The sequence below is a fragment of the Flavobacterium erciyesense genome (genome assembly GCF_018069925.1).
Classification (GTDB): domain Bacteria; phylum Bacteroidota; class Bacteroidia; order Flavobacteriales; family Flavobacteriaceae; genus Flavobacterium; species Flavobacterium erciyesense.
Window position 1 is genome coordinate 1 of sequence record NZ_JAGPXB010000003.1, and the last position, 57,671, is coordinate 57,671.

A 57,671-nucleotide genomic window follows, 5' to 3' on the forward strand; every position below is an offset into this window, starting at 1 on the left:
ATGAGGCGGCGGGACGTTATGCCTCAGTTTAGAAAGCCGAAAACATAAAAATGGAAAGAACAAATTTATTTGATAAAATATTAAAACATCTTTATGAAAATAAAGAGGATTATTGGAATTTAATACCGACATCTGAGCAATATTTCGGAATAACTGACGAAGATTTAATTGAATCAATTGTTGACGAAATGATTGAACGTGAATGGGTCGACCAAAAGAATTATGATAAGTTTTCTGTAATAATAAAATATAATGGAAAACAAACATTTGAAAAGTATAAATCTTATTCATCTTTTTTACGTGATTTAAAAAAGTCAGAAAGTAAAGAGAAAGTCCAGAAAAACACTGATAGAATACTAAATAACATTAGTAGAATAAGTGCAATATTTTTAGGTGTGAGTTCTTTCATATTAAGTTATAATAAATTTTTTATTGATGATGTAAAAATTGATAAGCAAAAAACAGAAATTGAAAACTTAAATAAAAAAATAGATTCAATTTTAATAAAAAAACATAACAGAAAAATAAAAACGAAGGCATAACAGTGGTTACAAGCCATGGCAATTTTATTGCTAAATTGATATTTGTTTTTCGCAAGATGTTTTATCTTGGTGGAAAATTTACGTTCACGAACTTTGCCACGAGCTTGTAGCCACAGGACGTTACCTGATATTTTAAAAACTGAAAATGACCAAAGAACAACAAAGAAATTAATCGACTTATATGTTAAAGAAACTCTCAATAGTTAGCTTTTTGATTCTATTCCTTCCTTTTTTTCAAACTTGTTCTGACAAAAATATTTCCAAAAACACAATGCTGAAAAACAGTCCATTATGGGAAGAGGTAAAAAACAATCCTAAAACTGAACTTAATGGAAAAGAATATAATTTAACTTTCGAAGAATTAACTTTAAAAAAGAAAAAAGCAATTACAGATTTTGTTAAACTCAAAAAAGAAATAACACTGAATGGCTACCAAATAGGAAAATTATTCATTGAAGATATTAAAACTCCTCAATGGCCATTAATGCCATTTTCGTTCTCTATTTTAATAAATATATTTTTAGTAATTTATTCATTTAAAGAAAAACCAAAAACAATTTTAATTTTAGGTATGTTAAACATATTCTTATTAATAATCCCTCTAATAATGTTGTATTTCGGAAAGATATTTGAAGATATTGAACAACTAAAAATTGGGTATTATTTATTGATGTTTAATTTAACAATAATTATTTTTGAATCATATTCCCAAATGAAACCAAAAAAAACATCAGGTAACAGCTAGTAAGCAATAGTCGGGAATCAGGCTTAATGGGAAAATGGTTTTGTATTTGGAAAATTAGTGATAATCCGAAAATTTGTCTTTACTTAGCCCGACCATCGCCTACTAGCGGGACGTTAGCAGTAATGATTTTGACGCGCATCTTAAAAAAGTAATTATGAATAAAAAAGCAAAAATATGGTTGTTAATTTTAAGCATAATTCTTGTTTCGACTTTCTTATTTTTCAAAATAAATCAGAGAATAAAAATAATAGAACTAACTTCAATTAATGTTGAAACGGAAAACGAAATTGACGTTGAAAAAGTAAAAATTTATCAAGGTTATTATACAATAAACAGAGAAAATGACGCCGAAATTTTCAATGATAAGTCTGCGAAAATTGTATTTGACGGAAAATCTAATGGAAAAGCAAAAACTGAATACGGAGAAAATGATTTTTTGCTAATTTATGACAATAAATATTACTTTCAATTCAGACAATTTTGCACAAACGACAATGATTTTTATAAATACAATCTCAAACTTTTAAAAAAGAGAAATAAATTATACTTAAAAGCAGAAATAAGTAGCGGAATGAAATTTGAAAAACCACTAAACTTAATAAGCGAAGCCGAAAAATTGAGATGCAACGGAAAAATAGATGACGAAAAAGGATTGTATAACGGAATTGAACTTAAATAAAATATCACTACTGCTAACAGGCGTTTGGCAAGATTGCGAATTTTGTAGTAAATTCACGTTTTCATTTCGCAAGAAATTTTATCTTTAACAGAAAATAATCAGTTCCGAAGTTCGCAACCTCGCCAAGCGCCGGAACGTTAGCGGTAATTACATCAAACATTCGTACTATGAAACAACTTATTTATTTAACATTATTAATTCCCTTTATATCTTTTGCACAGCGAAACTATCTCGATGAAGGTAATAAACTACTAAGCCAAAATAAAAATATGGAGGCGGAGGAAATCTTTAAAGAAGCGCTAAATTCAGAAAAAGATAATTTAATTTACCGCACTCAACTTGGATTATCTCTAATAAATCAGGGGGAATATATCAAAGCTGAAAAACAGCTTGAAAAAGTCTTGGCTAAAGATCCGAGTAACACTGCCGCACTTTGGTATTCAGGAATTAACAATTTTCAAAATGCAAAAAACTTTAGAAAAGCGGTTATCTATTTCGAAAAAGCTTATCCTTTCATTCCTAAAACCTCACCACAGTTTTTTGCTGTCAATTTTTTTATTGGAAAATCATATAGAAACTTGTTGTATACTGAAGGTTTAACTTACGAAGAAACAAGTCGAATGCTCGAAACTTCAAATGAATATGTAAGACTTCAACCTAACGCAAGCGATACGGATCAATTTATTTCTTTTATAAAATATGTTGAAGAAAATCGATTTCCACCAAATGTAAAAAAGTGGAGAGTCGTAAATGAAAACAATGCGGACGAATTAATAAATAAAGAATTGGAACGTAAGTAACTACCGCTAACAGGCGTTTGGCAAGATTGCGAATTTTGTAGTTAATTCACGTTTACATTTCGCAAGAAATTTTATCTTTGATAGAAAATAATCGGTTCCGAAGTTCGCAACCTCGCCAAGCGCCGGAACGTTGGCGGTAATGCAAAACAGAAAAATGGAAAACGAGAAAATATCAGTGGAAAATGGAAAGTGGTATATCGCTGAAATAATTGAAAAGTGTGAACCCGTAAACCGAAATGAAGCACAAGAATTACGTAGAGTTAAAACTTGGGGAAACTTCCATATAATTAAAGCCGAAACTCCAAAAAAAGCATATGATAAAGCTGTTAAAATTGGAAAAGAAGCAGAATATAAATTCACAAACTCTGACAATTTAGAAATGGAATGGATTTTTATTGGAATAGGAAATCTTATACCAATTTATGAAGATATTGAAGATGGAAGTGAAATAATGTGGGAGAATTATGGAGATATTAGTAACAGAAGAGCGATGAAATTTCCAATCAGTGAAGAAAAACTTTTAGCAGAATTAAAAGAAAAGAAGTAAAAACATTGTAAATAAATGCACTACCGCCAACAGCCGTTACACGAGATTTGGGCATTAGGCTGAATTTAAAGATGGTTTTGTACTTGGGAAATTTGTGTTTAACCGAAAAACCTCGCATCTTTAATCCCAAACCTCGTGTAGCGCCAGAACGTTGTGTGCTATAATTGCGCTGAACGTAAACTACATGAAAAAAATCAAAATTTATTTGCTAATTGTTAACTTTTAAGATAACTTTGTCAAATGAGTAGAGAAATTATATTTTACGAAAATCATTTTATTGAGTTTTACCAAAGTCAAGATGAAAAGGTAAAAGAAAAAATGAAATACGTTCTTGAATTAATAAAACAAGTTGAGAAAGTTCCGGAAAAATTTTTAAAACATTTGACAGGAACAAACGGACTTTATGAAATAAGAATTGAATATCAGTCAAATATTTATAGAATATTTTGTTGCTTTGATAAAGGGAAATTGGTTGTGCTTTTTAATGTTTTTCAGAAAAAATCTCAAAAGACACCAAAAAATGAATTAGAAAAAGCATTGAATTTAATGAACGAGTATTTTCAACAAAAAAACATTTAAAATGAAAGATTATAAAAACATAAAAAATTTCGACCAACTTATTGAAGTTGAACACGGAAAAATCGGAACAGAAAGTAGAAATAGCTACGAAGAAAAATCACAGATGTTCATCATAAGTGAAATGCTTAAAGACGCTCGAAAAGAAGCTAAAATAACTCAAGAGCAATTGGCTGAAAGAACTGGAACAAAAAAAAGTTACATTTCGAGAATTGAAAACGGAAGAGGAAATATTCAACTTTCAACATTAATAAGAATCTTTGAAATTGGATTAAATAAAAGAATTGGGTTAACCTTTTTGTAAGTAAATAATATTACAGCACACAACAGGCGTTTGGCAAGATTGCGAATTTTGTAGTAAATACAGGTTTATTTCTCGCAAGAAATTTTATCTTTGATAGAAAATAAACAGTTCCGAAGTTCGCAACCTCGCCAAGCGCCGGAACGTTATATGCCACTTATCTGCAACAGAAAAGATAAATTCGTAGAACATCGCTTCTACTCTACTTTTCGACTTAAAAACGCAACGGAATAATTTTGAAAAGCAGAAACTGAAAAGCAGAAACTGAAAAATAGAACCGAAAAACAGAACCGAAAAGCAGAAACCGAAAAGTGGAATCTGAAAAATGAAACTTGAAATCAGAAACCGAAAAGTGGAATCTGAAAAGTGGAATCTGAAAAGTGGAATCTGAAAAGTGGAATCTGAAAAGTGGAATCTGAAAATTGATCAAGAAAAAAATTTAAGCGGCATATAACAGCCGTCTCAAGCCATTGCGAATTTTCTCCTAAATTGACGCTTTCGTTCCGCAAGTTTATTTATATTTGGTGGAAAATAATCGGGTCCGAAGTTCGCAACGGCATGAGGCGGCGAAACGTTATAGGCTATGTTGCGGACGACCTCAAACAGAAATTTATGTATAGGCAAATTGAAACAGAACGACTTTTAATAAGACCGATAAATATTACTGATACGAGTTTTATCCTTGACTTGTTAAACTCAGATGGTTGGTTGCAGTTTATAGGTGACAGAAAAGTTAAAAACGTTGTAGACACTGAAAAATATATTCAAAACATTCTCGACAACGAGAAATTCTATTACAGTGTCTTTGAGCTTAAAGAAAGCAAACAAAAAGTTGGTATTATAACGTTTCTTTATCGAGACAACCAACAATTTCCCGACATTGGATTTGCAATGCTACCAGAATTTGACAAAAAAGGTTACGCAATTGAAGCAACTAAGAAATATTTAGAAGAAATTGCAAATGAGAAAAAAGTAAATAAAGTCATTGCGATAACTCTACCAGACAACTCAAAATCAATAAGACTTATAGAACGACTTGGACTTAAGTACGAGGACGAAATCCAAGACAACTCAAAAATTTTATATTTATATTCGCGGACACTTTTTTACAATGAATAGAAAGACAAGAAACACAGCCTATAACAGCACATTGGCAATAGGCGGGGTTTCGTCTCCGTATGACAGTTTTGTGGTAGCCGAAAGTTCAGGTCTCCGAACAAACTTCTGCGGTGGAAAGCCCGCCCATCGCCAAGCGGCAAAACGTTATATGCCACTTATCTCCAGCAGAAAACATAAATTAGTCGAAAATCACTTCTACCCTACTTTTCGACTTTTAAACGTACAGGAATAATTTTGAAAAGCAGAAACTGAAAAGCAGAAACTGAAAAGCAGAAACTGAAAAGCAGAAACTGAAAAACAGAAACCGAAAAGTGGAAATCGAAAAGTGGAAATCGAAAAGTGGAAATCGAAAAGTGGGAATCGAAAAGTGGAAATCGAAAAGTGAAAACTGAAAAACGAAACTTGAAAGCAGAAACCGAAAAGCAGAAACTGAAAAGCAGAAACTGAAAAGCAGAAACCGAAAAGTGGAAACCGAAAAGCGAAACTTGAAAAGCAAAATCTTAAAAATAGAAACTTTAAAATATTCAACCGCCCTATAACAGCCGTCTCAAGCCATTGCGAATTTTCTCCTAAATTGACGCTTTAGTTTCGCAAGTTTATTTATATTTGGTGGAAAATAATCGGGTCCGAACTTCGCAACGGCATGAGGCGTCGGGACGTTAGCAAATATTATATTACCAAGAAACTTTACAAATGAAAATAATATCTAAAATCGCAATCATAATTACTTTACTTTTGGGCGCAAAAGGAATAAGCCAAACGAATCAAGAATTACTTAGGCAAATTGATTCGTTATTAACGAATAATAACCAAAATAACACCATAAATGGTAATGTATTAGTTATTCAAAATAGTGAAGTTTTATATGAAAAATCATTTGGTTTTGCGGAACCAAATCGAAAAATAAAATTGAATAAAGAATCTAAATTTTTAATCGGTTCAATTTACAAAGAGTTTCCAGCTGTAGCAATAATGCAATTAAGCGAAAAAGGGTTAATCAACGTAGAAGACAATATCGACAAATATATTCCTGGATTGCCTTCGTGGTCTAAAGATATATCAATAAAATATTTACTGCAATATTCAGCTGGGCTACCAGATATTCAAACCAAAAAATATCCACAAGATAAAATTATCACCACTAAAGATATTTTTAATGATCTTTTAAATATTCCAAACTTAATTTATAAACCTGGAACTGATTATTTGTACACCAATTATAGTCCCCTTTTACTAATGAAAATTGTTGAAAATGTAAGTGGCAAAACATTTAATGAATACTCGAAAATTTTCCTTTTTAACTCCGAAAATATTAACATAAAAACACAATATCCATATATAGAAAAGGACAATTTAGCAGTATCATTTAATAATGAATTTGTTCCTGACAATTTTAAATTAGAAATTCCATTTTTGTTTGTTAGTAATTCTTATGGTTTGTACGATTGGTTTAAGAGAATTGATGAAAATTCTTTAATAAGTGAAAAATCAAAATTATTTCTCGGTAAAACTGCAAATATTTTATCCGATAAATCCATGCAAAGTCCTTTTGGAAAACTATATACTACAAAACAAATAACATCTAGAGAAATTTCAGTTACAGAACATACTCACGATGGAAGTTTTGGAAATTTTAAATGTATTGCAAGAAGGTTTAATTTGGAAAATATTACTATAATAATCTTGACTAATCAGAATACGAATAATGTTTACGAAATATCAGAGGCAATTTACAATTTAGTAATTAAAAAGACAAAATAATAACATTTGCTAACAGGCGTTTGGCAAGATTGCGAATTTTGTAGTAAATTCACGTTTATTTCACGCAAGAAATTTTATCTTTAACAGAAAATAATCGGTTCCGAAGTTCGCAACCTCGCCAAGTGCCGGAACGTTAGCGATTATTGCTGAGGACCAAAATTAAACTGAAGAAGATGAAGACAATATTTACTATTCTTTTAGCACAGATTCCTGTTTTTCTGTTTGGACAAGTTTCCAAAGATTCCGAATTATTCAAATCATTGAAAACCCATGATAGTATTTTTTTTGAAAAAAGCTTTAATCAATGCGACATGGATTATATTGGAAAAGCAATTCACGCCGATATGATTTTCTATCATGATAAAAGTGGCATTCAAAATAAAGCTAAGTTTCTCGAAAATGTTCGTAAAAATTTATGCTCAAACTTTGATAAAAAGCCAATCAGAAAAATTCAAAAAGGAAGTCTCGAAGTTTATCCACTTTATGACGACGGAAAACTTTATGGAGTTATTCAAAATGGAATACATGAATTTTATATTAGAGAAAAAGGAAAAGAAGACTTGCTCACTGGGAAAGCTAAATTTACTCACGTTTATCTTTTAGAAAATAATCAATGGATATTAAAAGAGGTTTTGAGTTATGATCACCAATAATTGCAACAATCGCTAACAAATGCTAAATCTCATGGCTGGTTTTCGTTAAATTGTGCGTTTCTTTTTCATAACTTCGCTCGGTCGGTTATGGAAAAAAAGATTTCCATAAGCCGCCACAAGCTCTAGCATCGAGCGTTATAGGGCAGTTGCGAATTTACGCAGACATTAAGAATTAGAAATAAATTAATCTTCCGCTAGAGTTTTTGAAAGCGAAAGTTGAAAGCGAAACTTGAAAGCGAAACTTGAAAGCGAAACTTGAAAGCGATACTTGAAAAGCAGAAACCGAAAAGCAGAAACCGAAAAGTGTAAACCGAAAATTGGAAACCGAAAAACGAAACTTGAAACAGAATCTAAAAAGCAGAATCTAAAAAGCAGAATCTGAAAAGCAGAATCTGAAAAATGGAAACCTGAAAATTGGTCAAGAAAAAAATTTAAGCGGCATATAACAGCCGTCTCAAACCATTGCGAATTTTGTGGTAAGTTCACGTTCACGTTTCGCAAGAAATTTTATCTTTAACAGAAAATAATTAGTTCCTAAATTCGCAACTGATGCCAAGCGGCGGAGCGTCTGTGCCATTTTGCCGAACTGCTAAAATCTAATAGATAATGATATTAGAAACTGAAAAAATATTATCTAACAATGACCCTATACTTGCAAAGGTAATCCTTCAAATTCCAAAGCCAGAAATTGAATCCACAAACGATGTTTTTCACGATTTAGTGAGTTGCATTTTTGAACAACAAATTCATTACCGAAGCACAAAAAGAATCTTTGCAAAAGCATTAGAAAAGTCATCCATTGAACACTTGACTTTAGACAACTTTTATTTAGTAGAGGAACATTATTTGAAAAACTCAAATTTGGCAACAGGCAAGTATGAAACCTTGCTTGCTTTTATCGATTATTGGAGCAACAATACCAAAGATTTCAACACACTTTCAGATAATGAAGTAGTGAAAGAACTATCATCTATAAAAGGTATTGGAAAATGGACAATAGATATGATTTTGTTGTATACCTTACAGCGACAAAACGTTTTTCCGTATGATGATTATCATTTAAAACAAATCATGGTTTCATTGTACGGACTTAATGAAAAAGTAAAACTGAAAGCACAAATGTTGGAGATTGCTGAAAATTGGGGAGAGCATAAATCATTAGCTGTTTTATATTTGTTAGCTTTTAAAAAATTCGGAACACGACTATGAAAACAGAACGAATCATTTGCCCAAATTGTAAAAGGTCAATACCAAAATTGAAAAGTTATCACTATTGTAAAGAAGTGGCAATTGACGAATTGTTTTTGAAAAAATCAGATGAAGTCGTTTTAGTATTTGATAGACTATTGGAACATTTGTCTGCTTACGAAAATGTAGAAATAAGTGCAACCAAAAATTGTATCGTTTTTGTGAGAAACAAAACATTTGTAGTAGCCAAACCAATGACAAAATGTTTAGAGATTAAATTTTATTCCAATGTACCAATAAACGATGAAGAACTGTACAAATACCATTTATGGAGTAGTAAGTATGAATCAATCATTAGAATTGAGAATGAAAGTCAATTAAGACCCAAACATTTTCAGTATTTTAAAAATTCATATTTAATATCATAGGTAGTGAAAAAGCAGAATAAAACTTTACAACCAACGACAATCTAAAAGCGCTTTTGCAAAAAGAAAAAGACGATACATGGAAAAATGGTTGAAGAACTTTAAACGGATTTTCCAAAAAATAAAGAAAATAAAAACGATACATAACATGAGTTTGGCAAAAGTGGGGCTTTGTTGCTAGGCTGAACATTTGTATTTTCTATTACCTTTTGTAAAAAATTTGAATATTAGTAATTTTTAAACCCTAACTATCTTTAAACAAAAAAAAACGTTAGTGTTGATGCCTTACCTGATATGAAGAAATTATCAATTTACGAGCCAAATCCGCTTTATCCAAGTCGTACTGTAATATTGTACTCTATTATCATAGTTCTATTAGCTTCTGCAATAATCACTCAGAAAATATACGACACACATGAAAATATTATTTTTCAAACCTTAATCTATTTAGCTGGAGGGTCATTTATATTTGGATTAATGATTTCATTTTTTGGAGTAGGAAAAACTAAACCTTTATATGGTAAAATCATAGGTTTCATAAATTTCACAAAGGAAGAAATAACTATCGGACAAAAAGTAATCGAAATTACTAAAATCAACAAAATAGAATTTGAAGGCGTTGATTGGTGAGGTTTATACGAAGGTTATCAGACATTCTCGTTTGAAAACAAATTATCGAATGGAACTAAAAACTGAATTATAATTAATACTAAAAGTGCAGTCATAAAAGTTAGATTTCAAAAAAATGGAGCCTGCGAACTATCAAAATTTCAGGAAGAGTTTATGGAATATTATAAACTTGGAAAAATTAGTTATTTACAGTTAATCGATAATCTTTGTATAAACTCAACTGAAGAACAAAAAATATTGAAATCTAGCAATTTATAACGGCACCACTACTACAAGCCGTTTCACAAAATTGTCAATTTTGTGTTAAGTTCACATTTGCGTTTTGGACTAAATTTATAATCAAAAATAATAAAATCTAGGACAATATTGGATTGATTATTTACGACAACTAATTAAAAAATCGGGCAACATTAATGCTGATAAAAGAGAACTCTTGACCTTACTTTAAAGTTTTTGTTTACATTTATATTTGATAATCAGTGCTTCCAGTGAAATTAGTAATTACAAATATTCAAGATTTAACATTTACCAAATTTTAGATACACTTTTTAACTTTTAAAAATAAAGTAAGTATGGAAAATACCTCGATCTTAAATAAAGAACTGCTGAGAAAGTGGATGGATTCAATCGGTTTTTGCTTGGGATGGTTTGCAATAATTGGGCAATTTATTTTGATGCTACAAAATAGACAAACAGCTGTTTTAGAAACCATAATTCGATTTTTCAGTTTTTTTACAATTCTTACCAATATTTTAGTTGCGCTCTACTTTACATCTCGACTGCCAATGTTTGAAAAAACTTCACTTGCAAATTTTTATAAAAAAGGATCATTAACCGCATTAACCGTTTTTATTTTAGTTGTTGGCTTGGTATATCAAATTATTTTACGAAGCACTTGGCATCCAACGGGTTTGCAAAAAATCGTTGACGAACTCTTGCATTCAGTAATTCCCATTTTTGTTTTAGGCTACTGGTTTTTGTTTGCTGAAAATTCCGATCTGAAATTTAAAAATTGTAAAAATTGGCTTTGCTTTCCACTACTCTATTTTGTTTATGTGATTGCTAGAGGACATTTTTCTAATTTTTATCCTTACCCTTTTGTAGATATCTTGGCGCTAGGTTATTACCAAGTTTGTATCAACTTTCTATTTGTGAGCCTATTTTTTTTATTTGTGATGGGAACTTTACTTTTAATCGGTAAAGCTCTTAAAAAATAATAGTACAAAACTGCTTTGTCATCATACAAAACACTATTCTTCATCTCATTTCAACTGAGACTAATGAGGAACTAATTTGTTAATTTACCTTAAATTAGATTTAGCAAGCAATTCATCAAAGTGCTATCGGTCACAAAAAATAGTATTTTAGTATGCAAATGCGGTAGGATTAATAAAAATAGATTCAAATTGATAACCATAAAGAAATCATATTACAAGCCTAACATACTTTCAACTAAACTATCTAACTATGAAAAGAGATAAAATCATATTTTGGACAGCAACAAGCATCATTGCATTATTTGAGGGATTGATGCCTGCATTGACTTCACAAACTGAATTGGCGAAAGAAGGTATCAGACATTTGGGCTATCCCGAATATTTTGGTAATGCCTTAGTAGTTTTTAAAGTGCTAGGCGTGCTAGCGCTGATAACTCCTAAAATTCCCAAACGAATAAAAGAATGGGCTTACGCTGGTTTTGGTTTCGATTTTATTTTTGCTGCAATAAGCCATGCAGCTCTTGATGGCATAAACGGGCAAACTTTTTTTCCGTTTGTCGCACTAGCAATTCTTGCGGTTTCGTATGTTTACTATCACAAATTAAATCCGCCTGAAATCAAATAGTTTATCTATTGGTTAACACTATTTTCTGATAATTCTATTTTTTTTCATTCATATCAAAACTATAATCCGTTAGTGAAAGCAGTAAATAAAATATCAAAAATGAATAAAAATCGTAGTAATTTAAACTTTCTACTTCTTGTATTAATGCTTTGTTTAGGGTCATCTTGCAAAGAGAACGATCAAATAAAGGCAACTAGTAAAGGTGTACAAGCTAAACTGATAAAAAAAAGAAGTCCTGGCAATGTGCAAACCAGTCTAGAAGATAAAAATGGTATACTTTGGTTTGGAACTACTGACAATGGATTGTATCGTTATGATGGGACGAAATTTGATCAAATACTCAAAAGTGATAAACACCAAATAAATGCTATTTCTTGTCTTTTTGAAGATCAAAATGGAGCAATTTGGATAGGCACCGAAAACGGACTTTTTATTTACCAAGGAAAAACTTTCCGAAAAATTACGATTCCTCTTCAAGTCAATCAACCTTCTAACAAAAATAAATACTATTTTAAATCAAAAGCTATCTTTACTATCATACAAACGAAAGACAGAAAAATTTGGTTTGCTACTATTAATGGCGTTTTTACTTATGACGGAAAATCATTCACTCCTTTTGTCATCAACAAAAACGGAGGTGGCTATCTAAATTCTAATAACAATATCGAATACATGTTAGAAGACAAATCTGGAAACATTTGGTTTGGCGGTCGTGGCAACGAAGGTGTGTACCGTTATGATGGAAAATCAATCATCAACTTGAAATTACAAGAATTGACGCTGCAATTTGGTAATCTTAAAGTCAGTCATAACTGGGCATGGCCGCAATTACAAGACAAAAATGGAGACATTTGGTTGAGTAACTGGGCTGGAGTATACCGATACGACGGCGGAAAATTTACTAGTTTTACAAAAAAAGACGGCCTATCTGGTTATAATGGATTGGTCTCTAAAATCATTGAAGACAAAAATGGGATACTTTGGTTTGGAGGAGATGCTGGACTTTCCCGCTTTGATGGAAAAAAATTCACTAATTATAAAAAGGAATTAGCAAATCCTTGGATTTGGACTATTTTAGAAGATAAAAATGGTGCTATTTGGGTAGGAACCCGAGATACAGGATTATATCTTTTTGATGGAACTACATTTATTAATTTTACAGCAGAACGCAAATAGTTTTCTGCTTTTAGAGAAGACATTATTGAGTTTACAACTTGTCAAACCCTACCAAACCAAAATACATTATTGTATGTTCCATAACGTTTTTAGCTTCCTATTGATTTTTGTATATTTTTTTATAAAATGAAAAAGGAAATGCACTCTTTGGCATTACGCTCCTTAAAGAAAAGTAACAAATCTATTGCATTCAATTACAGATCATTTAAAAGGAATACAAACATAAATCTAGGAAGAGTAGAGTCTTCGGTTTTTCTTGAATTTTCTTAATTTCAATTCCCATAAATAGCTATATTGCAGTTAATAAACTCATGTTATCTTGATGTTTAGTATTATTACTTAATTTATTTTATAAAAAATTACAACCAATAACTAACACATTTATGGCAAAAGCAAACAAAACAACAGAGACAGAGATCAATGTTACTGATTTCATCAACTCGTATGTTGATAATGACCAAAAAAAAATAGACAGTTTTCAACTAGTCGAACTAATGTCTAAATGGTCAGGAAAAAAACCAAAAATGTGGGGCCCAACAATAATTGGCTTTGGCAGTTACCATTATAAATACGCTAGTGGCCATGAAGGCGATTCTATGTTAATTGGATTTTCTCCAAGAAAAGCAGCCTTTTCTCTATACATAACTACACCAACGCCAGAAAACCAAGAATTATTAGACCAATTAGGGAAATTTAAAATGGGTAAAGCTTGTATTTATGTCAAAAAATTATCAGATCTTAACCTTGAAATCCTCGAACAAATTTGCCGTGCTACAATAGAAAATTTAAAATCACTTAGTTAAAATACTTAGTAGCCAAACACAGATTTCAGCTTCAAGCGAAAGTTAATATAATGTTCAAAAATTACTTCAAGGTATTTATTCGCTTCAAGTTAAAACTGCCATTCAAAAAATGAATTACAAATTTATAAAAGTTAACGGTCAATTTTTATTTACAAGAATGCTTAATCTTTCCTTTCTAATTCAGAATTTAAAAACAATATAAACAACAGCAACTACCTGTAAAATAAATAGTTATATTTTTTTTTATAAAAACACAGATTTTTCTTCTATTATGAGCCCAAGTTTTTTAGTAAATAATATATCTTCGTACAATCACTAGAACTGCTTAGGTAATCTTTAAGCTGCGAATAATCCTTTGATGTAAACCCACAAATAAACTTTAAAACTAACCTCAAAAAAATGAAAAAACACTTTTTAATGCTACTAATCGGCTTTCTGAGTATTAACTCTTTTGCACAAGTCGTTTTCGAGAAAGGCTATTACATCAACAACAAAGATCAAAGAATTGAATGTTTGATACTCAACGAAGATTGGAAAAACAATCCAACAGAATTTGAATATAAGTTAAATGAAAACAGCGAACCCACCAAAGGTACTCTAAGCCAAGTAAAAGAATTTGGAATCGCTAATAATTTTAAATACATCAGAAGCAACGTTAAAATTGACAGATCTCCGCGTAATATCGATAATTTGAGCACTGATAAAGAGCCAATTTTTACTGAGGAGCAACTTTTCTTAAAAGCTTTAGTTGAAGGAAAAGCAAATTTATACGAGTATACAGACCGAAGCTTAAAAAGATATTTTTACAACAAAGGAAATAATGCCATCGAACAGTTAGTGTTTAAAACTTATTTGGTAAAAGATAGTGATGTTGCAGAAAACAATAAATTTAGACAGCAAATATGGATGGATTTACAATGTCAAAACATTAAATTGAGTGACGTGGAGAAAGTGGAGTACAAAAAGGTAGCACTAATCAAAATTTTTACAAAGTACGCGGAATGCTTTAATGAAAAACTTGTGAATTTTGCGCCTAAAGGAAAGAAAGACCTTTTCAATCTTACTCTTAGACCTCGAATCAACAATTCATCACTAGCAATTAGCAATTCAAGTTCTAAGGAACGAAACACTGATTTTGGTAATAAAACTGGTTTTGGTTTTGGTGTTGAAGCAGAGTACATTTTACCATTTAATAAAAACAAATGGTCTATAGCCATCGAACCATCTTTCCAAAATTTTAAATCTCAAAAAAGCAGTAATGTTCCTGATGTTAGCGGAGGTGTTCAAAACGTTAGTGTAAATTACAGTTCAATTGAAATTCCGATTACCTTTAGACATTATTTCTTTTTAAATAAAAATTCGAAATTGTTCTTAAATGCATCCTATATAATTGATTTACCATCAAAATCTACAGTTGAATTTACCCGTAACGATGGTTCTAGTTTTAATACACTTGATATTAAGTCAAGAAATAATCCGGCATTAGGTTTAGGTTTTAAACAAAATGATAAGATTAGTGTCGAACTAAGATACCAAACTACAAGAGAAATTTTAGGAAACTATGTTTTTTGGAACTCAAACTACAACACAGTTTCGTTTATATTTGGATACTCCTTTTTTTAGAGCACCAAACCAGCTAAAAAATTAATACTAGGCATCTGGAAAATAAATTTTTGAATAATTTATATTTCAGATGCCTTTTTCTTTTTACAACATTCAAAACAGATAATTCAATTATCTCATTCATCCTACAATATCTTAACTTTACATTTAGACCTACATTTTATTCTTCAAATTATCCTACGCAGATCACAGTAAGTAACAATATGCTTGAAACTTCTTCGAAATTGTGTTCTGTGAAAAAATAACTATCTTTACCACTAGTTACAAACCTTATAGATCGCTTTGTGTCGAACAAACTGCGCAGCAGCAGTAAACACCTTGTATGATAAGATTTGGAACAATAAATATACATTTGGTCACCTTAAATACCACTAAAAAGATGATTAGACTTTATCCCATGGAGGAATTTCGAGAAATCGAAATAGATTATCCTTTGCGCAAGCGCTACGCCGTATCCAACAGAGGGCGTTTAATGAGTTTCACTGAGACATTCTCTGATGGACAAATACTAAATGGAGGCATGTCAAGCGGCTACAACACACTGAGGTACAAAACCAATAAGAATGGCAAAATTGTAGAAAAAGGCATTTTATTATACCGCGTCATTGCTGAACTTTTTATTCCCAAACCTTCAGAAGAACATACACATGTAATTCACTTAGACTTTTCTCGAGACAACGACCACGTTAATAATTTACGTTGGGCAACACCAGAGGAAATGATGGCACATCGCAACAAAAACCCAAAAGTGCAGGGAATCGTTGATAAAGTACGCGAAACTAAACAAAAATCTGATGGCAGAAAACTAACTATTACACAAGTCATTCGCTTGAAAAAAATATTAAACGATCCAAGTCGTAAAACCAGAGCCAAAATACTTGCAAAACAATTTGGAATTAGCGAAATGCAAGTTAGCCGAATAAAAAGCGGTGAAAATTGGGGACACATCAAAGTTTAAAAGAAGGACAATTATACCTCCTCATTCTTTGTAAAACGATATAGCGCAAAGTTGTATAGCGTTTTGTAATTTCGATTTAAAACACGGCTTATAAAGCGCCTTAAATCAGAGACAACAAATGAAATCAAAAACTACCTACGAGTGATAAATTTGTAAGCGATTATTTGTCTCAAAAAGAAATTAAAAACAATTCCTTTTGCTATTACATTTTTTCGCTTTTGAGCAATCTTTACAATCGTTATTTTGACTTGGGTACAAAGCACAAAAAAAGCCTTGAATTTCTTCAAGGCTTTTGCTTTCTGGGTGGAAGACGGGGCTCGAACCCGCGACCCTCGGTACCACAAACCGATGCTCTAACCAACTGAGCTACAACCACCATTTGCTTAGCGGTGGCAAAGATACAACTAAAGTTGAGTTGTGCAAAGGTTTTTTGAAAAAAAATTCAATAAATTTAACGCAAATCCCCTAAACTATTGACAGCCAAATACCTTTCCACAGTAAAACCTTCAGCATATTCTACGCCTGTTAACCTACCTAAATCCCTAGAGCGGTAACTGAGGCTTTCTAGGAAATTTTTACTTGTGATTGGAGATTCTGGTTCATCTGATTCAGGATCATAAAATTGTGTACGGTACGCCAAAATAGAGGCTATCTTTTGTTCATTAAAACCAGTAATATCCACTACAAAATCGGGCTCTATATTTTTCCATTGCAAATAATGGTACACTACTTTAGGTCGCCAAGCCAACTGTTTTTGACCGTCAAGCTCTGTTTCTATTTTAATCAAGCCCGACAAAAAGCAAGCATCTGAAACTAATTTGCTCCCTTTTGCATGATCAATATGTCGGTCATCAATAGCATTACAAAGCACAATTTCTGGCTGGTATTTTCGAATCATTTTAATAATCTCGCGCTGGTGTTTTTCATCGTTTACAAAAAAACCATCACTCATTTGCAAATTCTCTCGTACGCTCACTCCTAAAATTGCAGCTGCAGCACTTGCTTCTTGATCACGGGTTTCGGCTGTACCGCGCGTGCCTAATTCACCACGAGTCAAATCAACAATACCAACCTTTTTCCCTAAAGAAATTTCTTTTAATATGGTTCCTGCACAACCTAGTTCTACATCGTCAGGATGCGCTCCAAATGCTAAAATATCTAATTTCATTCTTCTCTCTTTATTTGTTACTTCAGTACCAATTGACCTACTTTAATTAACTAAAAACCTTTTTCATGGTCGATGATTTGTTGACACTCTCCTCCCATTCTTTCTCAGGATTACTATCTTTGGTTACTCCACAACCCATGTACAATTGCACTTGAACATCCAATTTATCTTGTTGTACTCCTTGTTGAATATCAATTTGCATACATCGTAAATTGACAAACAAATCAGAGTCTTTTCTTTCTTCTCCAAAAGTGACATTCAATTCTCCCAAAAAACCAGTATAAAATTGTCTATCATAGTTTTCATTCTCAACAATAAATTGCTTAGCTGCCGTGGTTGGTAAACCGCAAACTGCTGGTGTAGGATGCAGTAAATTGACTAAATCTTGAATTTTGGTTGCAGGGCCTAACTGCCCAGAAACAACTGTTTTAATATGCCATATTTCGCCTGCTTGAATGCTAAATGGCGGGGTTACTACTAAATTCTCCGCAACAGGTTTCAATTTAGCAACCAAAAAATCGGTAACAAATTGCTGCTCTTCTTGCTCTTTCAACCCCCAACTAATTACCTCAACACCAGTTGCTTTTTGAGTTCCAGCTAATGCAATAGTTTCAAATGTAGTCCCACGAATTTGCAACAATTGTTCTGGAGTTGCTCCCATCCAAAGTCCTACCTGCGGATGGTAAAAACAATACACACAAGTGGCTGGATACAAGTTAATCAATTTTTCAAAAACTTCTAATAGATTAAAATCATTTACTGAAATGATCTCCGTTCGTGATAACACCACTTTCTCCAAAACACCCTCACGAATTTCAGTAACCCCGGCATGAACTAAATTTTGAAAAAATTCTTCATCTTGCTCAGACACCATTGAAAAATGGGATCCTTTCGAATTTATAGTTTTTGATACGAAAGGTGCTGCAAGTACTTCAGCAGCTATTTCTGGTATCAAATACTTTTTAGAGCCATCAAATGACGCAAATACAAATCCGCTTTCTGTAAAATCCGCCACTTGATACAAATGATTGTCTTTTTGAAAAAAACCAATAACCTCATCACTTTGAGGCTTGTGATACAAAACAAAGGGCAAATTAGCCTGCCTTTGTTGCTGGGCTCTACGCAGTAGGTTTTCCATTATTTTTCTTGACTTTTTCTTTTTGGGAGAATCATATTTGTAAGCTTACACAAAGAAATTAATTGATCGCGTTCGTCTGTAATTTTTATTTCCCATAAGTGTATACTTCTACCTTTATGCACGCATCTTGCAGTTGCGGTAACTATTCCGTCACGCTTAGCTTTTAAATGGTTGGCGGCAATTTCAATTCCTCGAACTTCGCTTACTTCTGAGTTAACAAATAGCATCGAGGCGGCACTACCTACGCTTTCTGCCAAGGCCACTGACGCACCACCGTGAAGCAAGCCCATCGGTTGATGCACATGAGGTGTGACAGGCATAGTCGCAACCAAGAAATCTTCGCCAGCATCAGTGTAGACTATGTTAAGGGTTTCCATCAAAGTGTTTTTTGAAACATGATTACACCAATGCAGTATTTTTTCTTTATCAAAAGTCATTTTAGTATATTTTTTTAAAATGTAAAATTAACGAAAAGAAGAGAGACAATCCTGATATTGTGATTGTAATTCTAATTTCGAAAATAGTTTTTCGCTATTTTTACCAAAAAAAAGAAGCCATGCGCCTTAGAGTACTTTTGATTTTCATCGGAATTGTTGCCAGTTTATCTGCTTGTAGAACTGATTTTGAAACTGTGGCCAGTGCGGGAGATCTTGAATTTTCAAGAGATACAGTGTATCTAGACACTGTTTTTTCGAATATTGGATCAAGCACATACCGACTAAAAGTATACAACCGAAGCAAAAAAGATATTTCGATACCGACGGTACAATTAGGCAAAGGTTTGAATTCAAAATACCGCATAACTGTTGACGGAATGCAAGGTAACAATGGCAAAATTTTTAATGATGTTACGCTTTTAGCAAAAGACAGTCTGTTTATTTTTATTGAAACTACTGCTTCTATTACAGACGCGAATGCAACCGATTTTTTATACACGGATTTTATTCAATTTGATAGTGGTGAAAATCTGCAAAAAGTAGAACTCGTGACCCTGATTCAAGATGCCGTTTTTTTATATCCACAACGTTTTGCTGATGGTACAACCGAGACATTACCAATTGGCTCAGATAAAATCGAGGGCTTTTATTTAGATGAAAACGATCCTATCAATGGTAATGAACTCATTTTTACAAACGAAAAACCTTATGTTATTTATGGTTATGCAGCTGTACCATCTAACAAAACAGTCTTTTTTGAAGCGGGCAGTCGCGTACATTTTCATGCCAATTCAGGTTTAATCGTGGCGAACAAGGCCTCGCTTGTGGTTGATGGAAAAACCTCTTTAACGCCACAATTAGAGAACGAAGTAATTTTTGAAGGTGATCGACTAGAACCCGAATTTGATAATATTCCGGGGCAATGGGGCACAATTTGGCTTACTGACGGGAGTACGAACAATAGTATTAATCATTTGACTATTAAAAACGCTACTATTGGGCTTTTGATTCAAAATAATGACAATACGACGGTACAACTCAAAAACAGTCAAATTTATAACAATAGTAATTATGGTATTTTGGCACAAACTGCAAAGATTAATGCCGAAAATCTTGTTGTAAACACAGCAGGAACAGCTAGTGTAGCATGCACTTATGGAGGCGATTATACTTTTACGCATTGTACAATTAATAATAATTGGAATAGCTCTGAACAATTAGCATTACTCGTAAGCAATAATTTACGTGGAGCTATACCGGAAGTTAAAAACCTCACCAACGCACAATTTAACAATTGCATCATTTTCGGTCCTTACAACACAGAGATGAGTTTGAACAAGAAAGAAGGTGCCTCTTTCGAATACCAATTTAATAGTTGCCTGATAAAGTTTGAGACGAACAGCACTTCAGTTCAAAATAATCCATTGTATCAATTTACTTCTGATCCAACACATTACACATCAATTCTATTAAATAAAGATCCTTTATTTTTTAATGTGAGGCAAAACAAGCTAAATATTGATGAAAAGTCAGCTGCTTTTGGTGCAGGAAATCCTTCATTTTTAATACCGCAAGATATTTTAGGATTTAGCCGCAGCTTGCCACCAGACTTAGGTGCTTATCAAAACAAACCATTTCCAAAAAACTAAAGAAATTAGAAATATTAACTTAATCATTTCATAATGTTTGAAAATCAGTGGAAAAATCTATTTTTGCCACCGAAAATTTTCCAAAACAAACTAATATGAAACAACTTTACAAATTTCTATTTTTATTTATTTGCACCTCAGCCCTAGCGCAAGCACCCGCAGGCTACTACTCTACTGCAACAGGAACAGGCTATGCATTAAAAACGCAATTGTACAACATTATAAAAGGACATACAACGCTATCTTATGCTGATTTGTATGTGACCTACGAAACATCAGACGTGGACAACTTTTTTGAAAAAGACGGTTCAGTGCTTGATATGTATTCAGAAAATCCAGCCGGAGCAGATCCTTACAATTATGCAATTACTGCTGCTCAAAGATGTGGAAACATAAGTGTTGAAGGGGATTGTTACAACAGAGAGCACATTATTCCACAATCTATCTTTAGTGAGGCTAGTCCAATGGTATCTGATGCTCATTTTATAACACCAACGGATGGAAAAGTAAACGGAATTCGTTCTAATTTTCCGCATGCAAACGTAACGGCGGTCAGCCAAACTACGCGAAATGGAAGTAAACTTGGAACGGGTTCAATAGCAGGATATACCGGACAAGTATTTGAGCCAATTGATGAATTTAAAGGTGATATTGCGAGAATGTATTTTTACTTTGCTACACGCTATGAAAATACTGTTGCAGGTTATAATTTTCCTATGTTTAACAATTCTACTGGAAAAGTTTTTACTGATGGCTTTTTGGCTCAATTGATTGCTTGGCACAACCAAGATCCCGTAAGCGAAAGAGAAATTGCGAGAAACAATGCTATTTATGCGAGACAAAACAATCGCAATCCGTACATAGACAATCCGAGTTATGTTGCCGCAGTTTGGACAACCGAGCCAGCAGATACACAAGCTCCGACTGCCGTTACCAATTTAACTGTAAGTACTACAACTTCTAATTCAATAACACTTACTTGGTCAGCCGCCACAGATAATGTTGCTGTCACTGGTTACGATGTTTATATGAATGGTGCATTAAAAACGACTACACCGAACCTTACCACAACAATTAATGGATTAACACCAAGTACTAGCTATGCATTTTATGTAATTACTAAAGATGATGCAAAAAACGAATCTGTTGCAAGTGCCAATGTAAATGGCTCTACAACAGCGGTTCCCGCAGGTACAACAAATTGTGCTTCAGAGGATTTTACAAATATGCCAGCAAATAATGGTTCCTATTTAGCAAGAACTTGGACCAATGGAGGAATCACTTGGTCAGCAACTGATGCTAGAACAGACCAAACTTTGAATGGAAGAGCTATAACAATTAGAAATGGAGCGCTCACTTCATCTACAGTAGCAAATGGAATAACTGATTTAACAGTAACTACTCAGCTCGTTTTTTCAGGAACAGAAGGAACTTTCAAGGTTAAAGTTAACGGAGTTCAAGTAGGAACAATTCCTTACAGCGCAACTGCTACAACTACTACTATAACAGGAATTAATAAAACCGGAAACGTAATAGTGAGTTTTGAAGAAAATAGTACCGCGGGAAATAGAGTAAAATTTGATGATTTATCTTGGACATGCGAAAACACATTAAAGACCCCTGATTTCAAAAACGAAATATTTAACATTTATCCAAACCCATCAAAAGGCAATGTAAAAATCGATTTTGATAATACAAATGAAAAACACAATGTTCAAATATATTCATTGATTGGTCAAAAGATCTTTGAAAAGGACTTTGATTATACTAATACTGCATCTTTGAACAATTTAAATAAAGGTATTTATTTAATAAAAGTTTCTACTGATTCAACAACCGAAACTAAAAAACTTATTGTGAATTAATTCGCTCTTCCTTCCTATTAAGCGACACCTAATGTCGCTTTTTTTTATACATTTTTTATTACAAAAAATTAAAATTATGCAATATTTTAGCTTAATTATTATATTTAACCCACAAATTATTATAAAAATCCACAATAAATTCACATTTACTTAACATTAGAGAGAGAATTAGTTTTATTTTTGCATCGACTTACAGAGTGTTCTGTAATCATGAACCAACCCAATCACCAATTTAATTCCAGAAACAAGCAAATGAAAAAACTTTACCTAGCTACTCTACTATTTGTATTTTTTGCAACACACGCACAAGCACCAAGCGGATACTACAGTACTGCAACGGGTTCTGGCTACACCCTAAAAACACAACTTTACAACATTATCAAAGGACACACTGATCAAGGATATTCTGGATTATGGACAACCTATGCTACATCTGACAGAGATCATCAAAATGAAAATGATAACACGATTTTCGATTTATATTCTGAAAATCAAAACGGAACAGATCCGTACAATTATACGTTAACTACAAATCAATGTGGAACGTATGCTGTAGAAGGTGATTGCTACAATAGAGAGCACGTAATTCCACAATCTACATTTAATTCAGCAGCGCCTATGGTATCTGATGCGCATTTTATTCCTCCAACCGATGGAAAAGTAAATGGCTTACGTTCTAGTTTTCCACATGGAAACGTTGCAACAGCATCAACAACTACACGAAACGGAAGTAAACTTGGCACAAGTGCTGTCTCTGGATATACAGGAACTGTATTTGAACCAGCAGCAGCTTTTAAAGGTGACATAGCTCGTATGTATTTTTACTTCGCTACTCGTTACGAGAACACTATAGCAGGTTATCCATATGCTATGTTCAATGGAACGAGTAACCAAGTATTTACAACCGCTTTCTTGAACTTGTTACTTTCTTGGCACGCTAATGATCCTGTAAGTTCAAGAGAAATTGAAAGAAATAATGCAATATACGCACGCCAAGGCAATAGAAATCCGTTTATTGACAACCCTTCTTATGTTAACGCTATATGGGGCGGTACTACTGGAGGTGGTACCACAGATACTACTGCTCCTAGCACACCAACATCGCTTACATCAACAGCTAAAACTACAACCTCTGTAACACTTGCGTGGAATGCTTCAACTGATAACGTAGGGGTAACTGGTTATAATGTATATGTTAATGGTGTTTTAAGAACCACAGTAACAACATTAAGCACGGTGGTTAGTAGCTTAACAGCAGCTACTAGTTACACTTTTACTGTAAGAGCTAGAGATGCAGTAGGAAATTTATCAGCAACAAGTAATGCTTTGAATGTTGTTACTAATTCAAATAGTACTTCAACTGAGTTAATGTTCTCTGAATATATTGAAGGATCATCCAATAATAAAGCTTTAGAAATTGCCAATAAAACCAGCGCTGCTATTAATCTTTCGGCTTATAGCATTAAGCGACAAACTAACGGCGCTGGAGCATGGAGTACTGGTTTGGCTCTATCAGGAACAATTAGTAGTGGTGGAAAATATACTATCGTAAATAGTCTAATGGCCTCTAGTTGTTATGCTACAAGTTCAGCTAACTTATCTACATCTGCAACCGAAATGACTTTTAACGGAAATGACGCTGTAGGTTTGTTTAAAAATGGGGTTCTTATTGATATCATTGGAACTTTTAATGGTGGATCTACTAATTTTGCAGCAGACCAAACGCTTCGCAGAAAAACAACGGTAACGGCACCTTCAACAACTTTTAACAAAGCTACTCAATGGGATGTATTTGCTTTAGACACTTGCTCAAACCTTGGAAGTCGAACAACTAAGAACAAAAAAACAGCAAGTTCTAACATCGCAGAACCACTTGTAGTATATCCAAACCCATCACATGGAACTTTTTACATTAATAATGCTGCAAAACTATATAATGTAGAAATCTATTCTATCCTAGGTCAAAAAATATACAGCGCTCAGAACAGAACTCAATCTGAAATTGCAGTACCTAATATTTCAAAAGGAACTTATATTATCCAAATTGATTTAGAAAATGAAAATTTCACACAAAAAATAATTATCGATTAACAAAAAAAGCGGCAAAATTGCCGCTTTTTTTATGCTACGAATTTAATCTTAATTACCTAAATTTGCACAGCAATACAACAAACTACACAACAATGATTCATTTCTTTGAAAACCAAAGTAAAACCGTTTTTGCCGTACAAACGCAAAACGAAATCTCAGCTCAAGACATTTCAAAACTCAATTGGCTTTTTGCCGAAGCACATATCCTAGAAAAATCCGTACTTACGGATTTTTTTGTTGGACCACGTGCCGCTATGGTTACTCCATGGAGTACCAATGCTGTAGAAATCACCCAAAATATGGGGATTTCTGGAATAATTAGAATTGAAGAATTCGAAAAAGTAACTGCTGATTTTAATGATTTTGATCCGATGTTACTTCAAAAATACACCGAATTAAATCAAGATATCTTTACAATCGCAATTCAACCTGAAGCTATCTTAGAGATTGATGACATTGATGCTTATAACAAACAAGAAGGTTTAGCTTTAAGTGCGGAAGAAGTAGAATATCTAGATAATTTAGCCAAAAAATTAGATCGAAAACTAACCGATTCTGAAATTTTTGCTTTCTCACAAGCCAATTCAGAACACTGTCGCCATAAAATTTTCAATGGAACTTTTGTGGTGGATGGCGAAGAAAAACCAACTTCTTTATTCAAATTAATCAAAAAAACATCTCAAGAAAACCCTAACGATATCGTTTCGGCATATAAAGATAATGTGGCTTTTGTTAAAGGTCCGAAAGTCACTCAATTCGCGCCAAAAAGTGCAGATAAACCTGATTTTTACGAAGAAAAAGAATTTGATTCTGTATTGTCTTTAAAAGCAGAAACACATAATTTTCCAACAACTGTAGAGCCTTTCAATGGAGCTGCGACAGGTTCTGGAGGAGAAATTCGTGACCGTTTAGCAGGTGGACAAGGTTCATTACCCTTAGCAGGAACAGCGGTTTACATGACTTCTTATTCAAGATTAACAAACAATCGTAAGTATGAAGGCGCCATGGCAGAACGTCCTTGGTTGTATCAAACACCAATGGATATTTTAATTAAAGCCTCAAATGGAGCTTCGGATTTCGGAAATAAATTTGGACAACCGTTAATTACTGGTTCTGTTTTAACTTTCGAACACGAAGAAGACACTTCGACAGGCTCAGTGCAAGCTCGCAAGTTAGGTTACGATAAAGTAATCATGCAAGCGGGTGGAATTGGTTACGGAAAATTAGATCAAGCGATTAAAAAGAAACCACAAGAAGGCGATAAAATTGTCATTCTTGGTGGAGAAAATTATAGAATTGGAATGGGTGGTGCTGCGGTTTCCTCAGCAGATACAGGAGCTTTTGGTTCTGGAATTGAATTAAATGCGATCCAACGTTCCAATCCAGAAATGCAAAAACGTGCTGCTAATGCTATTCGTGGTTTAGTGGAAAGTGATCATAATCCAATTGTTTCTATTCACGATCATGGTGCGGGTGGACACTTAAATTGTTTATCTGAATTAGTAGAAGAAACTGGTGGATTAATCGATTTAGATAAATTACCGGTTGGAGATCCAACACTTTCTGCTAAAGAAATTATCGGAAACGAATCTCAAGAAAGAATGGGATTAGTGATTGGTGAGAAAGATATGGACATCTTACAAAAAATTGCAGATAGAGAACGTTCTCCAATGTATGAAGTGGGTGTAGTTACTAATGATCACAGATTTACATTCGAATCGAAAACTACAGGTTTAAAACCTATGGATTATGCTTTGGAAGACTTTTTCGGAAGTTCGCCAAAAACCATTATGAATGACAAAACAATTGTTAGGAATTATAGCAATTCTGAATATACCTCAAAAGAAATCCCAACCTATTTAGAGCAAGTTTTACAACTTGAAGCTGTGGCTTGTAAAGATTGGTTAACGAATAAAGTCGACCGTTGTGTTGGTGGAAAAGTAGCCAAACAACAATGTACTGGACCATTACAATTGCCTTTAAACAATGTAGGTGTAATGGCTTTAGACTTCAAAGGAAAAGAAGGAATTGCAACATCCATTGGCCACGCCCCTATTTCATCTTTAATTGATCCAGTTGCTGGTACAAGAAATGCCATTGCAGAATCTCTTTCTAACTTAGTTTGGGCACCATTAAAAGATGGTTTAGATTCTGTTTCCTTATCGGCAAACTGGATGTGGGCTTGTAAAAATGAAGGCGAAGATGCTCGATTATACGAAGCAGTTCAAGCTTGTTCAGATTTTGCTATCGAATTAGGAATCAATATTCCAACCGGAAAAGATTCGCTTTCAATGAAACAAAAATATCCGAATGATGAAGTAATTGCACCAGGAACAGTGATTATTTCTGCTGCTGGAAATTGTTCAAATATTACTAAGGTTGTAGAACCTGTTTTACAACGAAATGGCGGAAACATTTACTATATTAATTTATCTCAAGATAGTTTTAAATTAGGAGGTTCTTCATTCAATCAAACACAAAATAAAGTAGGAAATGAAACGCCAACTATAACAAATGCGGCTTTCTTCAAAAATGCATTTAATACCTTACAAGATTTAATCAAAGAAAGAAAAATCAAAGCCGGACATGATATTGGAAGCGGTGGATTAATCACAACTTTATTAGAAATGTGTTTTGCTGATGTGAATTTAGGTGCGAATTTCGACTTAACTGCTATCAATGAAATCGATTCTACTAAATTATTGTTTTCAGAAAATATTGCGGTTGTTTTCCAAGCGGATGCTGAAGTAGAAGCGATTTTTGAAGCTAACGGAATTAAAATTTTCAATATTGGAACCGTTACGAATTCAAATTCAATATCAATATCAAACTTCGATGACAAATTTGAATTTAATGTTTCTAAATACAGAGAAATTTGGTTTGAAACGTCTTTCTTGTTAGATCAAAAACAAACAAAAAACGGTAAGTCATTAGAGCGTTTTGAAAATTTCGCCAATCAACCTTTACAATTTACGTTCCCATCACATTTTAATGGAAAATTACCTGTAGTTTCCCATACCAACCGACCAAAAGCAGCAATTATTCGTGAAAAAGGAAGTAATTCGGAGCGCGAGATGGCAAATGCGATGTATTTAGCAGGTTTTGATGTTAAAGATGTTCACATGACCGATTTAATTTCGGGAAGAGAAACGTTAGAAGACATTCAATTTATTGGAGCTGTAGGTGGATTTTCGAATTCAGATGTTTTAGGTTCGGCAAAAGGTTGGGCTGGAGCCTTTTTATACAACGAAAAAGCAAACACAGCATTGAAAAACTTCTTCAAAAGAGAAGACACACTTTCTGTCGGAATTTGTAATGGTTGTCAGCTAATGATGGAATTAGAATTAATCAATCCAGATCACGAAGTTCATGGAAAAATGAAACATAACGATTCGCACAAACATGAAAGCGGCTTTACTTCTGTGAAAATTCAGAACAACAATTCGGTTATGCTTTCTAGTTTAGAAGGTGCAACTTTAGGGGTTTGGATTTCTCATGGTGAAGGAAAATTCAACTTACCAATGGCGGAAGAAAACTATAATATCGTAGCTAAATATGGATATGAGGGCTATCCGGCTAATCCAAATGGATCGGACTACAACACGGCCATGATGTGCGACACAACAGGAAGACATTTGGTAATGATGCCACATATTGAACGTTCTACTTTCCCTTGGAACTGGGCTAATTATCCAGAAAGAGATCAAAAAGACGAAGTTTCGCCTTGGTTAGAAGCGTTTGTAAATGCTAGAAATTGGATAGAAAATCAAAAATAAAATAAAAAATCAGCTCCTAAAAAAGCTGATTTTTTTTTTTTGAAAACAAAAACCGAAATTATATTTAGTACAAAAAGGCTTTATATTAATAACCTTCTGACCAACTAAACTTTTTTGAAACAATATTGTCGCGTTCTTTTCTCATATAATTTAAAAATGAAGTGGCAACAGGTGAATGTTTTTTCCCTTTAGGCCAAATTAAACTCCAAGTTGTTGTTACTGGCAGCCCTGCATAGGGTATTATCTGTAGTTCATGATTGAGCAGTTCATTTTTGATACCTATCAATGGCATTATAGAACAGCCTATACCCGCGATAACAGCTTGTTTCACAGCTTCGTTTGAGGTAAGCTCCATTTTTTTGGGAATAAAAATACCGTTACTATGGATAAATTCCTCCATCACTTGTCGCGTACCAGAACCTTTTTCACGAAAAATAAGAGGCATATCGGTAAATATAGAAGAGGAATCTGCGCCGCGTTTTAATTTTAAATTAGAATTAGCCACCAAATACAATCTATTTTGCATTAAATCTAATTGATCAACATTCAAACCACTTGGTAATACCGAAACTAATGCAAAATCTACCTCATTATTTTCCAGACTACTCAATACTCTACTTTTATTTGTAACATCCATTTGCAGATCGATTCCAACATTTTTTTTGACAAAATCAGCTAAAAAATAGGGCATTACATACTTACCTGTAGACACAATAGTCACCTTTAGCCTACCACTCAATTGCCCTTTGTAAGCTCTTGTTTTATAATTGATGGTTTCAACTTGTTGGATAATCGTTTGAGCAACCTGAGCAATCTCTTGACCAAAATCAGTAACATATAATTTTCTACCCACAATTTCAGTCAAAGGCACATCAAATTGATCCTGAAAATTTCGGAGTTGAATTGATACCGCTGGTTGCGTTAAATGCAATTCTTCTGCTGCTTTAGTGATACTTTGTGTTTTGACTACTTTCAAAAATATTTGTAACTGATGCAAGGTGTAATTCATAAAAAATACTTATAATTATTATTAAAAATATAAATGCAAATAAATAAAAAATAATTTTTATTTTTAACGAATTAATAAAGTAAAAAGTCATTAATTATTAAATATACATATAATATTATTGATTTTTATGTAAAATACTACACATATCGGAATTACTACCTTTGTTAAAAGGTTAAATTAGTGCTCTCTTGCGAATCATTTTCTACTATTTTGAATTAGTAACCAAATTTTAGAATACCACCACAGAGCCACTATTACATCGCTTAGTTAAAACTAATTTTGACTAAGCGAAGTAATTCCATTATCAAAATCATGTTTAATGCCCATCCTCTTCTCTATTCAAGTCTCTCAAAAAAAACAGGGTTATCAAATAACTGATCAGAATTATACATTAATTTACAGCTTATTTGGCTGTCAAATCGACATATAATTACATATTTTAAAATTTTATAACTATTTTTATTTTAATTTGCATAAAAATCCAATATCCCAATAATGATAAATATCACACGCCTCTTTGATTTTCCGTATTATCAGCAGGAAAAATACAATTCTATCCCAGATGCTTTAGTAAGCAAACAAGATGGTACCTGGATTAAAACTTCAACACAAGAATATATTGCCAAGGCAAACGCCATTTCACGTGGACTTTTGCGTCTTGGGGTACAAAAAAACGATAAAATTGCCCTCATTTCATCCAACAATCGCACAGAATGGAATATCATGGATATTGGTGTCCTGCAAACCGGAGCGCAAACTGTGCCCATCTATCCTACTATTTCTGAAGATGATTACGAATACATTTTAAATCACTCAGGTGCTATTTATTGTTTTGTTTCAGACGCTGAAGTTTTACGAAAAGTAAACCTAATAAAACATAAAGTTCCTTTATTAAAAGAAGTATATACCTTCAATACTATCGAAGGTAGTGCACACTGGTCGGCAGTACTTGATTTAGGTGCTGATACTAGCAATCAAAATGAAGTAGAAGAAAGAAAAAACAATGTGGCAACAGAAGAATTAGCTACAATAATTTATACCTCAGGTACTACCGGAAAACCCAAGGGAGTTATGTTATCGCATCAAAATATTGTTTCCAATGTTTTAGATAGCGCACCTCGCATTCCTTTCGAAGCAGGTAAAAGTAGAGCATTGAGTTTTTTACCGATATGCCATATTTTTGAAAGAATGATTTTGTATCTCTACCAATATTACGGAGTGTCTATTTATTTTGGAGAATCAATTGAAAAAATTAGCGACAATATTAAAGAAGTACAACCTACTGTAATTACTGCTGTACCAAGATTACTTGAAAAAGTATATGATAAAATTTACGCTAAAGGAACTGAGTTAACTGGAATCAAGAAAAAACTATTTTTCTGGGCTATTGATTTAGGTTTAGAATACCAACCTTACGGAAAAAACGGAATTTGGTACGAATTACAACTTGGAATTGCAAGAAAACTAATTTTCAGTAAATGGAAAGAAGGCCTTGGCGGAAAACTAGATTTGATGGTTTCGGGTAGCGCAGCCTTACAACCTCGTTTGGCTAGAATATTTGCAGCAGCACAAATCCCTGTAATGGAAGGTTATGGTTTAACCGAAACGTCTCCAGTAATCTCAGTAAACGATATACGAAACAAAGGTTTTCGTGTAGGAACCGTAGGAAAACCAATTGTGAACCTTTCTGTTAAAATAGCCGAAGACGGAGAAATACTATGTAAAGGAAAAAATGTAATGATGGGCTATTACAAAGACGAAAAATTAACCAACGAGGTAATTGTAGATGGCTATTTCCATACGGGTGATATCGGCGAATTTGACTCAGATGGATTTTTAAAAATCACCGATAGAAAAAAAGAAATGTTTAAAACCTCAGGAGGAAAATACATTGCACCACAATCTATCGAAAATACCATGAAGCAATCTCGCTTTATAGAACAAATTATGGTAATTGGTGATGGCCAAAAAATGCCTGCTGCTTTCATTCAACCAAGTTTTGACTTTTTACGCGAATGGGCAAATATACACAAAATCGATATTGGAAAAACCAATAAAGAAATTAGTACAAATGCACAAGTAATTGAGCGCATTCAAGAAGAAGTAGACACTTTGAATGAAAAATTTGGAAATTGGGAAAAAATCAAACGCTTTGAACTTACCTCAGATGTGTGGTCTATTGAAGGTGGAGAGCTTACGCCAACTCTAAAATTAAAACGTAAAATTGTGCTACAAAAATACGCTGATTTGTTTGACAAGATTTACAGCTAATTACCAATTAAGGAAAAGAGACAGATGGATAATTTACAAATGATAAATTGCTTTCCTCAATAAAGTTTAACATCTAATCAAAATAAAGTTTCGCGCTTAAAAATAAATTAAATCCATAAGCAAGCCGCCTCAGAAAAATCTTTGGCGGCTTACTCTTTTAATTAAAGTATCTGATTTTGATTGTTATTCCGCGCGGTATCTTCACCCCAATTTGCAATAGCGGTAAGTAAAGGAATTAATGTTCTACCAAAATCTGTCAATTCATACTCTACTTTTAGAGGTGGTTTGGCAGTATGAACAGTTCGAATTACTAAACCATCGGCTTCTAATTCCTTTAATTGAAGACTGATTGTTCGCTCTGTAACCATCGAAAGTTCTTTTCGGAGTTCATGATACCTTTTTTTTTCAATTAAGTGAATAAGAATTACAGCCTTCCATTTGCCACCTATATATTTCATTGTCAAGCTTGTGCTACAAGGAAATTCTTTATTATCTATACAATACATCTACTACTATACATTTTATCCGTTCTTGCAAAGTTAAACAACTATACCTAATTTTGTAACTATAAAAAATATAGTATAAAATGAAGAAAATCAGTTTAATTCCGTTTCTTGTAGGTGCAATAGCAATATTCACATCCACAACAAATTATGTATACGCACAACAAAAAAAAAATGTTGACGATCAATTAGAAGTCGTTTTAGAAATGAATATGCGACCAGGTAACGTTGCAGTAAATAATAAAGGCTTGATTTTCTCAACGATTCACCCTTTTGGGAATCACTCAATGCAGTTAATTGTTGTAAAAGATAAAACAACCTATGAAGCATTCCCAAACCAAAGTTGGCAACGCAAAGATGGACAAGCTCCTACTGAAAAAACCTTTGATACACCCTTAGGAATCACAACTGATATTAATGGCAATATTTGGGTAATTGACATGGGAGTAAATTTTGGTAAAACCAGATTATTTGCTTTTGATGCAGTGACAAAAGAAAATATTTTGACATTTACTTTTCCTACTACAATTGCACCTCCCAATTCATTTGTTCAAGATTTGGTAGTCGATATTAAAAATGGCTTTGTATACCTTGCAGATATTGCAAATCCTGGTTTAATAGTTTTAAACTTAAATACTAAAGAAGCAAAACGTTTGCAACAACATCCCTCATTTTTAAGTGAGGACGTAAACACTGTCATTGACTCTGAACTCATTTATTTTGGTGGCAAACCATCTCGAGTAGCAGTTGACCCAATTTCAATTTCTGAGGATAAAGAAACAATATTTTACGGCGCTATGAATGGAAAAACTTGGTACAGCATTTCTGCCAAAGCAATTAGAGCTAATAAAAGTGATAAAGAAATTTTGGCTACGGTAAAAAAAATAGGCAAAAAACCTATTTCCGATGGAGCAACAACCAGCAGAAATGGCGATCATTATTTTACAAATTTAAACGATAAGGGTATTGATAAATGGAACACTAAAACCAAAAAACTACAAGGGTTGATTCGCGACAATAGGTTACTATGGCCAGACAACGTTAGTATCCAAGGACAATATCTTTACATTGCTGTTAATCAATTACACAAAACAGTAGCTTTTACTGGCACAACCGATTTAGGAAAAGCACCATATTACATATACAAGTTCAAAATAGAATAAGTCAGTTTTAAAAAAAGGGCACTAAAATGAATCTTCTTCATTAGTAAAAAATATAAAACAATATAAAAATGGAATTTACATCTTTAGCAAAAAATAGATATACAACAAAAAAGTATAACGCAACACAAAAAATATCTGATAGTAAAATAGAACAATTACAAGAAATTCTGCGATTGAGTCCTTCCTCTATCAATAGTCAGCCTTGGAAATTTGTTTTTATATCCAACGAAGAAATCAAAAGTCAACTAGCGGAAGTCTCCTTCTTTAATGAGCAAAAAATTAAAGAGGCAAGTCACTTGATAGTTTTTTGTGCCATCGATACTATTTCAAAATTTGAAAATCAAATCAACACTAACCTTCCAGAGGGAGCAATTGGCTATTACAATCAGTTCATAAAACCATTACCTGAGGATGCTATAAAATCATGGTTTCACAATCAAGTATATCTCTCTCTAGGTTTTTTCTTGAGCGCATGCGCTAGTATGTCTATTGATTCTACGCCTATGGAAGGAATAAATAGTAAGGAATACAACGCTATTTTAAAATTAAAGGACTACTCTGCTGTATTTGCAGTTGCTATAGGACTCAGAGATGAAAATGACTCCAACCAACCAGACCGCAAACCTAAAAGTAGATTAGAAATTGTAGATATTATCGAGACTATTTAGTTCGATCGAAATAAAAAATTCAGCTCAAGTGATATAATGCTTTACAAAAGCTGTTTAATCCAATGAACTAGCAATATATACCACAAGTAAGTCCTTTTCTTGTAAAAGAATTGCTCACTTACAATTTGCTTGCAAATCGAAACTACTTTTTACTTGTGATGGAAATCAAAAAAAACTTTGACTTAATTTGTGGTAAGTCATCATGAACACTGCTAAAAGGCACTTATGTTATTTCATAGGTGCTTTTTATTTTTACATTATTTTTAAAAATTTAAACGTCTACTAAGTAATTAATTCCTGCATGAGGGATAGCAGTGATATCCTTTTATATCGTGACTTATTTCAAGTCACGATATAAAAGATAAAACGAATAGCCCGACCCAAAGGGACATGCCCTAAGACGAAAAATAGTTACTTCACTGATTTACAACTACAATTTTGTAAGTACAAAATTATTTTTGAAAAAAAAAACAAATATATTATGCGTGCATAGTATTATTTTTATTATATTTGAAATCGATATAGTTACACATGAAAGAAAAAACGATAGATTATATTTTACGTGCCACTTGGCAAGCCGTTGCAAGAATGTACAACGAAGAAGCTTCGAAGTACGATGCTAGCATGGCAACAGGTTTTGCTTTGTTGAGCATAGATAAGGAAGGTGGTACGCCCTCTACTTCTTTGGGACCAAAAATGGGAATGGAAGCCACTAGCTTAACCAGAACATTAAAATCTATGGAGGAGAAAGGACTAATCACAAGAAAAAAAAATCCAGAGGATGGCCGCGGTGTATTAATTTATTTAACTCCTTTTGGAAAAGAAAAAAGAGATTTATCAAAAAATACTGTTCTGAAATTTAATGAAGCTGTAAAAGCGCATGTTTCAGACGAAAAATTGCAGCATTTTATAGAAGTAGCTGAGATTATCAATGAACTGATTGTCGACAAAAATATTTTCACAACAATTGAACATTCAGAAGCTAAGGGTGAATTGGTAAACCAAACACAATCATAAACAACATTAATAGGGTTTGTAGGAAATTCAGAAAAAACTGCAATAGACTACAGCTCAGAAACAAATTAAAATAAGTATGAAACGCACCATTAAAAAAGTTGCAGTAATTGGGTCTGGAATCATGGGTTCTGGAATTGCTTGCCATTTTGCTAACATCGGAGTTGAAGTTTTACTCTTGGATATTGTACCGAGAGAATTAACGGAGGCCGAAGCAAAAAAAGGCTTGACATTAGAGAGTAAAATTGTTAGAAATCGTTTGGTAAACGATAGTCTAGCTAATTCGTTAAAATCGAAACCATCCCCTATTTACAGTCAAAAATTTGCAAGCCGCATTACAACTGGAAATACTACTGATGACATGGCAAAAATTGCTGGTGTTGATTGGATTATTGAAGTTGTTGTAGAGCGATTGGATGTTAAAAAACTTGTTTTTGAACAAATTGAAAAATTCAGAAAACCGGGTACATTGGTTACTTCAAACACATCTGGTATTCCGATTCATTTTATGAGTGAAGGTCGTAGTGAAGATTTCCAGAAACATTTTTGTGGAACTCACTTTTTCAACCCTGCTCGTTACCTGAAATTATTCGAAATTATTCCAGGACCTCACACTTCAACTGAAGTTCTTGACTTCCTTACTGTTTATGGAGAGAAATTTTTAGGAAAAACGTCGGTTGTTGCTAAAGATACCCCTGCTTTTATTGGAAACAGAATTGGTATTTACGGCATCCAAAGTTTATTCCACCTAGTTCAAGAAATGGGATTAACTATTGAAGAAGTTGATAAATTAACTGGACCAGTTATAGGTCGTCCAAAATCAGCAACTTTTAGAACTGTTGATGTTGTTGGTCTTGACACATTGGTACACGTTGCCAACGGTATTTATGAAAACTGCCCAACTGATGAGCAACATGATTTGTTTAAACTGCCGACATTTGTAAGCAAAATGATGGAAAACAAATGGCTAGGTAGTAAAACTGGTCAAGGTTTTTACAAAAAAGAAGGCAAAGAAATCCTAACACTTGATCTAGAAACTTTAACCTACAGAGCGGCCAAAAAAGCATCGTTTGGAACTTTAGAGTTAACTAAAACTATTGATAAGCCAATTAACCGTTTTAAAGTTTTAGTTAAGGGCAAAGACAAAGCTGGGGAATTTTATAGAAAGAGTTTTGCAGGTTTATTTGCTTACGTATCAAACCGTATTCCTGAAATAGCAGACGAATTATACAAGATTGATGATGCCATGAAAGCTGGTTTTGGATGGGAAAATGGTCCATTTGAAATTTGGGATGCAATTGGTGTTGCAAAAGGAATTGAAATTATGAAAGCCGAAGGAGTAACTCCTGCTGCTTGGGTTGAAGAAATGTTAGCTTCTAGTAGCAACAGTTTTTACACTGTAAAAGAAGGTGCTACTTACTTTTACAACATTCCTACTAAAAATCAGATCAAAGTTCCTGGTCAGGATGCATTTATCATTTTGAACAACATTCGCGAAAGCAAGAAAGTTTGGAGCAACAGTGGAGCCATTATTCAAGATTTAGGAGACGGAATTTTAAACCTAGAATTCCAATCAAAAATGAATACTATTGGTGGTGATGTATTACAAGCTATCAATAAAGGGATTGATTTGGCTGAAAAAGAATATCAAGGTTTGGTTATTGGAAATCAAGCTGCCAATTTCTCAGTTGGGGCCAACATCGGAATGATTTTCATGATGGCTGTAGAGCAAGAGTATGACGAATTGAATATGGCAATCAAAATGTTCCAAGACACCATGATGCGCGTGCGTTACTCTGGAATTCCAGTTGTAGTTGCTCCTCACGGAATGACGTTTGGTGGTGGTTGCGAAATGAGTTTGCATGCCGACAAAGTTGTTGCTGCTGCAGAGACGTACATGGGACTTGTAGAATTTGGTGTAGGTGTTATCCCTGGTGGTGGTGGATCAAAAGAATTGACTTTACGTGCTGCTGATTTATTTCATAAAAATGACGTGGAGTTGAATGTATTACAAGAGTACTTCTTGACTATTGCTATGGCAAAAGTATCTACTTCTGGTTATGAGGCTTTTGATACAGGATTGTTACAGCATGGTAAAGACATCATTGTAGTAAACAAAGATCGTCAGATCGCTGAAGCTAAAAAACACGCATTGTTAATGGCAGAAGCAGGTTACACTCAACCAATTCAACGTAAAGACATTAAAGTATTAGGTAAGCAAGCATTAGGAATGTTCTTAGTAGGAACAGATCAAATGCAGGCAGGTAAGTACATCTCTGAACACGATAAAAAAATCGCTAACAAATTAGCTTACGTAATGGCCGGAGGAGATTTATCTGAGCCAACTTTAGTAAGCGAGCAATACTTGTTAGACATTGAGAGAGAAGCCTTTTTATCACTTTGTACAGAGAGAAAAACTTTAGAGCGCATCCAATTTATGCTAACTAAAGGGAAACCGCTACGTAATTAATTTTAACTTATAAATTATGACTGATAAATAAAAAATGCAATGCATTGAGAGTTTATCAGTCAAAATTCAAAATAATACTTATGAAAACAGCCTATATCGTAAAAGCATACAGAACTGCAGTTGGTAAAGCACCAAAGGGAGTTTTTAGATTTAAAAGACCTGATGAATTGGCAGCGGAGACCATCGAATTCATGATGAACGAGTTGCCTGATTTTGATAAAACACGTATCGATGACGTAATGGTAGGCAATGCCATGCCGGAAGCAGAACAAGGTTTAAACGTAGCTCGATTGATCTCCTTAATGGGATTAAAAGTAGAGGATGTTCCTGGAGTTACTGTTAATAGATATTGTGCTTCTGGTCTTGAAACAATTGGAATGGCTACTGCTAAAATCCAATCAGGAATGGCACACTGCATTATTGCAGGTGGAGCAGAAAGTATGAGTTTTATTCCAATGGGAGGTTACAAGCCAACTCCTGATTATGCTGTGGCAAAAGCAGGAAACGAAGACTACTATTGGGGAATGGGATTAACTGCCGAAGCTGTAGCACAACAGTTTAAAGTATCTCGCGAAGACCAGGATGAGTTTGCTTACAACTCTCACATGAAAGCATTGCAAGCACAAGCAGACGGAAAATTTGACAAACAAATTGTACCAATTACTGTAGAGCAAACGTTTTTAAATGAAAATGGAAAAAAAGAAACCAAATCATACGTTGTAAATAAAGACGAAGGTCCAAGAGCTGGTACATCAAAAGAAGCTTTGGCTGGATTACGTCCTGTTTTTGAAGCAAATGGTAGTGTTACTGCAGGAAACTCATCGCAAATGAGTGATGGAGCTGCTTTTGTTTTGATCATGAGCGAAGAAATGGTGAAAGAATTGAATATTACACCTATTGCACGATTAGTAAATTTTGCATCAGCTGGCGTAGAGCCAAGAATCATGGGTATTGGGCCAGTAAAAGCAATTCCAAAGGTTTTAAAACAAGCAGGTTTAACAATTAATGATATTGATTTAATTGAGCTTAATGAAGCTTTTGCCTCTCAAGCATTAGCTGTAACTCGTGAACTTGATTTGAACCCAGAAATTATTAACGTGAATGGTGGAGCAATTGCTTTAGGGCATCCTCTAGGATGTACAGGTGCTAAACTTTCTGTTCAATTATTTGACGAAATGCAACGTCGCGGCAGCAAATACGGAATTGTTTCTATGTGTGTAGGAACTGGTCAAGGTTCTGCGGGTGTTTTCGAACTTTTGTAAGCTTAGGATTAAAATAAAAACATATTAAAAAAATAAAAAATGGCAGATACAATTGAAAAAGACGTAACCCGTGGTGGTCAGTTTTTAGTAAAAGAAACAAAATGTGAAGATATTTTCACACCAGAAGATTTCACAGAAGAACAATTAATGATGCGCGACTCTGTAAAGGAGTTTGTAGACAAAGAATTGTGGGCACACAAAGATCGTTTTGAGAAAAAAGATTACGCGTACACACAAGAAACAATGAAAAAAGCTGGAGATCTAGGATTGCTAGGAGTAGCTGTTCCTGAGGCTTACGGCGGATTAGGAATGGGGTTCGTATCAACAATGCTTGTATGTGATTACATCTCAGGAGCAACAGGATCTTTCTCAACTGCATTTGGAGCTCATACCGGAATTGGAACTATGCCAATTACACTTTATGGATCTGAAGAGCAAAAGCAAAAGTACGTACCAAAATTAGCTTCTGGCGAATGGTTTGGTGCTTACTGTTTGACAGAACCAGGCGCTGGATCAGATGCTAATTCTGGAAAAACAAAAGCAGTTTTATCTGAAGACGGTACCCACTACTCTATCACTGGTCAAAAAATGTGGATTTCGAATGCAGGATTCTGTAGCGTTTTTATCGTATTCGCAAGAATTGGTGATGACAAAAACATTACTGGTTTTATTGTAGAAAACACTCCTGATAACGGAATTTCGATGGGAGAAGAAGAGCACAAATTAGGAATTCGTGCTTCCTCTACACGTCAAGTATTCTTCAACGAGACAAAAGTTCCTGTAGAGAACATGTTATCTGAAAGAGGTAACGGTTTCAAAATTGCAATGAATGCACTTAACGTAGGTCGTATCAAATTGGCAGCTGCTTGTTTGGATGCACAACGTAGAGTAATTACTGGAGCTGTTAAATATGCTAATGAAAGAATCCAATTTAATACTGCAATTTCTCAATTTGGTGCCATTCGTGCTAAATTAGCGGATATGGCAACTAGCTGTTACGCTGGCGAAAGCGCATCGTACCGTGCTGCAAAAGATATTGAAGATCGTATCATTGCGCGTGAGGCTGCAGGAGTTTCGCACCAAGAAGCTGAATTAAAAGGTGTTGAAGAATATGCTATCGAATGTTCTATCTTAAAAGTAGCGGTTTCTGAAGATGTTCAAAACTGTTCAGACGAAGGAATTCAAATTTTTGGAGGCATGGGCTTCTCTGAAGATACACCAATGGAAAGCGCTTGGAGAGATGCACGTATTGCACGTATCTACGAGGGAACAAATGAAATCAACAGAATGCTTTCAGTAGGTATGTTGATTAAAAAAGCAATGAAAGGACACGTTGATTTATTAGGACCAGCTACTAAAGTTGGTGAAGAATTAATGGGTATTCCATCATTTGATACTCCTGATTACTCTGAATTACTTGCTGAAGAAAAAGAGATGATCGTGAAGCTGAAAAAAGCATTCATGATGGTTGCTGGAAGTGCCGTTCAAAAATTTGGAACCGAATTAGATTCGCACCAACAAATCTTGATGTCAGCTTCTGATATGTTGATCGAGATTTACATGGCAGAAAGTACTTTGCTTAGAACTGAAAAATTAGCCAAAAAAGAAGGCGAAGACAAAGTAAAAGAGCAAATTGCAATGGCACAATTGTACTTGTACCAAGCAGTGGACATTGTTACTCAAAAAGGAAAAGAAGCGATTATATCTTTTGCTGAAGGCGATGAACAACGCATGATGCTTATGGGTTTACGTCGTTTTACAAAATACACCAACATGCCAAATGTAGTGGCATTGAAAGAAACAATTACGGCAAAATTAGTAGCCGAAAACGAATATTGTTTCTAATAAATTTAGTTTTTAGTTTTTTTTTAACCGCCTTGGATCCTCAAAGAACAAGGCGGTTTTTTTATGTCTTAGTTTTGGAATTAGAGCGACTTACTTCCTCTTCGGAACTTCTAAAACTTCGACTTTAATGGCAACCGCATAGGCATTAGGAATTATTTTATTTCCATGAGAATTAGCATAAACTTTAGTAAACTCCGCACCAAAATATAAAATAATAGCCGAGTAATATACCCAAACTAAAATAATAACTACCGATCCGGCCGCACCATAAACAGTGGCTACGGTAGAACTACCCAAATAAAAACCAATCGCAAACTTACCAATCATAAAAAAAAGTGAGGTAAAACTAGAACCTATTAAAGCATCTTTCCATACAATTTCGCCGTATGGTAACGTTTTAAAAATCACAGCAAATAAAATTGTAGTGGTAAAAAAGAGAAGTAAAATATTAAAAATATAAAAAATGTACACCGTTGTATCTGGAAAATAAACCAGTAATCTAGCGTTGATGATATCCATTACGGTGTTTACCATTAAACTTACCATCAATAAAAAACCCACAGAAGCAATCATAGAAAAAGACATTAATCTGTTTTTTATAAATTTCACAATGCCTTTATTGGGTTTTGCTCTAAGACCCCATATTGAATTAATGGAACTTTGAATCTCAGCAAAAACCCCCGAAGCTCCCACCAAAAGCATTATTCCTCCGAATGTAGCTGCAAATGCATTACTATCAGATAATTCGATATTTCTAATCGTTTCTTGAATTTGCAAAGCTGCTTGATTACCGACCATACCATTAATCTGTCCAAAAAACCTACCATTAACAGCCTCTTCACCAAAGAAAAAACTAAAAACTGACAAAATAATAATCAGTAAAGGCGGTAACGAAAAAATAGTATAATAGGATAAGGAAGCACTTAATTTTATAGCGTTATCAGTATTAAACTCGTCAAATGTTTGTACCAGCATGGTCCAGCCATTTTTTGCAATTTCTTTTTTATTCATAGTTTTACTTTTACTCGATAAACCAACAATATAATTTTAACTTAGAAAGCAAATTTACGAACTAAAACAATTGCTTTTATTTCAGTTTTTTATATAATTACACTTAAAACCATAATTTACAACGCAATATTATAGTAGTAGGATCATCAAAATTTAAGTGATTCTTAACTTGAAATACTATTTAAAGAACTAATTTTAAGGATTAAAATACAACTCTAATTAGTAGAAAAAATAAACCGTCATGGAAAACAACAATAGCCGAAGAAGCTTTTTAAAACAAACAGCTCTATTATCTACAGGAACAATTCTAGGATCTAGTTTGTTAAGTCAAACTTTTGCGAATGAAAAAAATGTCATCTTCCCTCCAAATGAAGCTGTAATTGACGTTATGGGAACGTATTCTTTACCAAAACTGGCCTACCCCTATGATGCCTTAGAGCCTCATTTTGATAAAGCAACAATGGAAATTCACCATAGCAAGCACCATCAGGCTTATGTAAACAACTTAAATAAAGGGCTAGAGACCATTGATAAAAATTTGATTGGAATGAGTAACTCATTAGAATCTATTTTTGAAAACATCAATAAATTTCCAGAAGGAATACGCAATAATGCAGGTGGCCATTACAATCACTCATTATTTTGGAATTTACTGAGTCCAAAAGGTGGCGGAGTACCTCAAGGTACGCTTGCTACAGCTGTAAATTCTAGTTTTGGCTCATTTGAAGAGTTTAAAAAACAATTTACTGATGCAGCAACCAAGCGATTTGGTTCAGGTTGGGCTTGGTTAGTAGTTAAAGATGGTAAACTTGTTATTGGTTCTACAGCTAATCAGGATAATCCTTTGATGCGTTTGAAAGGAAATGGACTGAAAGGGAAACCGGTTTTGGCTCTTGACGTTTGGGAACATGCCTATTACCTAAAAAATCAAAACCGTAGAGCAGATTACATTGCTTCGTTTTGGAACTTAGTTAATTGGGAAGAAGCTGAAAATTTATTCAAATCTTAAATTAGATTTAAAAAGCATTACTAAAGCTCCTAAACGATTGTTTAGGAGCTTTTATTATTTTGAATTTATTTGCTGAAAAAATCAAAATAATACTTGGAACTATATTCCATTTCAACTAATTGTAATTTGTTTGTTAAACTAAAATAGTAGCTTTAAAAACTAATCTAAAATAGTATAGCTTTGCAATCTCAAAATTAAACAATGATTAACCCATCAACATCAGGTTGGATCGATAAATTTTTCGCCGAACAACATTTTACAAATACAATGGTATCGGTTGACAGTGCTATCTTTTATCAAAAAGTACGAGCAACTGGATTTATTTACGGCCATATTATTGATTTTGACGTTCCAAATCCAATTGAAACCAAAGGTTGGTTTAAAGAGGAAATCTCAAAAGTAGCTTTACTTAATGCACTATACAGCGTTTTTTGCCAAAGTACAACTACAATTGACACAAGTATTTTTGCTCAACGAGCAGTTGCTTTTTACAACGAAATGAATCCAGAAGGATTTAGTTTGTTGAAAAAAATACTCCCAAAAAACTCTACGTCACTAACTTTAGAAAAAATTATTGACCAACGAGTACAAACCAATGACAGTATTATAAGCAAGAATTTTTCTCACTTGGTTACTAATGCCCTACTTTTTATTGATGTTTTGGCCTTTAGACAGTATTTAGTTCATGGTGAAATACCTGAGAAATACCTAAAAAAAATTGAAGAAACCATTGTAAATTTAGTAACTCTAGCTTTAAAAATAAAATCTACAAAATCACAATATGATGATTTATTAATCAAATTATTTGAGGCTTCTATCAGATATAGCAAATTTTCGAAAGTAACAGCTCAAAGTATTGATGCATTGCAACTCGAGTACTTTACACACGAGTTGGAAAAAAAATATTTCATTGATTTGGTAGGAATGGCTTTGTGGAGTGATCAAGAAATCGAAAACGACGAAACCTATTTTTTACATTCCTTAGGTACTGCACTTGAGGTATCAGAAGAATTTGTAGAAGAAAGTGTGAAAAATGCACATGATTTTATTGCACGATACAAAAAAGAAATTCCTTATTTTAATTACTCGAATCCTGTAAAACACTTTTATGATCAAACAACTCAAAGTGTTGTAACACTCATAAGCCGCAATAAGAATAGATTATTAAAAGAATTGCTGCAAAGCAAAGAATTAATGGTGCTATTAGCCCATTCTACACACCGCGATTTAGACGAAAAAGAAAAGAGAAAGGTAAAAAAACAACTATTAGAAATATGTAAAACGATTCCTTCACTAACAATATTTTTGCTTCCGGGCGGTAGTTTGTTGTTGCCTATCTTAGTTAAATTTATACCCAAATTATTGCCTTCAGCGTTTAATGAAAATTTAGAAGAAGAATGAAAAAGCCGCTAGTTAGCGGCTAAATATTTAAAATTTAAGTTGATATACATCATCAAGATCTTTCTCAAAACTGATGTTTACCTCTAAATCAGTTACAAAACCTGAATTCAAACCGTAAACCCAACCATGTAGGGTTAAATCTTGACCATTACGCCATGCGCCTTGAACTATTGATGTTTTGGCCAAATCAAAAACTTGTTCTTTCACGTTCAATTCTACGAAAGTATTAAAACGAGTAGTTTCATCTGCAATCGTATCCAAGTGCACATGATGTAAACGATACACATCTTTAATATGACGAATCCAATTGTCAATAATCCCAATAGATTGATTGCCCATGGCTGCCTTTACACCTCCGCAACCATAATGGCCGCAAACAATCACGTGCTTTACTTTTAAAACATTAACAGCATAATCAAGCACACTCAACATATTCATATCAGAGTGAACCACCATGTTGGCAATATTTCTGTGAACAAAAACTTCGCCTGGTTTTGCACCTACAATTTCGTTTGCAGGAACGCGACTATCAGAACAGCCTATCCATAACAATTGCGGATTTTGTCCTTTAGCCAAATCTTTAAAAAAATCTTTATCAACAGCCAATTGACTCTCTACCCATTTTTTATTATTTTCTAGTAATTTTTGATAATATTCGCTCATGATTTATTGATCCTACAAATAAAAAAAACCATTAATCTTGCTAATTAATGGTTTTTAGTATTACTATTAAATTATTTAGTTATTGATAAAAGAGGCATCTTCATAAAAAGTAACTTCACCTGTTTCTAAATTATGCATTGCTCCAATAATACCAATTTCACCATTTTCAATCATTTGCTTTAGGATTGGGCTACGTTCTAGAATACTGTTTACATTTCTTTTTACGTTGATTTGAGATACGTTTTCAACGAAAGTTGCATTTTTTGAACTTCTCTCCGTTAGGGTTTCACTCTCTTGATAAACTGAGGGTTGAATTTTAGACAACAATTCAGTTAAATTCCCCATTTCTACGTGATCGCAGGCGCCTTTTATTGCGCCACATTTGGTATGCCCCAAAACCACAATTAGTTTAGAACCTTCAACTTTACAAGCAAATTCCATACTTCCCAAAATATCAGTATTCACTACATTACCCGCTATTCTAACTGAAAAAACATCTCCTAGACCTTGGTCAAAAATCAGTTCTGCAGATGTTCTACTATCGATACAACTTAATATGGTTGCAAATGGCCATTGACCATCAACTGTTGCATTAGCTTGTTCTAACAAATCTCTATGAGCTTTTAAATTACTCATAAATCTTTGATTTCCTTCTTTTAAATAATCCAACGCTTTTTGTGGCGTCATTTGAGCTTGCGATTCTCTATTATGTGCTTTCATTTATTTTAATTTTTGTAATTATTTTTTTTAGATTCGACAAAAACGTGCTTTTCATCTTCACCACTATTTTCAAGATCATAGCCTTCTTTAAAGCCAATTAGTTTTACTTTGATATTTTCTTCTTTGGACCTAATTTTCTTAAATTCTTTAATTAAATCTAATACATCGTGCGCTATATATACCGTATCGGATGCATTGATAATCACTTTTGAATTTGAAGGAATAGATGCAATTGTCTCTTTAATGGCTGCTTTATTCAAAAAAGAAACCTCTTGAGCCAAATCGATATGAATAACATCTCCATCTTGGTATTGTTCTTTTCTAAAATTATAAGCGCGTTTCATATTTCCTTTTAAAACGAAAATAACACTAATTATCATCCCTAAAGCAACTCCTTTTAACAAATCTGTGAAAACTACGGCCGCAAATGTTGCTATAAATGGTATGAATTGATATTTCCCTTTTTCCCAAAAATGCTTTACCGTAGCAGGATTTGCTAATTTATAACCAACCATTAACAACACGGCTGCCAATGTTGCCAAAGGAATTTTATTCAATATCGATGGTATTGCCAAAACACTTACAAGCAAAAGACCACCATGAATTATTGTAGACATTTTTGATTTTGCTCCCGCAGTGTTATTAGCAGTAGTTCTAACAACTACTGAAGTCATTGGCAAACCACCCAAAAGAGCACTTAAAATATTACCAATTCCTTGTGCTTTTAATTCTACATTCGTATTGGTATATCGTTTTAAAGCATCCATTCTATCAGAAGCTTCAATACACAATAAAGTCTCAATAGAAGCCACAACGGCAATTGTTATGGCAACAATCCAAACTTTAGAATTTGAAATAGCACTAAAATCTGGTGTAACAATAATGTTTTTAAATTCTTCTAACGAGGTTGGAACAGGAAGACTTACCAAATGTTCTTTTAAAATAGCTAAATTACTGCCAGACTGAATAAAAAATTCATTTAATAAAATACTCACTATTACCGCAACTAAAGCTGGCGGAACTAGCTTTATACTTTTCAAAAAGGTAATTTTATTCCAAAGTATTAAAATAGCTAGTGATATCAAGGCTATAATTATAGACCCTAATTGAACATGATTCACTACTTGAAATATTTCAGAAAATGAATTTTGCCCATCTAGTTGAAAAAAGGCTTCGTCTCCTTCAAAATCCGGATCATAACCGAACGCATGTGGAATTTGTTTGAGAATGATAATCACCCCAATACCAGCGAGCATACCTTCAATCACATTGTTTGGAAAATAATTTGATATTGTACCCGCCTTTATAAAACCCAAAACTAATTGAATGATTCCGGCAATTAATACGGCTAAAAGAAAGGAATTAAATGAACCCAAATCGGTAATTGCGGTTAAAACAATTGCTGTTAAACCCGCTGCGGGACCAGAGACGCTAAGATGAGATTGACTTAAATAGCCAACTACTATCCCACCAATTACTCCTGAAATAATACCCGAAAATAAAGGTGCTCCACTTGCCAAAGCAATACCGAGACACAGTGGCAAAGCCACAAGAAAAACTACTAAACCTGAAGAAAAATCAGATTTTAAATTCGCAAAAACATTGATTTTTTTGGTCATACCATTAAATTATTTAAATATGTAACTGGTTTTCAAACAATTTGAAAACGATCAAAAATGTATTAAATAAATTCTGGCGGTGGAGAAAATATTTTTTCTAAAACAGTGTCATGACGAGATAAATTTTCCGAAATAATTTCAGAATTCAAAGATGGTTTAGCAACAACAATGGGATAATCAAAATTTTGCTTCAATTCTGCTTTTATTTCCTTGAAATTTTTATTTACTTCTTCCTCTGAGAAACTGTAAAACATGCTAATATCAGTATCATTTTCTATCAAACTCACAATAGTTGGCGTTGACAAAAAAGCAATAAAAAAGAAAAGTAAAATAGGAGCTACTGACTTCATGTGGCAAAAATATCTTTTTAGTTAAGAAAAATGGCAGAGAATTTCATATTTGTTAACTAAAATACTAAAAATATTTAAGTTTTTAGAAGTTAAAAAACATATAAATTAAATCGATAGTTTTTATCTTTGTATAAAATTTTATTATTCGATGACAATTACTCAATTAAAATACGTTTTGGCGGTAGCCGAATACAAAAACTTCACTCTCGCGGCTGAAAAGTGCTTTGTTACACAACCTACTTTGAGTATGCAAATTCAAAAAATTGAGGAAGAACTTAATATTCAAATTTTTGATAGAACTAAAAAACCAATTCAATTAACGGATATTGGGCAAAAGATTGTAAATCAAGCAAAAAATATTGTTGTAGAGGCAGATCGGATTCAAGATATTGTAGAGCAACAAAAAGGATTTATAGGTGGTGAATTCAGGCTTGGTATAATTCCAACCATCATGCCTACTCTACTTCCGATGTTTTTAAACAACTTTATCAAAAAATATCCAAAAGTAAAATTGATCATTGAGGAATTAAACACTTCAGAGATTATTACTAAATTGAATAACGGTCATCTTGATGCTGGAATAGCGGCAACGCCACTTCTGGAAGAAAAAATTAAAGAAATAGTTCTTTATTATGAACCCTTTGTGGCTTACATTCCTGAAAGTCATCATCACTTTCAAAAAAATGAAATTGAAGTAGCTGATTTAAATTTAAATGAAATTCTATTGTTACAAGACGGACATTGCTTCAGAGACGGCATTCTAAACTTATGCAAAACTGGTGACCGAAATGAAATTAGTCATTTTCAAATTGAAAGTGGCAGTTTTGAAACCCTTATTAAGTTAGCAGATGAAGGTTTAGGTACCACGCTACTGCCTTACTTGCATACTTTAGATTTAAAAGAAAAAGACAAACTAAAACTTCGTCATTTTAAAGAACCAAAACCTGCAAGAGAAGTAAGTTTAATATTTCCGAAAAATGAATTAAAAATTCAAATTATCGATGCATTACGAAGCACGATTGCCGGCGTTATCAAAGGAGCAATTGTATTTCAAAATATAGAAATCATTAGTTCAATGCCAAAAAAATAGCATAAAAAAAGTCGGAATTTGATTCCGACTTTTTTTTTGTACTCTATTATTTTTCGATTGTTTACGAATTGACTAAAATCAAACATTGTTTTAACTCTGGTTTCTCAACTGTAAAATTTAAAAGCCATTCGCGCAATTGTTCCAACTCATAAGGAAGAAGCGTTTTTATAGCTTTTTCTAACTCTTTGCAAAATAAAGTGGGATCAAAACTTACTCTTTCCAAAATTGATTTTGTATAATCATACATGATTTTCGACATAGTAAATGAAGATTTAATTGATATTTTGATTGTTTTTTTTTGTAAAAATACTACAATTTAATTAACTGCACATAAATTTAACGTTGTATTAGCTATTTTAGTATCCTAGCACAATGCTAACCACAACGACCCTAATTACTTTTTAAATGCCCTAAACATTTCTCTTTTGCCAGGTGGTCCCGCTAATTTTTCGACCGTAAAACCAACCTCAATCATACTCCTTTTAACTACTCCGCGCGCTGCGTAAGTCACCAAAACACCTCCTGATTTTAATGCTTTATACATTTTTTCAAAAATGGCAGTACTCCAAAGTTCAGGTTGCACGCGGTAGCCAAAAGCATCAAAATAAATTAAATCAAAACAATCGATATCAGTAATATTTTCAAAAAACTGTTGCCTTTTTAAAAGGGTAAAATTATCTTTTAAAATAGTACCTTCTCCCCAAGGACATTGATGCATTTTTTGAAATAGCTCCAATTGATCACCGGCGTTTAGCTCGACGACATAATTCATTTGTAAAACTTCTTCGGCAGCAACAGGATAAGCCTCTACTCCCACATAATGAATAGTTTGGTTTCTTTTCTCGGACTCTAATAGTGTAATGAAAGCATTGAGCCCAGTTCCAAAACCAATTTCGAGTAACGCTACTTCTTGATTTGGAAATAGAGCCAATCCATTTTTAATGAATACATGCTGCGCCTCTTGAATGGCACCGTGCTTAGAGTGGTAACATTCGTCCCAATCTGTTAAATGTATGGTTGTTGAACCATCAAGTGTTTGAATAATTTCTCTTTTCAACGTGTTACTCTTAGTTATTGATGTTTAAATTGCATTAAAACCCTCTTCAAAATTAATCAAAACTAAAATGATAGCCTTAAAATCTGCATGTTTTTTGCACAAAACTCGCATAAAACAAACAAGTTCGAATGGATTTTTTACAAAATAAACAAATCTCACCAAAAAGACATAATTAATAGTTTATTGATAAGAATTGTACTGAATTTTATTTAATTTTGCAAATATTAAGGGAGGCCCTGCGAGCAATGCAAGAAATGCAGGCTTTCATTTAAAATAAAATCAAAAAACAGTATACAACTATGAGTACTACTCAAACTACCCAAATTGAAATTATTAAAGCTGCGACTACCAAAATAAACGACGTAGATTTTGGCAACTTAAGCTTTGGGTCTGTATTTACGGATCACTTATTTGAATGCGACTTTAAAAATGGAGAATGGCAACAACCAGTTATTAAACCATATGCGCCATTTTTATTAGACCCTTCAACAAGAGTTTTTCATTACGGGCAAGCCATTTTTGAAGGAATGAAAGCCTATAAAAATGAAGCAGATGAAATTTGGCTTTTTAGACCTGACGAAAATTTCAATAGATTCAATAAATCAGCTGTACGTATGGCAATGCCTGAAGTACCAGAAGAGCTTTTTATGAGTGGTCTTCGTCAATTGTTGCAACTTGATGAAGCTTGGATCAAAAAAGGAAAAGGAAATGCCATGTACATTAGACCGTTTATGATTGCAAACGGAACAGGAGTAATCGCAAATCCATCAGACGATTATAAATTTATGATCATTTTGTCGCCAGTAACATCATATTATGCTGGAGATGTCAAAGTACTTATCGCAGAACACTACAGTCGCGCAGCCAATGGCGGTATTGGCGCAGCAAAAGCGGCTGGAAATTACGGAGCACAATTTTACCCAACAACGCTTGCCAACAAGCAAGGATTTCAACAAGTAATTTGGACTGACGATGCAACACATACAAAATTAGAAGAGGCGGGAACAATGAACGTGTTTTTCAGAATCAACAACACACTTCTTACAGCTCCTGTTAGCGAACGTATTTTGGACGGTGTTACTAGAAAAACCTTGATTGAATTAGCCAAAAGCGAAGGCATTAATGTAGAGGTACGCTCTGTATTGGTAGATGAGCTTGTTGCTGCCGCAAAAGATGGAACTTTACAAGAAATTTTTGGAGCAGGTACTGCAGCTGTTGTGAGCCCAATATCTGGATTTTCTTATAAAGACGAATATTTTGAATTACCTAAGCTTGAATCTACTGTAGCTAATCAATTGAAAGAAAAGCTAACAAACATTCAAAACAAATTAGAAGAAGATACTTTTGGATGGACCGTTAAAATTTAAAAATACCTCCAAATTTGGATAGAAAAAAAGCGATTTTCTCTGTGAAAATCGCTTTTTTTATACAAGCAAATTAGGTTTTCCTTATTCATTTTCAAAGATCGATGAAAAATCAGGTTTGAAGTAGTTTGGCCCTTTCAAAACTTTACCATCTTCGCGATAAATAGGTTGCCCATTTTCATCGAGTTTACTCATGTTACTTCGCTGGATTTCATCAAAAACAGCTTCTATTTTATCTTGCAAACCGTGCTCAATAATGGTACCACATAAAATGTAAAGCATATCCCCTAAAGCATCGGCAATTTCAACTAAATCACCATTTTTCGCTGCCTCAAGATACTCTTCGTTTTCTTCCTTCATTAGTTCAAACCTAAGTTCTTCTTTATTGTTTGCAAGCACCGCAAGCGGGGCCTCACTGTAACCAAGTCTATAAGCAGTATGAAATTCTTTTACTGCATCAATTTGTTTTTCCATCCTTAAAATTTGTTAATTGCAAGGGCAAATTAGTAACTATTTCTAAACTATTACCTAAATTTACCAAAAATAAAATTAACTATGTTCAGTAAAGGTCAACTCGTATTTGCGGTCTTATTTTTTATATCATTTATAATTGCAGCGGTCTACTCCTATCGCAAAGACATCAATATTCACAAGCAGTTTTACAAAGGAAACTATAAAATACTTATTGGTTTTCTTGCGTTTATTGCAATTTTGTTTGTCATTAAAGTATTTTTTAAAAGATAATTAAACATATTTAAAAATTGTCTGCTATCTTGTGCGCATTTTATAGAGCGCTGCATTTTATTTAAAATATGTAAGTGAATCTCTTATATACAGAAAACACAAAATTATTAAGATGATAACTTAACTTGTTCTAAAACTCTTACCAAGACAACAATTAAATTATTATTTGAATTTAAGCCAAACAAAAACGTATTACCATGAGAATTTTAAAATACTTGTTTCTTTTATTGCTACTCAGTTTTGTTGCGGCAACAGTATTTGTAGCTACACAAAAAGGAGATTTTACTGTAGAAAGAAGTCTGATAATTCCAACTCAAAGGAACACTGTTTTTAATTACATTAACGATTTAAAAAACTGGGAAGATTTTACCTCTTGGACCATTGATCAACCTGAAACAACATTTTCATATTCAGTTGTAAGTGCAGGAGCTGGTGCGAAATACAGTTGGAGTAACAGCAATAAAACGGGAAGTATACGCAACATAAGCACAAAAGAGAATGATAGTATTGCTCAAAAAATGGACTTTGATGGCACTGAAACTGACGTAACTTTAAAATTTAAGGATACTATAGGAGGAACTAAAGTAACGTGGAAATCTCGAGGAAAAATGAGTTTCTCTATGAAAATTTATGCTACTTTTAATGGTGGTGCAGAGAAAATAATAGGAAGTTTATACGAAAAGAGCTTAGCAAACTTAAACAAAACCTTGAACTACGAGTTGAAAACATTCGCAGTAACCTCAAATGGAATAGTTAAAAAAGCAGGAACTTTTTATTTAAAACAAACTTACTCCACAAAAACTGCTCATATTTATAAAAACGCTCGTATCATTATTTACAAACTGAACACGTTTTGCAAACAAAACAATATTGAATTAAACGGCAAGCCCTTTTTGCTATTTCTTGCCTACGACAGTGCGAGAGATGTGGCTAAAGTTTCATTTTGCGTTCCCATAAAATACCAAATCGCTACGAGTATGGGAAGCGATATTTTGGTTGATAAATTAGAAACTTTCGAAGCAGTAAAAACAACCTTAACCGGAGATTATATGCACCTAAACAAAGCATACGTAAAATCAAAAAATTATATCAACACTAATAAAATCGTCGTAGGAAACCAATTTTTAAAGTTAGAGATCCTGAATAAAAGTCGATTTGAAATTAAAAACCCATCAAAATGGGAAACTGAAATTTATATCCCGACGATACCTAAAGTTGTTGAAATTCCGACTACTAATCCAATTGAACAGGAAACTTCAGCAACAGCACCTCCAAAATCAGTTCAACCAAAAGCTGTTAAAGAACAAGACTTATCTGAATTCTAGATAACTTTTAATTAGGAAGCACTTTAAAATCAAAGAAACCATTTTGCAAGAAGAACAGGAATTTATAAACCAATTGCTAAACCCTAAAACGCAAAATATTGCGTTTCAGCGTCTGCTTTCGGAGTATCAAAGACCTTTATACAATCACATCAGATTGATAGTTTTAAATCATGATGATGCTGACGATGTGTTGCAAAATTGTTTTATAAAAATATTTCAGCACCTAAATAACTTTAAAGGCGAAAGCAAACTTTTTTCATGGATGTATCGTATAGCTACAAACGAGGCATTAACCTTTTTGAAACAAAAGGCAAAAGCAAATCACATTACATCAGAAGCATTGCAAAACAAAACTATTGAAAATCTTGAAGCAGATGTTTTTTTTGATGGTAACGAGATGCAATTAAAGTTACAAAAAGCCATTGCTCAGTTGCCCGAAAAACAACAATTAGTTTTTAAAATGAAATATTTTGAAGAATTGAAATACGAAGAAATATCAGAAATACTCGGAACATCGGTTGGAGGTTTAAAAGCATCCTACCATTTGGCTGTAAAAAAAATAGAGGCTTTTGTGGCCAACAATTAAACCTTTTATAAATTAAACGGTCTAAACTCATTATGAAGACATTTAAATTAGATAACGAACCGAAAATTGAGGCTGGATTTGCAGTGCCAGATGCTTATTTTGATAATTTTTCAAGCAAATTATTAGCTCAATTACCGCAAGAAGAAACTAAAGTAATTTCATTATTTCAAAAAAGAAAAAAAGTTTTAATGATGATTGCAGCAGTTTTAGTGATGGCGTTAATGATTCCTGTTTTTTATAAATCGGATCCAATGAATGCAAAAGTAGATCCAGTCGCCTTAGAAAATTACATTACTTACCAATCCTCTGTAAATCAATATGATTTACTAAATAATTTAGACGCTGAGGATCTAGAAAAAATCAACACATCGATAGTTTTAGAAGACGAAAGTATTGAAGAACACTTTTCTACAAATGCCAATCTTGAAAATTTAATCTTGGAGTAAGATAAAAATGCCTCCATTTTTTTTACAATTAAAATTAATTACAATGAAATTAAAACAATTATTCCCACTACTCTTTTTAATGATTTCGCTCCAGTTTTACGGGCAAGGCGAAAGCATGAAAGAAAAAAGAGAGCAAATAAAAGCTTTAAAAGTTGCATTTTTTACTACTGAACTTAATTTTTCAAGTAGTGAAGCAGCCCGCTTTTGGCCAGTTTACAATGCTTACGACGATAAACAATTTGAACTAAGACATCAAAAAATGAAAAGTTATGTTCGAAGAATGAACGACGGATCTTTGGATAAAATTACTGAAAAAGAGGCAAATATTTTTTTGGCACAAATTGAAGATACAGAAGAAGAACTTTTTTTAGTTCGTAAAAAATTCATGCAAAATATTCGAACTATATTGCCAGCAATAAAAATTGTAAAATTAAAAAAAGCAGAAGAAGACTTCAACCGAAAGTTACTACAGCAATACCGAAACCACGGATCTCGTAAATAAAATTACTGTTATTAATTCAAAAAAAAAAACACTCTAAATTGTAAAACTAGAGTGTTTTTTTGTTTTTAAAAGAACTGAATTCGAATCATTTTTTGTTGACCTGCCGCTATAGCTGTTGTTCTATTTATGAATCGAATAGTATTTAAAGAGGAATCCGAAAAAAGTAATTTCCAACTTTGGCCTGAATCAGCAGAATAATACAAACCAGAAAAACCTACTGAAACCAATTCTTTCCCACCACCTCCGGGCACAAATTGTACACAAGAAGCATAGCCAAACCCTTGATTTTCGGCAACCAACTTCCAAGTTTTCCCGCCATCTATTGTGATAGCTTTGTTACCAAAATTTTGGTTTCTATTTTCATAATCTCCACCCGATATAAACCCGATTTTACTATTGTAAAAATCAGCAGTAAAAATTCCAGTCATAGCGCGTCCTTGCACAATTGGTGTATTGTAAACTGTCCAACTTCGTCCTCGATCACCAGAATAAAACACCCTCGATTGCACACCACCTGAAACAATCCAAGTATCATTTCCCTTAACAATTATATTAGTATTGCTCGCAGCAAAAGCTGCTTCGCCTTGTTTAACGGTTGGTAAAACAGTAGTTGCAATTTTTGACCAAGTAGCACCTCCGTCTCTGGTTATAATAATATTTAAGCAATCAGCTACAGGATCTCCCATTGCAATACCTTCGTTGGTATCCCAGAAACGCATGCTGTCGAAAAAAACTTTTTCATTACTTTCTTGATAAACTACTTTAGGTACACGAGAATTTTTCGGGATTTGATATAAAAATGCAGGATTACCCACATTTACAATAAATACAGACTTTTTATTTTGAGCGATACTTCTAAATTCTAGTGGTGCTGTACCGTTAACAATAAATTGCTCTTTGCGCTCATTTTTGTTTAGATCAAATGATCCAAAACGACCTTTATCTGCAGCGTACCAGACTGTGTTTCCATCAATTTCAATGGCGCGAATACTTATTTTATCTTTAAAAAGAGTATCAATTTTTACTGAATTAAAAGATTTTTTAACCGCAGTATTTTTATTCGTAGTACAAGCCAAACAACTTGTCAAAAGCAATAAAATCAATAGTTTATTTATCATAATATATCTTTATTTTACAGCTAAAATACAATTTTAAAGTGGAGCACCAAACCTATTAAAATACATTGGCACAGTAATTGGTTCTTCAAAAAAAGAAAAACCTAAAATTTTATAACATGAAAACGAAAGTACTTTTACTTGCCCTACTGATTCCTGTTTTCAGTATTCAATTGCAAGCACAAAAAAGGTCTTCTGTGCAAGCAACAAGTTCGGAAATCAGTGATAATCTAGATCTACGTGCGGTAGCATCAATTTTTGGAGAAGCGCGCGATCTACAAGATTTTGAACGACGCCTTAACGATCCTGATGCACAAATTTCAAATCTTGACCTGAACGATGACCAAGAAGTTGATTATCTACGCGTTATCGAAACCGTAGAAAACAGAACACACCTAATTATTGTACAAGCGGTTTTAGATCGCGATGTATACCAAGATGTTGCCACAATTGATGTTGAAAAAGATCAATACAATAAGGTACATGTGCAAGTGGTTGGAGATACTTATTTGTATGGAGCCAATTACATTTATGAGCCTGTTTATTATAGTACACCCGTTTTGTATGCCTCTTTTTGGAGACCATCTTATAGACCTTACTGTTCAACTTGGAACTGGGGTTATTACCCAAGTTACTACAGAGCTTGGAATCCTTTTCCAGTTTTTAGATATAGAAACAATATCAATATCAGCTTAAATTTTAACAACAATTACAACTATGTCAATTATAGACGTAGCAACCAAGCAATAGTTTTATATAATTCTAGACGCTCTAACGGATATGAAAGACAACACCCACATTATTCTTTTTCGCATAGAAACGCAACGGTTACCAACCGCTATGAATTAGATAGACAACGATCTTCACGAGGAAATGTTACTTATGCAAACCGACGAACTAGTAGTGAAAACCGATACAACACGAATGCAAGTCGCAACACACAAGGATCAGACCGAATTGCTACTCCAAGAGGATCTTCAAACGATAGGTCAACTGCAAATGGTTCCTACTCTAATCGATCAAACAGAACTACAGATGACATTGGTCGTAATTCACGAGTTGATGTACCTAATAGAAGTACCCGTGGCTCGTTAGAAACAAGAAGCGAAGCAAACAATCGCAACACTCCATCAAGAGCACGAGAGAATGAAGGCGCCACAGTTGAAAACCGAACAAGCAACCCTAGATCAGGAAGAATCGAAAACCGCAGTTACGGTTCTAGTCGCAATGAACGTAATACAATGGGAGAGAGAAGTCAAAATAGAACCTTTTCACAAAACAGAGTTGAAAATAATTCTTCTAATAGAAACTCTAACGCAACTCCTGCCCCACGTGAAAATAGCAGAGGCAATGCACCCCAACGTACAGAAAACCAGAGAGGCAATTCAGGCAGAGGCGAGAATAGAAGATCTTAGTAGAACTACCAAATTGTTAAAAACACGGCCGTCAAGCCGTGTTTTTTTTCTTAAAGAGTTCTTAATTTATTTAAAAAGTGTAAATTTGAGCACTTTTATAAATATTTTTCATGAGCACTTCACACAAAGACCTCCATAGTAAATGGACATTAGGTGGATTATTAATTTCATTAGGAATCATTTACGGAGATATAGGTACATCCCCTTTGTATGTAATGAAAGCCATATTAGGCACTCATCTCATCAACGCAGATATTGTATTAGGAGGTATCTCTTGCGTATTTTGGACCTTAACTTTACAAACTACAATTAAGTATGTAATTATCACTTTAAGTGCAGACAATCATGGAGAAGGTGGAATATTTGCTCTTTATGCTTTGGTCAAAAAAACTAAGATTAAATGGTTAATTGTTCCTGCCATTATCGGAGGTAGTGCCTTACTTGCTGACGGGATTATTACACCACCAATTTCAGTGTCTTCAGCAGTTGAAGGAATCAGAACATACTACCCTGAAATAAATACGATTCCAATCGTGATCAGTATTTTGTTTGTACTG

General features: G+C 33.5%; 54 protein-coding genes and 1 tRNA gene (1 of these 55 running past the window's edge). 40 read left to right on the top strand and 15 right to left on the bottom strand.

Going from position 1 to position 57,671, the window contains the following annotated elements:
• The first annotated feature begins 50 nt into the window (after window positions 1-50).
• From KBJ98_RS04410 to KBJ98_RS04500, 19 genes are all read left to right on the top strand, one after another.
• Window positions 51-542 carry a hypothetical protein gene (locus KBJ98_RS04410; RefSeq protein ID WP_210788443.1) on the top strand — a complete coding sequence of 164 codons (492 nt, stop codon included), beginning with the start codon at window positions 51-53 and terminating at the stop codon, window positions 540-542.
• A 181-nt stretch (window positions 543-723) separates the two neighbouring features.
• Window positions 724-1,287, top strand: a complete 564-nt coding sequence (locus tag KBJ98_RS04415) for a hypothetical protein (protein WP_210788444.1) — start codon at window positions 724-726, stop codon at window positions 1,285-1,287.
• A gap of 154 nt (window positions 1,288-1,441) precedes the next feature.
• The gene (locus tag KBJ98_RS04420) at window positions 1,442-1,966 is read left to right on the top strand and encodes a hypothetical protein (RefSeq protein WP_210788445.1); all 525 of its coding nucleotides are present in this window, start codon (window positions 1,442-1,444) and stop codon (window positions 1,964-1,966) included.
• A gap of 167 nt (window positions 1,967-2,133) precedes the next feature.
• On the top strand, window positions 2,134-2,766 hold the full coding sequence (locus KBJ98_RS04425) for a tetratricopeptide repeat protein (protein ID WP_210788446.1): 633 nt from the start codon (window positions 2,134-2,136) through the stop codon (window positions 2,764-2,766).
• Between the two features lie 154 nt (window positions 2,767-2,920).
• Window positions 2,921-3,313, top strand: a complete 393-nt coding sequence (locus KBJ98_RS04430) for a DUF4288 domain-containing protein (protein ID WP_210788447.1) — start codon at window positions 2,921-2,923, stop codon at window positions 3,311-3,313.
• Window positions 3,314-3,553: 240 nt separating this feature from the next.
• Window positions 3,554-3,892, top strand: a complete 339-nt coding sequence (locus tag KBJ98_RS04435) for a type II toxin-antitoxin system RelE/ParE family toxin (protein WP_210788448.1) — start codon at window positions 3,554-3,556, stop codon at window positions 3,890-3,892.
• Window position 3,893: 1 nt separating this feature from the next.
• A complete protein-coding gene (locus KBJ98_RS04440; RefSeq protein WP_210788449.1) occupies window positions 3,894-4,193 on the top strand; it encodes a helix-turn-helix domain-containing protein in 300 nt (99 codons plus the stop codon).
• 609 nt (window positions 4,194-4,802) lie between these two features.
• Window positions 4,803-5,309, top strand: a complete 507-nt coding sequence (locus tag KBJ98_RS04445; protein ID WP_210788450.1) for a GNAT family N-acetyltransferase — start codon at window positions 4,803-4,805, stop codon at window positions 5,307-5,309.
• Between the two features lie 693 nt (window positions 5,310-6,002).
• Complete coding sequence (locus KBJ98_RS04450) at window positions 6,003-7,070, top strand: serine hydrolase domain-containing protein (protein WP_210788451.1); 1,068 nt, start codon at window positions 6,003-6,005, stop codon at window positions 7,068-7,070.
• Between the two features lie 173 nt (window positions 7,071-7,243).
• Window positions 7,244-7,723, top strand: coding sequence for a nuclear transport factor 2 family protein (locus KBJ98_RS04455; RefSeq protein WP_210788452.1), 480 nt, complete (start codon window positions 7,244-7,246; stop codon window positions 7,721-7,723).
• A gap of 606 nt (window positions 7,724-8,329) precedes the next feature.
• Window positions 8,330-8,932, top strand: coding sequence for a DNA-3-methyladenine glycosylase family protein (locus KBJ98_RS04460; protein WP_210788453.1), 603 nt, complete (start codon window positions 8,330-8,332; stop codon window positions 8,930-8,932).
• Complete coding sequence (locus KBJ98_RS04465) at window positions 8,929-9,339, top strand: DUF5655 domain-containing protein (RefSeq protein ID WP_210788454.1); 411 nt, start codon at window positions 8,929-8,931, stop codon at window positions 9,337-9,339. Before KBJ98_RS04460 ends, KBJ98_RS04465 begins: the two co-directional genes overlap by 4 nt.
• A gap of 291 nt (window positions 9,340-9,630) precedes the next feature.
• The gene (locus KBJ98_RS04470; RefSeq protein ID WP_210788455.1) at window positions 9,631-9,966 is read left to right on the top strand and encodes a hypothetical protein; all 336 of its coding nucleotides are present in this window, start codon (window positions 9,631-9,633) and stop codon (window positions 9,964-9,966) included.
• A gap of 572 nt (window positions 9,967-10,538) precedes the next feature.
• Entirely contained in the window at window positions 10,539-11,183 is a 645-nt protein-coding gene (locus tag KBJ98_RS04475) for a Pr6Pr family membrane protein (RefSeq protein ID WP_225899062.1), read from the top strand.
• 250 nt (window positions 11,184-11,433) lie between these two features.
• Window positions 11,434-11,808: a DoxX family protein gene (locus KBJ98_RS04480; protein WP_210788456.1), complete on the top strand. Its 375-nt coding sequence runs from the start codon at window positions 11,434-11,436 to the stop codon at window positions 11,806-11,808.
• Window positions 11,809-11,907: 99 nt separating this feature from the next.
• Window positions 11,908-12,984 (top strand): ligand-binding sensor domain-containing protein, encoded by a 1,077-nt coding sequence (locus KBJ98_RS04485; RefSeq protein WP_210788457.1) that lies wholly within the window; start codon window positions 11,908-11,910, stop codon window positions 12,982-12,984.
• A 383-nt stretch (window positions 12,985-13,367) separates the two neighbouring features.
• Window positions 13,368-13,787 (top strand): DUF1801 domain-containing protein, encoded by a 420-nt coding sequence (locus KBJ98_RS04490; protein WP_210788458.1) that lies wholly within the window; start codon window positions 13,368-13,370, stop codon window positions 13,785-13,787.
• A 399-nt stretch (window positions 13,788-14,186) separates the two neighbouring features.
• Window positions 14,187-15,410 carry an outer membrane beta-barrel protein gene (locus KBJ98_RS04495; RefSeq protein ID WP_210788459.1) on the top strand — a complete coding sequence of 408 codons (1,224 nt, stop codon included), beginning with the start codon at window positions 14,187-14,189 and terminating at the stop codon, window positions 15,408-15,410.
• A gap of 379 nt (window positions 15,411-15,789) precedes the next feature.
• Entirely contained in the window at window positions 15,790-16,368 is a 579-nt protein-coding gene (locus KBJ98_RS04500; RefSeq protein WP_210788460.1) for a hypothetical protein, read from the top strand.
• Window positions 16,369-16,669: 301 nt separating this feature from the next.
• Here the strand turns inward: KBJ98_RS04500 and KBJ98_RS04505 are convergent.
• The 4 genes from KBJ98_RS04505 to KBJ98_RS04520 all read right to left on the bottom strand — a co-directional run bounded on the left by KBJ98_RS04505 (window position 16,670) and on the right by KBJ98_RS04520 (window position 19,111).
• A tRNA-His gene (locus KBJ98_RS04505) sits at window positions 16,670-16,745 on the bottom strand.
• Between the two features lie 74 nt (window positions 16,746-16,819).
• Window positions 16,820-17,536 (bottom strand): bacillithiol biosynthesis deacetylase BshB1, encoded by a 717-nt coding sequence (gene bshB1, locus KBJ98_RS04510; RefSeq protein WP_210788461.1) that lies wholly within the window; start codon window positions 17,534-17,536, stop codon window positions 16,820-16,822.
• A 46-nt stretch (window positions 17,537-17,582) separates the two neighbouring features.
• Window positions 17,583-18,674, bottom strand: coding sequence for a chorismate-binding protein (locus tag KBJ98_RS04515; RefSeq protein WP_210788462.1), 1,092 nt, complete (start codon window positions 18,672-18,674; stop codon window positions 17,583-17,585).
• Window positions 18,674-19,111, bottom strand: coding sequence for a PaaI family thioesterase (locus KBJ98_RS04520; RefSeq protein WP_210788463.1), 438 nt, complete (start codon window positions 19,109-19,111; stop codon window positions 18,674-18,676). The genes KBJ98_RS04515 and KBJ98_RS04520 overlap by 1 nt, the downstream gene beginning before the upstream one ends.
• Before the next feature lie 119 nt (window positions 19,112-19,230).
• On the opposite strand from KBJ98_RS04520, the gene KBJ98_RS04525 reads away from it, so the two are divergent.
• The 4 genes from KBJ98_RS04525 to purL all read left to right on the top strand — a co-directional run bounded on the left by KBJ98_RS04525 (window position 19,231) and on the right by purL (window position 28,492).
• Window positions 19,231-20,760, top strand: coding sequence for a right-handed parallel beta-helix repeat-containing protein (locus tag KBJ98_RS04525; protein ID WP_210788464.1), 1,530 nt, complete (start codon window positions 19,231-19,233; stop codon window positions 20,758-20,760).
• 95 nt (window positions 20,761-20,855) lie between these two features.
• A complete protein-coding gene (locus tag KBJ98_RS04530) occupies window positions 20,856-22,625 on the top strand; it encodes an endonuclease (RefSeq protein ID WP_210788465.1) in 1,770 nt (589 codons plus the stop codon).
• Between the two features lie 252 nt (window positions 22,626-22,877).
• Window positions 22,878-24,716, top strand: a complete 1,839-nt coding sequence (locus KBJ98_RS04535) for an endonuclease (RefSeq protein ID WP_210788466.1) — start codon at window positions 22,878-22,880, stop codon at window positions 24,714-24,716.
• Between the two features lie 92 nt (window positions 24,717-24,808).
• Entirely contained in the window at window positions 24,809-28,492 is a 3,684-nt protein-coding gene (purL, locus tag KBJ98_RS04540; RefSeq protein ID WP_210788467.1) for a phosphoribosylformylglycinamidine synthase, read from the top strand.
• Between the two features lie 85 nt (window positions 28,493-28,577).
• Here the strand turns inward: purL and KBJ98_RS04545 are convergent, their stop codons facing one another.
• The gene (locus KBJ98_RS04545; protein WP_210788468.1) at window positions 28,578-29,501 is read right to left on the bottom strand and encodes a LysR family transcriptional regulator; all 924 of its coding nucleotides are present in this window, start codon (window positions 29,499-29,501) and stop codon (window positions 28,578-28,580) included.
• A 495-nt stretch (window positions 29,502-29,996) separates the two neighbouring features.
• On the opposite strand from KBJ98_RS04545, the gene KBJ98_RS04550 reads away from it, so the two are divergent.
• Window positions 29,997-31,772 (top strand): AMP-dependent synthetase/ligase, encoded by a 1,776-nt coding sequence (locus KBJ98_RS04550; RefSeq protein ID WP_210788469.1) that lies wholly within the window; start codon window positions 29,997-29,999, stop codon window positions 31,770-31,772.
• A 161-nt stretch (window positions 31,773-31,933) separates the two neighbouring features.
• Here the strand turns inward: KBJ98_RS04550 and KBJ98_RS04555 are convergent, their stop codons facing one another.
• On the bottom strand, window positions 31,934-32,278 hold the full coding sequence (locus KBJ98_RS04555) for a winged helix-turn-helix transcriptional regulator (protein ID WP_210788470.1): 345 nt from the start codon (window positions 32,276-32,278) through the stop codon (window positions 31,934-31,936).
• 80 nt (window positions 32,279-32,358) lie between these two features.
• Between KBJ98_RS04555 and KBJ98_RS04560 the strand changes: the two genes are divergently transcribed.
• From KBJ98_RS04560 to KBJ98_RS04585, 6 genes are all read left to right on the top strand, one after another.
• Window positions 32,359-33,438, top strand: a complete 1,080-nt coding sequence (locus KBJ98_RS04560; RefSeq protein ID WP_210788471.1) for an L-dopachrome tautomerase-related protein — start codon at window positions 32,359-32,361, stop codon at window positions 33,436-33,438.
• A 68-nt stretch (window positions 33,439-33,506) separates the two neighbouring features.
• Window positions 33,507-34,106: a nitroreductase family protein gene (locus KBJ98_RS04565; RefSeq protein WP_210788472.1), complete on the top strand. Its 600-nt coding sequence runs from the start codon at window positions 33,507-33,509 to the stop codon at window positions 34,104-34,106.
• A 531-nt stretch (window positions 34,107-34,637) separates the two neighbouring features.
• Window positions 34,638-35,123: a MarR family winged helix-turn-helix transcriptional regulator gene (locus KBJ98_RS04570; protein ID WP_210788473.1), complete on the top strand. Its 486-nt coding sequence runs from the start codon at window positions 34,638-34,640 to the stop codon at window positions 35,121-35,123.
• Between the two features lie 76 nt (window positions 35,124-35,199).
• A complete protein-coding gene (locus KBJ98_RS04575) occupies window positions 35,200-37,590 on the top strand; it encodes a 3-hydroxyacyl-CoA dehydrogenase/enoyl-CoA hydratase family protein (protein ID WP_210788474.1) in 2,391 nt (796 codons plus the stop codon).
• A gap of 80 nt (window positions 37,591-37,670) precedes the next feature.
• Window positions 37,671-38,852, top strand: coding sequence for an acetyl-CoA C-acyltransferase (locus tag KBJ98_RS04580; protein ID WP_210788475.1), 1,182 nt, complete (start codon window positions 37,671-37,673; stop codon window positions 38,850-38,852).
• A gap of 39 nt (window positions 38,853-38,891) precedes the next feature.
• Window positions 38,892-40,697 carry an acyl-CoA dehydrogenase family protein gene (locus tag KBJ98_RS04585; protein WP_166135429.1) on the top strand — a complete coding sequence of 602 codons (1,806 nt, stop codon included), beginning with the start codon at window positions 38,892-38,894 and terminating at the stop codon, window positions 40,695-40,697.
• Window positions 40,698-40,787: 90 nt separating this feature from the next.
• Here KBJ98_RS04585 and KBJ98_RS04590 read toward each other — a convergent pair whose 3' ends face one another.
• Window positions 40,788-41,708, bottom strand: a complete 921-nt coding sequence (locus KBJ98_RS04590) for a YihY/virulence factor BrkB family protein (RefSeq protein ID WP_210788476.1) — start codon at window positions 41,706-41,708, stop codon at window positions 40,788-40,790.
• Between the two features lie 241 nt (window positions 41,709-41,949).
• Here KBJ98_RS04590 and KBJ98_RS04595 point away from each other — a divergent pair, with 241 nt between their 5' ends.
• Both KBJ98_RS04595 and KBJ98_RS04600 read left to right on the top strand, forming a co-directional pair.
• Complete coding sequence (locus KBJ98_RS04595) at window positions 41,950-42,717, top strand: superoxide dismutase (protein WP_449536182.1); 768 nt, start codon at window positions 41,950-41,952, stop codon at window positions 42,715-42,717.
• A 201-nt stretch (window positions 42,718-42,918) separates the two neighbouring features.
• Complete coding sequence (locus tag KBJ98_RS04600) at window positions 42,919-44,118, top strand: LETM1-related biofilm-associated protein (RefSeq protein ID WP_210788477.1); 1,200 nt, start codon at window positions 42,919-42,921, stop codon at window positions 44,116-44,118.
• 27 nt (window positions 44,119-44,145) lie between these two features.
• Here KBJ98_RS04600 and can read toward each other — a convergent pair whose 3' ends face one another.
• From can to KBJ98_RS04620, 4 genes are all read right to left on the bottom strand, one after another.
• Window positions 44,146-44,781 (bottom strand): carbonate dehydratase, encoded by a 636-nt coding sequence (can, locus tag KBJ98_RS04605; RefSeq protein WP_210788478.1) that lies wholly within the window; start codon window positions 44,779-44,781, stop codon window positions 44,146-44,148.
• A 75-nt stretch (window positions 44,782-44,856) separates the two neighbouring features.
• Window positions 44,857-45,501 (bottom strand): carbonic anhydrase family protein, encoded by a 645-nt coding sequence (locus KBJ98_RS04610; RefSeq protein WP_210788479.1) that lies wholly within the window; start codon window positions 45,499-45,501, stop codon window positions 44,857-44,859.
• A 5-nt stretch (window positions 45,502-45,506) separates the two neighbouring features.
• Window positions 45,507-47,120 (bottom strand): SulP family inorganic anion transporter, encoded by a 1,614-nt coding sequence (locus tag KBJ98_RS04615; protein WP_210788480.1) that lies wholly within the window; start codon window positions 47,118-47,120, stop codon window positions 45,507-45,509.
• Between the two features lie 62 nt (window positions 47,121-47,182).
• Window positions 47,183-47,470 (bottom strand): hypothetical protein, encoded by a 288-nt coding sequence (locus KBJ98_RS04620; protein WP_210788481.1) that lies wholly within the window; start codon window positions 47,468-47,470, stop codon window positions 47,183-47,185.
• A gap of 148 nt (window positions 47,471-47,618) precedes the next feature.
• Here KBJ98_RS04620 and KBJ98_RS04625 point away from each other — a divergent pair, with 148 nt between their 5' ends.
• Window positions 47,619-48,560, top strand: coding sequence for a LysR substrate-binding domain-containing protein (locus KBJ98_RS04625; RefSeq protein WP_210788482.1), 942 nt, complete (start codon window positions 47,619-47,621; stop codon window positions 48,558-48,560).
• Window positions 48,561-48,621: 61 nt separating this feature from the next.
• On the opposite strand, the gene KBJ98_RS04630 is transcribed toward KBJ98_RS04625, so the two are convergent.
• On the bottom strand, window positions 48,622-48,819 hold the full coding sequence (locus tag KBJ98_RS04630) for a hypothetical protein (protein WP_166135405.1): 198 nt from the start codon (window positions 48,817-48,819) through the stop codon (window positions 48,622-48,624).
• A gap of 135 nt (window positions 48,820-48,954) precedes the next feature.
• A complete protein-coding gene (mnmD, locus tag KBJ98_RS04635; RefSeq protein ID WP_210788483.1) occupies window positions 48,955-49,617 on the bottom strand; it encodes a tRNA (5-methylaminomethyl-2-thiouridine)(34)-methyltransferase MnmD in 663 nt (220 codons plus the stop codon).
• 299 nt (window positions 49,618-49,916) lie between these two features.
• Between mnmD and KBJ98_RS04640 the strand changes: the two genes are divergently transcribed.
• The gene (locus tag KBJ98_RS04640; RefSeq protein ID WP_210788484.1) at window positions 49,917-50,984 is read left to right on the top strand and encodes a branched-chain amino acid aminotransferase; all 1,068 of its coding nucleotides are present in this window, start codon (window positions 49,917-49,919) and stop codon (window positions 50,982-50,984) included.
• An 81-nt stretch (window positions 50,985-51,065) separates the two neighbouring features.
• Here the strand turns inward: KBJ98_RS04640 and KBJ98_RS04645 are convergent, their stop codons facing one another.
• Window positions 51,066-51,455, bottom strand: a complete 390-nt coding sequence (locus KBJ98_RS04645) for a pyrophosphohydrolase domain-containing protein (RefSeq protein WP_210788485.1) — start codon at window positions 51,453-51,455, stop codon at window positions 51,066-51,068.
• A 467-nt stretch (window positions 51,456-51,922) separates the two neighbouring features.
• On the opposite strand from KBJ98_RS04645, the gene KBJ98_RS04650 reads away from it, so the two are divergent.
• Genes KBJ98_RS04650 through KBJ98_RS04665 form a run of 4 tightly spaced genes read left to right on the top strand, consistent with a single transcriptional unit; the run spans window position 51,923 to window position 54,584 of the window.
• Window positions 51,923-53,050 (top strand): SRPBCC family protein, encoded by a 1,128-nt coding sequence (locus KBJ98_RS04650; protein ID WP_210788486.1) that lies wholly within the window; start codon window positions 51,923-51,925, stop codon window positions 53,048-53,050.
• 43 nt (window positions 53,051-53,093) lie between these two features.
• Window positions 53,094-53,636: an RNA polymerase sigma factor gene (locus tag KBJ98_RS04655; RefSeq protein WP_210788487.1), complete on the top strand. Its 543-nt coding sequence runs from the start codon at window positions 53,094-53,096 to the stop codon at window positions 53,634-53,636.
• Window positions 53,637-53,668: 32 nt separating this feature from the next.
• Window positions 53,669-54,082, top strand: coding sequence for a hypothetical protein (locus tag KBJ98_RS04660; RefSeq protein ID WP_210788488.1), 414 nt, complete (start codon window positions 53,669-53,671; stop codon window positions 54,080-54,082).
• A 43-nt stretch (window positions 54,083-54,125) separates the two neighbouring features.
• The gene (locus KBJ98_RS04665; RefSeq protein ID WP_210788489.1) at window positions 54,126-54,584 is read left to right on the top strand and encodes a sensor of ECF-type sigma factor; all 459 of its coding nucleotides are present in this window, start codon (window positions 54,126-54,128) and stop codon (window positions 54,582-54,584) included.
• Window positions 54,585-54,649: 65 nt separating this feature from the next.
• Here KBJ98_RS04665 and KBJ98_RS04670 read toward each other — a convergent pair whose 3' ends face one another.
• Window positions 54,650-55,702 carry a WD40/YVTN/BNR-like repeat-containing protein gene (locus KBJ98_RS04670; RefSeq protein ID WP_210788490.1) on the bottom strand — a complete coding sequence of 351 codons (1,053 nt, stop codon included), beginning with the start codon at window positions 55,700-55,702 and terminating at the stop codon, window positions 54,650-54,652.
• A 116-nt stretch (window positions 55,703-55,818) separates the two neighbouring features.
• Between KBJ98_RS04670 and KBJ98_RS04675 the strand changes: the two genes are divergently transcribed.
• Together KBJ98_RS04675 and KBJ98_RS04680 are read left to right on the top strand one after the other, a co-directional pair.
• Complete coding sequence (locus KBJ98_RS04675) at window positions 55,819-57,114, top strand: hypothetical protein (RefSeq protein WP_210788491.1); 1,296 nt, start codon at window positions 55,819-55,821, stop codon at window positions 57,112-57,114.
• A gap of 110 nt (window positions 57,115-57,224) precedes the next feature.
• Window positions 57,225-57,671 carry the 5' end (the start) of a KUP/HAK/KT family potassium transporter gene (locus KBJ98_RS04680; RefSeq protein ID WP_210788492.1) on the top strand. It continues 1,515 nt past the right edge of the window, so the window shows 447 of its 1,962 coding nt (coding positions 1-447); its start codon is at window positions 57,225-57,227; its stop codon lies beyond the right edge, outside the window.

Excerpts from the sequence above, each read along its gene's own strand:
- KBJ98_RS04410 (WP_210788443.1), top strand. The coding sequence starts at position 51 with ATGGAAAGAACAAATTTATTTGATAAAATATTAAAACATCTTTATGAA.
- KBJ98_RS04415 (WP_210788444.1), top strand. The coding sequence starts at position 724 with ATGTTAAAGAAACTCTCAATAGTTAGCTTTTTGATTCTATTCCTTCCT.
- KBJ98_RS04420 (WP_210788445.1), top strand. The coding sequence starts at position 1,442 with ATGAATAAAAAAGCAAAAATATGGTTGTTAATTTTAAGCATAATTCTT.
- KBJ98_RS04425 (WP_210788446.1), top strand. The coding sequence starts at position 2,134 with ATGAAACAACTTATTTATTTAACATTATTAATTCCCTTTATATCTTTT.
- KBJ98_RS04430 (WP_210788447.1), top strand. The coding sequence starts at position 2,921 with ATGGAAAACGAGAAAATATCAGTGGAAAATGGAAAGTGGTATATCGCT.
- KBJ98_RS04435 (WP_210788448.1), top strand. The coding sequence starts at position 3,554 with ATGAGTAGAGAAATTATATTTTACGAAAATCATTTTATTGAGTTTTAC.
- KBJ98_RS04440 (WP_210788449.1), top strand. The coding sequence starts at position 3,894 with ATGAAAGATTATAAAAACATAAAAAATTTCGACCAACTTATTGAAGTT.
- KBJ98_RS04445 (WP_210788450.1), top strand. The coding sequence starts at position 4,803 with ATGTATAGGCAAATTGAAACAGAACGACTTTTAATAAGACCGATAAAT.
- KBJ98_RS04450 (WP_210788451.1), top strand. The coding sequence starts at position 6,003 with ATGAAAATAATATCTAAAATCGCAATCATAATTACTTTACTTTTGGGC.
- KBJ98_RS04455 (WP_210788452.1), top strand. The coding sequence starts at position 7,244 with ATGAAGACAATATTTACTATTCTTTTAGCACAGATTCCTGTTTTTCTG.
- KBJ98_RS04460 (WP_210788453.1), top strand. The coding sequence starts at position 8,330 with ATGATATTAGAAACTGAAAAAATATTATCTAACAATGACCCTATACTT.
- KBJ98_RS04465 (WP_210788454.1), top strand. The coding sequence starts at position 8,929 with ATGAAAACAGAACGAATCATTTGCCCAAATTGTAAAAGGTCAATACCA.
- KBJ98_RS04470 (WP_210788455.1), top strand. The coding sequence starts at position 9,631 with ATGAAGAAATTATCAATTTACGAGCCAAATCCGCTTTATCCAAGTCGT.
- KBJ98_RS04475 (WP_225899062.1), top strand. The coding sequence starts at position 10,539 with ATGGAAAATACCTCGATCTTAAATAAAGAACTGCTGAGAAAGTGGATG.
- KBJ98_RS04480 (WP_210788456.1), top strand. The coding sequence starts at position 11,434 with ATGAAAAGAGATAAAATCATATTTTGGACAGCAACAAGCATCATTGCA.
- KBJ98_RS04485 (WP_210788457.1), top strand. The coding sequence starts at position 11,908 with ATGAATAAAAATCGTAGTAATTTAAACTTTCTACTTCTTGTATTAATG.
- KBJ98_RS04490 (WP_210788458.1), top strand. The coding sequence starts at position 13,368 with ATGGCAAAAGCAAACAAAACAACAGAGACAGAGATCAATGTTACTGAT.
- KBJ98_RS04495 (WP_210788459.1), top strand. The coding sequence starts at position 14,187 with ATGAAAAAACACTTTTTAATGCTACTAATCGGCTTTCTGAGTATTAAC.
- KBJ98_RS04500 (WP_210788460.1), top strand. The coding sequence starts at position 15,790 with ATGATTAGACTTTATCCCATGGAGGAATTTCGAGAAATCGAAATAGAT.
- bshB1 (WP_210788461.1), bottom strand. The coding sequence starts at position 17,536 with ATGAAATTAGATATTTTAGCATTTGGAGCGCATCCTGACGATGTAGAA.
- KBJ98_RS04515 (WP_210788462.1), bottom strand. The coding sequence starts at position 18,674 with ATGGAAAACCTACTGCGTAGAGCCCAGCAACAAAGGCAGGCTAATTTG.
- KBJ98_RS04520 (WP_210788463.1), bottom strand. The coding sequence starts at position 19,111 with ATGACTTTTGATAAAGAAAAAATACTGCATTGGTGTAATCATGTTTCA.
- KBJ98_RS04525 (WP_210788464.1), top strand. The coding sequence starts at position 19,231 with ATGCGCCTTAGAGTACTTTTGATTTTCATCGGAATTGTTGCCAGTTTA.
- KBJ98_RS04530 (WP_210788465.1), top strand. The coding sequence starts at position 20,856 with ATGAAACAACTTTACAAATTTCTATTTTTATTTATTTGCACCTCAGCC.
- KBJ98_RS04535 (WP_210788466.1), top strand. The coding sequence starts at position 22,878 with ATGAAAAAACTTTACCTAGCTACTCTACTATTTGTATTTTTTGCAACA.
- purL (WP_210788467.1), top strand. The coding sequence starts at position 24,809 with ATGATTCATTTCTTTGAAAACCAAAGTAAAACCGTTTTTGCCGTACAA.
- KBJ98_RS04545 (WP_210788468.1), bottom strand. The coding sequence starts at position 29,501 with ATGAATTACACCTTGCATCAGTTACAAATATTTTTGAAAGTAGTCAAA.
- KBJ98_RS04550 (WP_210788469.1), top strand. The coding sequence starts at position 29,997 with ATGATAAATATCACACGCCTCTTTGATTTTCCGTATTATCAGCAGGAA.
- KBJ98_RS04555 (WP_210788470.1), bottom strand. The coding sequence starts at position 32,278 with ATGTATTGTATAGATAATAAAGAATTTCCTTGTAGCACAAGCTTGACA.
- KBJ98_RS04560 (WP_210788471.1), top strand. The coding sequence starts at position 32,359 with ATGAAGAAAATCAGTTTAATTCCGTTTCTTGTAGGTGCAATAGCAATA.
- KBJ98_RS04565 (WP_210788472.1), top strand. The coding sequence starts at position 33,507 with ATGGAATTTACATCTTTAGCAAAAAATAGATATACAACAAAAAAGTAT.
- KBJ98_RS04570 (WP_210788473.1), top strand. The coding sequence starts at position 34,638 with ATGAAAGAAAAAACGATAGATTATATTTTACGTGCCACTTGGCAAGCC.
- KBJ98_RS04575 (WP_210788474.1), top strand. The coding sequence starts at position 35,200 with ATGAAACGCACCATTAAAAAAGTTGCAGTAATTGGGTCTGGAATCATG.
- KBJ98_RS04580 (WP_210788475.1), top strand. The coding sequence starts at position 37,671 with ATGAAAACAGCCTATATCGTAAAAGCATACAGAACTGCAGTTGGTAAA.
- KBJ98_RS04585 (WP_166135429.1), top strand. The coding sequence starts at position 38,892 with ATGGCAGATACAATTGAAAAAGACGTAACCCGTGGTGGTCAGTTTTTA.
- KBJ98_RS04590 (WP_210788476.1), bottom strand. The coding sequence starts at position 41,708 with ATGAATAAAAAAGAAATTGCAAAAAATGGCTGGACCATGCTGGTACAA.
- KBJ98_RS04595 (WP_449536182.1), top strand. The coding sequence starts at position 41,950 with ATGGAAAACAACAATAGCCGAAGAAGCTTTTTAAAACAAACAGCTCTA.
- KBJ98_RS04600 (WP_210788477.1), top strand. The coding sequence starts at position 42,919 with ATGATTAACCCATCAACATCAGGTTGGATCGATAAATTTTTCGCCGAA.
- can (WP_210788478.1), bottom strand. The coding sequence starts at position 44,781 with ATGAGCGAATATTATCAAAAATTACTAGAAAATAATAAAAAATGGGTA.
- KBJ98_RS04610 (WP_210788479.1), bottom strand. The coding sequence starts at position 45,501 with ATGAAAGCACATAATAGAGAATCGCAAGCTCAAATGACGCCACAAAAA.
- KBJ98_RS04615 (WP_210788480.1), bottom strand. The coding sequence starts at position 47,120 with ATGACCAAAAAAATCAATGTTTTTGCGAATTTAAAATCTGATTTTTCT.
- KBJ98_RS04620 (WP_210788481.1), bottom strand. The coding sequence starts at position 47,470 with ATGAAGTCAGTAGCTCCTATTTTACTTTTCTTTTTTATTGCTTTTTTG.
- KBJ98_RS04625 (WP_210788482.1), top strand. The coding sequence starts at position 47,619 with ATGACAATTACTCAATTAAAATACGTTTTGGCGGTAGCCGAATACAAA.
- KBJ98_RS04630 (WP_166135405.1), bottom strand. The coding sequence starts at position 48,819 with ATGTCGAAAATCATGTATGATTATACAAAATCAATTTTGGAAAGAGTA.
- KBJ98_RS04640 (WP_210788484.1), top strand. The coding sequence starts at position 49,917 with ATGAGTACTACTCAAACTACCCAAATTGAAATTATTAAAGCTGCGACT.
- KBJ98_RS04645 (WP_210788485.1), bottom strand. The coding sequence starts at position 51,455 with ATGGAAAAACAAATTGATGCAGTAAAAGAATTTCATACTGCTTATAGA.
- KBJ98_RS04650 (WP_210788486.1), top strand. The coding sequence starts at position 51,923 with ATGAGAATTTTAAAATACTTGTTTCTTTTATTGCTACTCAGTTTTGTT.
- KBJ98_RS04660 (WP_210788488.1), top strand. The coding sequence starts at position 53,669 with ATGAAGACATTTAAATTAGATAACGAACCGAAAATTGAGGCTGGATTT.
- KBJ98_RS04665 (WP_210788489.1), top strand. The coding sequence starts at position 54,126 with ATGAAATTAAAACAATTATTCCCACTACTCTTTTTAATGATTTCGCTC.
- KBJ98_RS04670 (WP_210788490.1), bottom strand. The coding sequence starts at position 55,702 with ATGATAAATAAACTATTGATTTTATTGCTTTTGACAAGTTGTTTGGCT.
- KBJ98_RS04675 (WP_210788491.1), top strand. The coding sequence starts at position 55,819 with ATGAAAACGAAAGTACTTTTACTTGCCCTACTGATTCCTGTTTTCAGT.